Below are 56,601 nucleotides of genomic sequence, written 5' to 3'. Positions count from 1 at the left end.
AGCGAGCTGGTGACCCTCCTGGAGGGCGCGGACGCCCCCGATGGGCTCGCGCGCGCCGTACAGGACCACCTGGCCGGGACCAGGCCGGACGTCGAGGTGGTCACGTACGAGGGCGGGCAGGGCGGCTACCCGCTGCTGATCGGCGTGGAGTGAGCCGGCGCCGGACGGCCGGGCAGGCCGTGGCTGGTGAAATCTGTCGTCCGGGCACGGTAGAAAACGGGGGTGACGAGCTTCGACGAGCCGCTGGCGAAGGCGCTTGACCCCAGGACGGCCAAGCTGCTGGAGAGCGTTCTCGACCTGCGCACCGTCGGCGACCTGCTGCGGCACTACCCGCGGCGCTACGCCGAGCGGGGCGAGCTGACCGACCTCGACGACCTGCGGGTCGACGACCACGTCACCGTGGTGGGCGAGGTCACCAGGGCGATGCGCAGGCCGATGCGCAACAAGGGCGGCACCTGGCTGGAGGTCGAGATCGTCGACGGCAGGGGCAGCAAGATCTATCTGTCGTTCTTCGGGAAGACGTCCCACATCGCCGAGACGCGGCTGAAGCCGGGCAGGCGCGGCATGTTCGCCGGGAAGGTCGGAGCCTTCGGTCAGGGCGAGAAACGCAAGTGGCAGCTCTCCCACCCCGAGTTCGAGATGATCGAGGAGAGCGAGACGGGCGCCGAGGAGTTCGCCGCCGCGCTCGTGCCGATCTATCCGGCGGGCAAGGACGTGACGCCCTGGGCCATCCGCAGGGCGCTGGGCGTCGTCCTCGACACGATGGGCGAGCTCGACGACTCGCTTCCCGCCGAGCTGCGCGCCCGGCACCGGCTCCCCGGCCTGTCGGAGGCGCTGCTGGCGATCCACCGCCCGCGCGACCACGCCGACGTGGCCAGGGCGCGCAAGCGGCTCAGGTTCGACGAGGCGTTCCTGCTCCAGGCGGTGCTGCTGCAGCGCCGCATGGCCGCGGCCTCCTGGCCCGCCACGCCCCGGCCCGCGATCCCCGGCGGGCTGCTCGCCGACTTCGACGGGCGGCTGCCGTTCGAGCTCACCGAGGGGCAGCGCGACGTGGGCGAGGAGATCGCGGCGGACCTGGCGCTGCCCCACCCCATGCACCGGCTGCTCCAGGGCGAGGTCGGCGCGGGCAAGACCGTCGTCGCGCTGCGGGCGATGCTCCAGGTGGTCGACGCCGGGGGACAGGCCGTGCTGCTGGCCCCCACCGAGGTGCTCGCCCAGCAGCACCACCGGTCGATCTCGGCCATGCTCGGGGACCTGGCCACCGGCGGCATGTTCGGCGGCACCGCGGTCGCCCTGCTGACCGGCTCGCTGGGCGCCGCGGCCCGCCGCTCGGCCATGCTCGACGCGGCCTCGGGCTCGGCGGGCATCGTCGTCGGCACCCACGCGGTCCTGCAGGAGCGCGTCCAGTTCGCCGACCTCGGCCTGGTCGTGGTCGACGAGCAGCACCGGTTCGGCGTCGAGCAGCGCGACGCGCTCCGCGAGAAGGCCGGGGGCGGCCGTCCGCACGTGCTCGTCATGACCGCCACGCCCATCCCCCGCACCGTCGCCATGACGGTCTTCGGCGACCTCACGGTCTCCACGCTCTCCCAGCTGCCCTCGGGCCGTGCCCCGATCACCACGCACGTGGTCCCCGCCGCGGAGAAGCCGCACTTCCTCGACCGGGCCTGGACGCGGCTGCGCGAGGAGATCGAGCTGGGCCGCCAGGCTTACATCGTGTGCCCGCGCATCGGTGACCTGGAGGGCGACGAGGGCGACATGTCGAAGGCCGACGACGAGCGCAGGCCGCCGCTGGCGGTGCTCGACGTGGCCGAGACGCTCGCGCAGGGGCCGTTGCACGGCCTCCGTACGGGGGTGCTCCACGGCAAGCTCCCGCCGGAGGAGAAGGACGCGGTGATGAGGGCCTTCACCCGGGGGGAGATCGACGTGCTGGTGGCGACCACGGTCATCGAGGTCGGCGTCGACGTCCCCAACTCCTCGGTCATGGTCATCATGGACGCCGACCGGTTCGGCGTCTCCCAGCTCCACCAGCTCCGCGGCCGGGTCGGACGCGGCGGGCTGCCCGGGCTGTGCCTGCTGGTGACCGACTCCCCGGGGGGCACGCCGGCGAGGGCGCGGCTCGACGCCGTGGCGGCCACCCTGGACGGCTTCGAGCTGTCCCGTGTCGACCTGGAGCAGCGCAGGGAGGGTGATGTGCTCGGTGTGGCCCAGTCGGGGCGCAGATCGTCGCTGAAGATGCTCAGGCTCCTTCGCGACGAGGACGTCATCCACGCCGCGCGCCTGGACGCCGAGACCATGCTGGAGGCCGACCCCGAGCTGGCGGGGCATCCCGTGCTCCGCGCGGAGATCGACAGGCTTCTGGCGGACGAGCGCGCCGAGTACCTGGAGAAGACCTGACAGGGCGGGACCGTGGAGTGCCCGGCCGACACGTCTGTCCGCGCCGCTCGGCGGGGATCTCGATCCCGGTGCCCAACTGCGGGGACGGCCTCCCCCCGAATGCCGTCCCCGCTTGGGCCCACTCCCGGGTCAGGTGCCGAGAGCACCGGCGTGCGGAAGGGCTCACGATCACGCCGGTCGGCCTCCCCCTGGGTCACTTGGAGGCCGCAGGAATCATCATGCAAGGGACCGGCACCGGACGGAACGACCCTTACGCTTTCGTCGCCACTCCTTGCCCACTCTTGACCTAGATCACCTACCAGGACCCTTTTGACCTGCGGTTATGTGATGCGTCGCGACACGCCGGTGCTGCGCGCGGCGCCCTCGGGACGGGGAGGGCGGACGGCGGCGGGAACGGCGCTGAGAGGATGGCCGGGTGAGCCGAGTCATCGCGGGAAGCGCAGGAGGGCGGCGGCTGGCCGTGCCGCCGGGACGGGGGACACGTCCCACCAGCGACCGGGCCAGGGAGGGGATCTTCTCCACCGTGGGGTCGCTGATCGGCCCGCTGGAGGGGTGCCGGGTGCTCGACCTCTACGCGGGTTCGGGGGCGCTCGGGCTCGAGGCGCTCTCCCGGGGCGCCGGCCACGCGCTTCTCGTGGAGTCGGACGCCAAGGCGATCCGGACGATCAGGCAGAACGTCGCCTCGCTGGGCCTTCCCGGGGCGGAGGTCGCCGCCGACCGGGTGGAGCGGCTGCTCGCCAGGGGCCCCGGCGGTACCGGAGACACCGCAACCGCCGGGGAACCGTACGACCTCGTCCTCGCCGACCCGCCGTACGCGCTGGGCGCCGAGGAGGTCGAGACGGTGCTCGGGCTGCTGCGCGACCGGGGCTGGCTGGCCGAGGACGCGCTGGTCGCCGTGGAGCGGGAGAGCAGGGGGAAGGATCTGGTCTGGCCCCCGGGGTACGAAGAGGAGAGGGTCCGTCGTTATGGCGAAGCGTCCGTTTGGTACGGTCGCGCCTCCGGGAATCCTTAGAGCAGGGGGTCCACCTTGCGTCGCGTTGTCTGTCCGGGATCGTTCGATCCCGTCACGAACGGTCATCTGGACATCATCGGCCGGGCTTCCCGGCAGTACGACGAGGTCGTCGTGGCCGTACTGATCAATATCGAGAAGAAGAGCCTGTTCACGGTGGAGGAGCGCATCCAGACGCTCCAGACGGTCACCAAGGAGTACGGGAACGTCCGCGTGGACAAGTTCCACGGCCTCCTGGTCGACTACTGCAAGCAGCAGGAGATCCCCGCCATCGTGAAGGGCCTGCGCGCGGTCAGCGACTTCGACTACGAACTCCAGATGGCGCAGCTCAACTACCGGATGTCCGGGGTGGAGACCCTCTTCATGGCCACCGGCCCCGAGGTCTCCTTCCTGTCGTCCAGCCGCATCAAGGAGATCGTCAAGTACGGCGGGAACGTGGCCGGCCTGGTGCCTGATCTTGTGCAGGAACTCCTGGTCGAACGGCTCAGGGGCTAGGCCCTGCTATTCTCTTATTTCGGCCTTGCACGACGGCGATGATGCGCCATGCCTAATGAGAGCGGAATGACTCAGCACCTTGACCCCCGAGCCCCATGGGTGATCTCGACCCACGACCTGGGGCGGCGACCGGGGTCGATGCGCAGGATGAATCTCGCTCTCCCGGCACCGGCGGACATCGGCGTCGACATGATCGGCGTCCCCAAGGACGTCGACGTCGAGCTGGACATCCGGCTTGAGGCGGTCATGGAGGGTGTGCTCGTCACGGGCACTGCGCAGGCCCCGCTGCGGGGGGAGTGCGCACGCTGCCTGGAACCGGTCATCTCACGAACCGAGGTGGACTTCCAGGAGCTGTTCTTCTACTCGGCAGAGGATGCTGCCGAGAGTGACTCGCTTCTCGACGGTGAGCTTCTCGACCTCGAACCCGTGTTTCGCGACGCGGTGGTGCTCACACTGCCGCTGAGCCCGGTCTGCAGCGAAGACTGCACCGGGCTCTGCGTGGAGTGCGGGGTCAGGCTGGCGGACGCCGAGCCTGGCCACGGCCACGAGGTGATCGACGCCCGCTGGGCGAAGCTGCAAGGTCTGATTCCGGAACATAACAACGATCAGGAGAGCTGACGTGGCTGTCCCCAAGCGCAAGATGTCGCGGAGCAATACTCGCTCCCGCAGGTCGCAGTGGAAGGCCGCCGCGGTTTCGCTCGTGAGCTGCCCCCAGTGCCGCTCGCCGAAGCGTCCGCACGTGGCGTGTCCGACCTGCGGCACTTACAACCGCCGTCAGGTGATCGAGCCCTCCGCCTGATCGCATTCTGACCGACGGATGCCGGCCGGGTCCTCCACGGGCCCCGGCCGGCGTCACCGTCTGCACCCCCTGCGATGGCGGTCCGCCCGCGGTTGTGGTGGACGCCGGGGTTCGCGGTAGAACGCGTGCCCTCCCGGCGCCCACCACATCTTCGGGCACCTCTCGTTCCTTCCTTCGCCATCGCGCATTCGCTGAGAGAACGTGCGAGGAGAAACCGTGGGTACGAGCGTCAAGCCTGTCGCCGTCGAGTTCGTCAAGGAGGAGCTGGAGCGCCTCCTTCTGGTGCGCCTTGACGTCGCCATCCTGGAGCGGGCGCTGACGCACCGCTCCTACGCGTACGAGAACGGCGGCCTGCCGACCAACGAGCGCCTGGAGTTCCTCGGCGACTCGGTGCTCGGCCTGGTCGTCACCGACACCCTCTACCGCAACCACCCGGACCTGCCCGAGGGGCAGCTGGCCAAGCTCAGGGCCGCGGTGGTCAACATGCGCGCCCTCGCCGACGTGGCCCGCTCGCTGGGCCTGGGCCGCTTCCTGCGGCTGGGCCGGGGCGAGGAGGGTACGGGGGGCCGCGACAAGTCCTCGATCCTCGCCGACACCCTCGAGGCGCTCATCGGCGCGGTCTACGTGAACAGGGGCCTGGACGAGGCGTTCCGCGTCGTCCACCTGCTCTTCGACCCGCTCATCACCCGGTCCGCCTCGCTCGGCGCCGGGCTCGACTGGAAGACCTCCCTGCAGGAGCTCACCGCGTCCGAGTCGCTCGGCGTGCCCGAATACCATGTCGAGGAGAGCGGTCCCGACCACGCCAAGTCCTTCACCGCGGTCGTCCGCGTCGGCGGCGAGGCGTACGGCTCGGGGTCCGGACGTTCGAAGAAGGAAGCCGAGCAGCAGGCCGCCGAGGCCGCCTGGAACCGCATCCGCGAGGACCGCGAGAGGCGCGAGGCCGGCTGACCGGCCGGTCGAGTCGTTCGAGTCGTCGAGGAGAGACGCATGCCCGAGCTGCCGGAGGTCGAGGTGGTACGCCGCGGCCTGGAGCGGTGGGTCTCCGGCCGGGTCGTCGCCCGCGCCGAGGTGCTCCACCCGAGGGCGATCAGGCGGCACGTCCCCGGCGCCGTGGAGTTCTCCGCCCGCATGGAGGGCCGCACGGTCGGTCCCGCCGAGCGCAGGGGCAAATACCTCTGGCTGCCCCTGGGCGGCTCCGACGCGATCCTGGCGCACCTCGGGATGAGCGGCCAGCTGCTGGTCGTGGAGCCGGACTCGCCGCCGGAGAGGCACCTACGGGTCCGGATCGGCTTCACCGACGGCGGTCCCGAGCTGCGCTTCGTCGACCAGCGGACCTTCGGCCACGTGCTGGTGACCGGCATGACGCAGGCCGGCGGCCGCTCGGTGCCCGAGCCGATCGCCCACATCGCGGCCGACCCGTTCGAGAAGAACTTCGACGACGACGGCTTCGCCCACCGGCTGCGCGCCCGCCAGACCGAGGTCAAGCGGGCGCTCCTGGACCAGTCGCTGATCAGCGGTGTCGGCAACATCTACGCCGACGAGGCCCTCTGGCGGGCCGGGCTGCACGGTGCCCGCCCCACCGCGACGCTGGCCCGGCCGAAGGTGGCCGAGCTGCTGGCCGCGGCCCGGGAGGTGATGTCCGCCGCCCTGTCCGAGGGCGGCACATCCTTCGACAGTCTTTACGTGAATGTCAATGGCGAGAGCGGTTACTTCGATCGTTCCCTGGCGGTTTACGGCCGGCGCGACGAACCCTGCCCCCGGTGCGGCACCCCGATCGTTCGCGAATCGTTCATGAACCGTTCCTCTTACAGCTGCCCCCGCTGCCAGCCCAGGCCGGAAGGGGGCGCGGCATGACGGACGTACGGCTGACGGCCTGGGTCAGGGGACACGTGCAGGGCGTGGGTTTCCGCTGGTGGACGCGTGCCAGGGCGCTCGAACTCGGCCTGACCGGCTGGGCGCGCAACACCGGCGACGGCCGGGTGGAGGTGGTCGCGCAGGGCCCGGAGAAGTCGTGCGCGATGCTGCTCGACCTGCTCAGGGGCGGGAACACACCCGGACGGGTCGACGGGGTCGTCGAACGCTGGAGCGAGACCAAAGACGGCCTCCATGGTTTTGTCGAGCGCTGACCACTTCCCCAAACCGCCCAAAATAAGGTATAGTTGACCGTCGAGAGTGCCTACTGGTGCATCCATCCGGAGCGTTCAACTTGACCGTCTCCCTCACCGGTGCGACTCTTGATAAAGAACCACGCGCACCCCTCCCGCGGTAAAGAAGTGCGCGAACCAGTCTGGTCACTCAGCGTGGAGGACCCTTTACTATGGCGAAGGCTCTACTCGGCCACGTCGGCGGTCCCGACCCTCGTATGGTCTCGGAAATGCGTCGCCTCCAGCAGCGCATCCGTGATCTCGAGGGAGAGCTCACCCGGCTCCAGGCCCAGAACGACGAACTCGCGGCCGGCACCCGCGACGAGGAGTTCAACCGTCTGCAGGATCGCGAGCCGGCCCTCACCTAACGGGGCCGGGGCGGAACACACTGTCCAGGGACGCCTCGTAGGGGCGTCCCTTGTCATATCGATACGCACGTCACAGCTGTCACAGCCGTCACGTGCGTCCTATATGCCGTGCCAGGAAGGCCAGCTGCTCGGGTAACACCCTGCGGCGGTAGGCCGTGTCCTGGCACCCTTCGGTAATCCCTCCTTCGGCCGTGGCCCCCAGGGCCTTGAGGCCCTTCAGCATCGTCTGGGTCTGCCTGGCCCACGCGTCCCGCTCGCCGCACCCCAGCCAGACCGGGATGTCCACGAGCTCGCGCAGCGGCGCCTGAGCCGCGCTCACCGCGGGCGAAGCCGCGACGACCGCCCCCACCTGCTCGGGGCCCAGCTCCGCGGCCAGCCTCAGTGCCCCGGCGCCGCCGGCGGACCAGCCCATCAGTCCGATCTTCGCGGTGTCCAGCCCGTTCGTGTTCAGGTACGGCAGCAGCGTGCCCGGGATGTCGGCGGAGGGCCAGTCGTCGATGGAGGCCACCGCGAAGCGCCCGCCGCCCGCGGCCAGATAGCGGTCGATCGCGTAGGCGCCGAACGGCGTGCGCGCGTCACCGGCGGCGCCGTGAAGCATGATCACCACGGGGAGCCCGTCCCCCGCCCCCGGCGGCATCCCGACGATCACGCGCCGCCGGTCGACCCGGCTCCGATGGAGCGTTCCAGGCGAGGTCACCGGAGGCTCGGGGACCGCGCCGCAGACGATCTGGGCGTACGCGTCCCGGAAGCCCTCCGGCCCGGCCGCCAGGGCGGCGCCACCGAGGCCGAGCGCGGCCAGCCCGCCGCCCACGAGGAAGGCGCGCCGCCTGAGGTGACCCCTGCCGCCCGATGGGTGTGATGGAGCCTCGCCCCCACCGCGTTCCGCGTCCATGCAGGGCACCATAGGCGGTGCGCGGGCGGGCGCGGGTGAAGAACGGTAGTCTTCCCGCGTGACCGAAGCCGTGGGCTGACCGTGGGCTGACAAGGCAAGACGCGTTCACCGGCGCCCGGGACACGGCGTGTGACACGCCGGCCGGAGCGGCCGCGCCGCGAATGGGGGGTTTCGTTGTATCTCAAGACCCTTACCCTGCGCGGGTTCAAATCCTTCGCCTCCGCCACCACGCTCCGGTTCGAACCGGGCATCACCGCCGTCGTCGGCCCCAACGGCTCCGGCAAGTCCAACGTGGTCGACGCCCTGGCCTGGGTGATGGGCGAGCACAGCGCCAAGTCGCTGCGCGGCGGCAAGATGGAGGACGTCATCTTCGCCGGCACCTCCTCGCGGGCCCCGCTGGGACGCGCCGAGGTCACGCTGACCATCGACAACACCGACGGCATGCTCCCGATCGACTACACCGAGGTGACGATCAGCCGCCTGATGTTCCGGGCGGGCCAGAGCGAGTACGCCATCAACGGCGACACCTGCCGCCTGCTCGACATCCAGGAGTTGCTGTCCGACTCCGGCATCGGCCGCGAGATGCACGTCATCGTCGGGCAGGGCCAGCTCGACCAGGTGCTGCACGCGGGGCCCGAGGAGCGCAGGGCGTTCATCGAGGAGGCCGCGGGCGTCCTGAAGCACCGCAAGCGCAAGGAGAAGGCGCTGCGGAAGCTCGACGCCATGCAGGCCAACATGACCCGGGTGCAGGACCTCACCACCGAGCTGCGCCGCCAGCTCAAACCGCTGGGCCGCCAGGCCGAGATCGCCCGCAAGGCCGCCGTCATCCAGGCCGACCTGCGCGACGCCAGGCTCCGGCTGCTCGCCGACGACGTGCTCACCCTGCGGACCACCCTGGAACGGGAGATGGCCGACGAGGCGGCCGTCCTCACCCGCCGCGCCGCGGTGGAGGTCGAGCTGGAGCAGGGCCAGGTCGCCGAGTCCGAGCTGGAGGCCGCCGAGGCCGAGGCCCAGCCGCGCCTGGCCGCCGCCCAGGAGGCGTTCTTCCGCCTCTCCTCCCTCCGCGAACGCCTCAGGGGCCTGGCCGGGCTCGCCGCCGAACGGCACCGGAACGCCACCGACACCGCCGTGGAGCGGCGCGGACGCGACCCCGAGGACTTCGAGCGCGAGGCCGAGGAGGTCCGGGAACAGGAGCGGGTCCTGGCCGAGCTGCTCGAGGGGGAGCGGGAGTCGCTCGCCGGAGCGGTGGCCCGGCGCGCCGAGACCGAGGCCGCGCTCGCCGCCGAGGAGCGGAGGCTGGCCGCGGAGGCGAGGGCCGCCGCGGACCGGCGCGAGGGCCTGGCCAGGCTGAAGGGCCAGGCCGGCGCCGCGCGCAGCAGGGCGGGGGCCGCCGAGGAGGAGATCGGCAGGCTGCGGCGTTCGCTGGAGGAGGCCGAGCAGCGCGCCGAGGAGGCCCAGGCCGAACACGACGGCCAGGAGCGTGCCGAGCCGTCCGCCGACCCCGCCCTCGCCGAGGAGCTGGAGATCGCCCTGGAGACGGTCGAGCAGGCCCGGGAGTCCGTCGAGCTGGCCAGGGCCGGGGTCGAGGAGGCCAAGGCGGCCGTCGCGGGCCCGAACTCCGCGCTCGGCGCCGCCAGGGCCGTCCTCGCCGCCGCCCGCAAGACCGACCAGCAGGCGCAGCGCCAGGTGGCCGCTCTCGAGGCCAGGTTCGAGGCGCTGGAGATGGGCCTGGCCGGTGGCGCCGACGGCGCCGCCGCGCTGCTCGCCGCCGACCTGGCCGGGGTGCTCGGCCCGGTGGCGACCATGCTGTCCGTGCGGCCCGGTGCCGAGGTGGCCGTCGCGGCCGTGCTCGGGGCCGCCGCGGAGGCCGTCGCCGTGGAGTCGCTGCAGAGCGCCGCCGACGCGATCGAGTTCCTCAGGGGCCATGACGGGGGCCACGCCACCCTCGTCATCGCCTCGGCCGAGGCGGGGGCGGGCTCGCCCGGCCCGGTGCCGCTGGCCGGAGCCGAGTGGGCGATCGACCTGGTCACGGTCTCCGCCGAGCTGCGGGCCGCCGCCACCCACCTGCTCGCGAACGTGCTGGTCGTGGACGATCTCGCGACCGCGAGGAAGGCGGTCGAGCAGCGCCCGGCGCTGCGGGCCGTCACCCGGTCCGGCGACCTTCTGGGCACCCACACCGCCAAGGGAGGCTCGGCGGGCGGCACCTCCGCGCTCCAGATGCGGGCCGCCCTCGACGAGGCCGCCTCCGACCTGGCCGAGGCCAGGGTCGCCGCCGAGCTGGCGGGAACGGAGCTGGAGGAGACCGCCGAGGCCGAGGCGGAGGCGCAGCTCGCGGTCGAGGCCGCCCAGGCGCGGGTCGCCGAGGCACAGACGGGGGTGCAGAACGCGCAGGCCGGGGTCAACGCGGCACAGGCCGCCCTGGACCGGGTCAGGGCCAGGCAGCGTGACGCCGACCAGCAGGTCGCCGCGGTGGCCAAGCGGCTCGCCCGGCTGGGCGCCGCCGCCAAGGCGGCCCGCGACGAGTGCGAGCGCCTGGCCAGGGGCGTACGGGCCGCGGAGGAGGCGCGCGACCGCGACGCGGCCGGCCTCGCCGAGCTGGAGGAGCGGCTCGCCGCGGCCGTCGGCGCCGAGGAGCTGGAGACCGAGCCCACCACCGACCTCCGCGACGAGCTCGCCGAGATCTGCGCGACGGCCAGGCAGGACGAGATGGAGGTCCGCCTCGCCGTACGGACGGCGGAGGAGCGGGTCAGGGGCATCGAGGGCCGGGCCGACGAGCTGACGCGCGCCGCCGAGCGCGAGCGCGAGGAGCGCTCCAGGGCGGCCGAGCGCCGCGAGTGGCGGCGCAGGCAGGCCCGGACGGCCCAGGCGGTCGTCCAGGGCGCCGAGCTGGTGCTGCGCGCGCTGGAGACCTCCCTGGGGGCCGCCGCCGGCGAGCGCGACGAGGCCGACCGGGCGCGCGGGCAGATCGACGCCTCTCTCAAGGCCGTCAGGATCCGTGTCCGGGAGCTCTCCGGCGAGCTGGACAAGCTGGTCAACCGGGCGCACGGCAGCGAGGTGGCCCGCACCGAGCAGCGGCTCCGGCTGGAGCAGCTGGAGGGCCGGGCGGTGGAGGAGTACGGCGTCGAGGCCGACACCCTCATCGCCGAGTACGGCCCCGGCGAGCCGATCCCGACGGCCGACGGAGACCCCGTCCCCTACGACCGCGACGAGCAGCTCAAGCGGGCCAGGGCGGCCGACCGCCAGATGGCCCAGCTCGGCAAGGTCAACCCGCTCGCGCTCGAGGAGTTCGCGGCGCTCGAGGAGCGGCACTCGTTCCTCACCTCGCAGCTGGAGGACCTCAAGAAGACCCGCCGTGACCTGCTGCTGGTGGTCAAGGAGGTCGACGACCGGGTCGAGCAGGTCTTCGGCGCCGCCTTCGCGGACGTGGCCCGCGAGTTCGAGACGATCTTCACGCGGGTGTTCCCCGGCGGCGAGGGCAGGCTGCTGCTCACCGACCCGGAGAACATGCTGACCACCGGCGTCGAGGTCGAGGCCCGGCCGCCGGGCAAGAAGGTCAAGCGCCTGTCGCTGCTGTCGGGCGGCGAGCGGTCGCTGACCGCGGTGGCGTTCCTCGTGTCCATCTTCAAGGCGCGCCCCTCGCCGTTCTACGTGATGGACGAGGTCGAGGCCGCGCTGGACGACACCAACACCCAGCGCCTGCTCACCCTCTTCGAGGAGCTCCGGCAGACCTCGCAGATCATCATCATCACCCACCAGAAGCGCACCATGGAGATCGCCGACGCGCTGTACGGCGTGTCGATGCGCGGGGACGGCGTCACCCAGGTCATCAGCCAGCGCCTGAGGGAACACGAGTCCGTCTGAGCCGTCGGGGGACCGGGGATCTCGGAGGGCCGGGGACCTCGCGGAGGATCCGGGATCCGAGCCGCTACCCGGGGAGGCGGATCCTCGGGGGAGCGGGAGACCGCGGGTTCGCGAGGTCGAAGGGGGAACGGCTCTTCGGGGAGCGCGGGGTCGAAGGGGGGACGGCTCTTCGGGGGGCGAGGGATCGAAGGGGGGCGGTTCCTCGGGGAGCGAGGGTTCGCGAGGCCGAATGGTGGCCGCCGGTGAAAGACCGCGAACCGGTCCGGAGCACCGGGGTGTCGGAGCATCCCGGGGCGTCTGGAAAACTGTGCTCTTGTGGAAGCCTATCTCGGCATAATCGCGATCATCGTCGTCATCGCCCTGTTGGCGGCGGGCGGCATGCTCCTGCTGTTCAGGTCGGGGGGCAAGACCGCGCCGCCGCGGGTCGAACCGCCACAGGCGCCGTCGATCCCCAAGGAGGCGCAGGCCCCGGGCCGGGGCACGGTCGTGGACGACGACGCGTCGACGACCACCGTGCCGCCGCCGGCCAAGCCGGTGGAGCCGGCGGAGGTCACCGTCGTCGCACCGGTGATCGAGGTTCCGCCGCCGTCCGCCGGACGGATGGTGCGACTCCGCGCCCGCCTGGCCCGGTCACAGAGCACGCTGGGCAAGGGGCTCCTGGAGCTGCTCTCCCGCGACCGTCTGGACGACGACGCCTGGGACGAGATCGAGGAGACCCTGATCACCGCCGACGTCGGTGTCACGCCGACCCGGGCGATGGTCGAGGAGCTGCGCACCCGGGTGAAGGTGCTGGGCAGCAGGACGCCCGAGGAGGCGCGTGTCCTGCTCAGGGAGCAGCTGCTCGCCCAGATCGGCGTCGACCTGGACCGTACGCTGCACACCACGCCGCACGGCGAGCGTCCCGCGGTGGTCCTCGTGGTCGGCGTCAACGGCACCGGCAAGACCACCACCACCGGCAAGCTGGCACGGGTCCTCATCGGTGACGGCGGCAAGGTCGTGCTGGGCGCCGCCGACACCTTCCGCGCCGCGGCCGCCGACCAGCTGCAGACCTGGGGAGATCGCGTCGGGGCCGCGGTCGTACGCGGTCCCGAGGGCGGCGACCCCGCCTCGGTGGCCTTCGACGCCGTGGCCGAGGGCATCAGGGAGAAGGCCGACGTGGTGATCGTCGACACCGCGGGGCGGCTGCACACCAAGACCGGCCTGATGGACGAGCTCGGCAAGGTCAAGCGTGTCATCGAGAAGAAGGCCACGGTCGACGAGGTCCTGCTCGTCCTCGACGCCACCACGGGCCAGAACGGGATGCGCCAGGCCCAGGTGTTCGCCGAGGTCGTCAACATCACCGGTATCGCCCTGACCAAGCTCGACGGCACCGCCAAGGGCGGCATCATCATCTCCGTCCAGCGCGAGCTGGGCGTCCCGGTCAAGCTGGTGGGCCTCGGCGAGGGACCCGACGACCTGGCGCCGTTCGACCCCGAGGTCTTCGTGGACGCGCTCCTCGGAGACTGAGCCCGCGCCGCCCGTTCCGCCCGCCCGTCCCGCCGTCGGTTCGGGGCGTCGCGGGCGGTACGGGCGGGTCCCGCCCCGGCGGACGCCCTCGGGCGGATGCCGCCCGGACCGGTGCGGACGGTCAGCGCGAGGGCTGCCGGGACAGCGGGCCGATGGGGATGACCAGCGGGGTGCCGGCCACCGGATCCTCGATGACCTTCGCGTCCAGTTCGAAGACCTCCGCCAGCAGGGCCTCGGTGAGCACCTCGGCCGGAGGGCCGGCGGCGACGACCTTGCCGTCCCGCATGGCCACCAGGCGGCCGGCGTAGCGGGCGGCGAGGTTGAGGTCGTGCAGGACCATCACCACGGTGCGGTCCAGCTCCCCGTGGAGCCTGCGCACCAGCTCCAGGACCTCGATCTGGTGGGCCAGGTCGAGGAAGGTCGTCGGCTCGTCGAGGAGCAGCAGGTCGGTGCCCTGGGCGAGGGCCATGGAGATCCACGCCCGCTGCCGCTGCCCGCCGGACAGCTCGTCCAGCGGGCGGTCGCCCAGGTCGAGCAGACCGGTCATGGCCAGGGCCTCGCCGACCGCGGACTCGTCGTCGGAGGACCACTGGCGGTACCAGGTCTGGTGCGGGTGCCGCCCCCTGGCGACCAGGTCGGCGACGGTCAGTCCCTCGGGTGCCGACGGCGCCTGCGGCAGCACGCCCAGGACCCTGGCGACCTCCTTGGAGGGCATCCTGTCGATGCGCTTGCCGTCGAGCAGCACCTCGCCGCCCGAGGGCTTGAGCAGCCGCCCCAGGGCGCGCAGGAGCGTGGACTTGCCGCACCCGTTCGGTCCGATGATCGTGGTGACCGTCCCGGCCTCGATCCCGAGGTCGAGACCGTCGACGACCACGCGATCCCCGTAGCCCAGTTTGACGTCGACGGCTTGCAGCCTCACTGGCGGGCCTCTCTGCGTGCACGGATGAGGAGATAGATCAGGTACGGGGCGCCGAGGACCGCGGTGACCACGCCCACCGGCAGCTCGATCGGGGTGAACGCGGTCCGGGAGACCAGGTCGGCGCCGGTGGTGAGGGCCGCGCCCGCGAGGGCCGAGACGACCAGCGGCGGCTGCGCCACTCCCGCCAGGCGCAGTGCGATCTGCGGGGCGGCCAGGGCGACGAACGCGATCGGCCCGGCAGAGGCGGTCGCCGTCGCCGCGAGCAGCACGGCCGCGAGGATGAGCACGCCCCTGGCGAGGTTCATCCGTACGCCCAGGCCGGTCACGGTGTCGTCGCCGAAGCGCAGCGCGCTCAGCGAGCGGGTGCCGAGCAGTGTCGCCGGGACGAGGACGGCGAGCGCGATCGCGACCGGCACCACGTGCTCCCAGCCCCGGCCGTGCAGCGAGCCGCTGATCCAGACCAGGGCCCGGCTGCTGTCGTTGACGTCGCCGACGGTCAGCAGCCAGTACTTGAGGTTGGTGCAGACGGCCGAGACGCCGATGCCGACCAGGACCAGCCGGTAGCCGTCCAGGCCGTTGCGCCAGGCCAGCAGGTAGACGGCGAGCGCGCCGGCCAGGCCGCCCAGCAGGGCCACGAGGGGGACGCCCACCTCGGCGAGGGCGCCGCTGGTGCCGCCCCAGGTGTTTCCCGCCGCCACGATGACCGCGACCACGGTCACGCTGGCGCCGGTGGTGACGCCCAGGATGTCGGGGCTGGCCAGCGGGTTGCGGGCGATGGCCTGGGTGATCGCCCCGGCCAGGGCGAGCGCCGCGCCGACGAGGGCGCCGGTCAGCGCGCGGGGGAGCCGGAGCTCCATGATCACGAAATGGTCGGGCCCGTCGCCGGTGAGCGCGCGAAGGACGTCGAGGACGCTCATCGGGATGTCGCCGAGCCGCATGTCGAGTGCCATGAACAGCGCCGTGGTGGCCAGCAGGACCAGCGCCGCGACGGTGGAGCGCGGCCGGAGCGGCCAGGAGGCGGGGCCGACGCGCAGCGCCCGCCTTTCGGCGGACGGTCTCGACGAGGGCGCGGTGGAGGTGGTCACAGCCGCACCGGCTTCCTGCGCCGTACCAGGACGATGAAGAACGGCGCCCCGGCGAGGGCGAGGACCACGCCCACCTCCAGCTCCCCGGGGAAGGCCACCACGCGGCCGATGACGTCGGCGAGGAGCAGGGCTGCGGCGCCCGCCAGGCCCGAGTACGGCAGCAGCCAGCGGTGGTCGGGGCCCGAGAACGGCCGGGTCAGGTGCGGCACGACCAGGCCGATGAAGGCCAGCGCGCCGCAGGCCGCCACGGAGGCGCCGCTGAGCAGGGTGATGGCGGCGATGCCGACGGCGCGGGTCAGGGTGATGTTCTGGCCGAGCGCGCGGGCGACGTCCTCGCCGAGGGAGAGAGCGTTCAGGCCGGGCGCGTTGACCAGGGCCAGGACCAGGCCGGCGGCGATGAAGGGGAGCACCTGCCAGGCCACGTCCGCGCCCCTGGCCGCGATGGAGCCCGACTGCCAGAAGCGGAAGACGTCCATGGCCTGCTCGTCCAGGAGGACCAGCGCCGAGGTGAGCCCGTACAGGAACGCGCTGACCGCGGTGCCCGCGAGGGCCAGGGTCACCGGGGTGGGGCCGCCCCCGCCGCCGGCCATGCCGAGGGCGAACACCCCCGCGCTGGCGAGGAGGGCCCCGGCGAGACCGAACCAGATGTAGCCGTACGGGGTGGTGACGCCCAGGACGATGATGCTGAGGACCATCGCGAACGCCGCCCCCTGGGTGACGCCGAGCAGTCCCGGGTCGGCCAGCGGGTTGCGGGTGTGGCCCTGCATGAGGGCGCCCGCGACGCCGAGGGCGATCCCGGCCATGACGCCGATGACGGTCCTGGGGATCCGCAGCGATCGGACGACGACGTCGTTCTCGGTGCCGGTGGGGCCGGTGAGCGCGTGCCAGACGTCGCCGGGAGGGACCGGTTTGGCACCGAACGCGAGGCTCAGCGCGACCGCCACCACGAGGACGACGAGCAATCCGGCCAGGACGAAAAGGCGGCGTCGGTAGGTCTTTCTGAGACCCGTGCCGGGGGCGGGCCGCGAGACGGCCACCGCGTTGATCACCTGACCTCCTCTTTTCTCGCTGGACCCGGGATGAGTATGTCAGTTTAGGTATAGCTAAGCTAAATAAGGTTGGCCTTAATTTGGTGAGAGGATCCATGAAGATGAGAGCGTTGCGCGCCCTGGCCCTCGGGGTGGCGGGAGTGGTGCTGTCCGGCGGTCTCGCCGCCTGCGGTTCGAGCACCTCCGGTACCGCCGGGGAGACCTCCGGCACCGCGGGCGCGTCCGCGGCTCCCGCGGTGAGCGACGCTGCGGCGTTCCCCCGGACGGTGAAGCACGTCATGGGAGAGACCGAGATCCCGGCCCAGCCCAAGCGGGTCGTGGCCCTCGACCAGAGCTTCGTCGACGCGGTGCTGACCCTGGAGACCGACGTCGTGGGCTTCACCAGTTACCGGACGCTGAAGGACAAGCTTCCCGAGTATCTGGCCCCTGTCCTCGGTCACGCCAAGGACGCCACATCGGTCGGGACCCTGGAGCAGCCGAGCCTGGAGCGGATCGTCGCGCTCAAGCCCGACCTGATCGTCTCCGCCAAGATCCGCCACGAGGCGCTGTACGACAAGCTGTCGCAGATCGCGCCGACGGTCTTCAGCGAGACCACCGGGGCCATCTGGAAGGATAACCTCAAGCTCGTGGGCGAGGCCCTGGGCAAGGAGGACCTCGCCGAGCGGAAGCTCAAGGAGTACCAGGACCGCGCCGCCAAGATCGGCGAGTCCATCAAGGCCAAGGACGGCGAGCTGCCCACCGTCTCCGTCGCCCGGTTCGCGGGCGAGCCGACCGTCCGCCTGTACGTGGAGAACTCCTATTCGGGCCTGGTGCTGAAGGACGTCGGTTTCCCGCGTCCCGAGGACCAGCCGACCGTGACCGACACCGTCATGGTCCCGATCAGCCAGGAGAACATCTCCCAGCTGGACGCCGAGCACATCTTCGTCTCGGCCTACGAGGACCCGGCGGTCGACTCGGGCAAGGAGAAGTTCGAGGCCAACCCGCTGTGGGGCAGGCTCAAGGGCGTCAAGCACGACGTCAACGACACCACCTGGATGACCGCCGTCGGCATCCAGGGGGCGCACTCCATCCTCGACGACGTGGCGAAGTTCTTCGAGGTCGACCCGGCGAAGGCCGCCTGACCTCCGCCGGATCCGCTCGGCACCCTTCACCCGTATCCCTGCCCACTGCGTGATCACCGGCGGGCCCGCGAGCCGCGACAGGCACCGGTGAGCCCGCGAGCCGCGACAGGCGTCGCTTGTCGCGGCCGCGCCGTCGAAGGACCGCGCGACCTGACCGGCGGGCCGCTCCAGCCGTCTGGCGTGCCGTGGGAGGCCGCGGGAAGCCGTCTACCGGGTGTCAGGGGGAGTGGGGAGCCGTCTTACCGGGCGGTAGGGGGAAGGGGGCCGGGTGGTGGCGCCCGGGTGAACCGTACACGGGTGCCGGCCCGTCTCTTGAGAAGGAGATTAAGTTCCCGACACGTGGGAAGCGGGGAGACGTGGAGATGGGTGTCGGAGTTTCTCAGGGCGCGGGCCCCGACCTGGCGGCGGTCTCGGGCCATCCGGCGACGGGTTTCGGGGGGGTGGCGAGCGGCGTTTTTCCCAACCCCAAAGGTGCCGCTACCTGGGCATATGTGATGATGGACACACCTTCTACCGAATCTGGGGAACGATGTTACGATACTGAGACTTGTCCGGCTGTAGAGCGTGTCGCACCCGCCGTTGGCGCAGCCACAGATCAGTCCCCTGACCACGTAGAGCTTTTAACGGCCCCCTTACAAGGTGCCTGCGAGCATCAAGTACGCCGTCAGAAAGGGTGCGTCGTACCTTTGCCGGGCGGTAGTGGGGGGAAGAGCACGAGGGGGGTCCAATGATCACGATGACGGAAGAGCAGCGCCAGGATTGGTTCGAGCGTGACGTCGTACCGGTCACCAGCCAGCTTTACGCGTCCGCGATGCGTCTGACCCGCAACACCGCCGACGCCGAGGACCTGGTCCAGGAGACCGTCACCAAGGCCTTCACCTCGTATCACCAGTTCCGTGAGGGCACCAACCTCAAGGCGTGGCTGCACCGCATCCTGACCAACAACTTCATCAACGACTACCGCAAGAAGCAGCGCTCGCCCAAGCTCTCGGCCACCGAGGAGATCGAGGACTGGCAGCTCGCCGCCGCCGAGTCCCACATGTCCAGCGGTCTCAAGTCCGCCGAGACCGAGGCGCTGGAGCAGCTGCCCGACAGTGCGGTCATGAACGCCCTGCGCGCCCTGCCCGAGGACTTCCGGGTCGCCGTCTACCTGGCGGACGTCGAGGGCTTCGCCTACAAGGAGATCGCCGAGCGGATGGGCACCCCCATCGGCACGGTCATGTCCCGCCTCCACCGGGGCCGGCGCCAGCTCCGCACCATGCTCGAGGACTACGCCCGCGAGGAGGGTGGCCTCCGCGTGTCCGAGGAGGTCCAGGCCGCCTGACCCCCTTCCCTCTCCCGCCTTCCGGCTCCTGCCCCCGTCTTTCCCGCTTCGCGTACGGCCCGCGCCCGCTTCGGGCGCGGGCCGTACGCGCACCAGGGGTCTCCCCGCCGGCGGGGACGGCCTCGCGCGCGGACCGTACGCGCGCGAGCGGCGGACATTCCCGTCCCGGCGGGGGGACGGTCACTCCAGCGTCATGTGGAGCCTGACCCTCAGCTCGCCGTCCACGCCGCGTACCTGCACCAGGTCACAGAGCTGGCGGCTGATCCAGAGCCCGTACCCGCGCGGCGACCCGGGCTCGGGCGGGAGGTAACCGGGCAGCGGGACGTCCAGGTCGCCGCCGCCGGAGTCGGCGATCTCGCACACGATCTCGCCGCCGGCCGCCCAGATGGTCGCCCGGCCGTGTCCCGCCCCGTGCTCCACGCTGTTGGCCGCCATCTCCGAGACGCTCAGCACGAGCGAGGCGACCAGGTCGCGCCGCATGCCCACCCGGTGCGCGTGGTCGGTGACGAGCGCGCGCAGCCGTCCCAGCTCCTCCAGGGTGAAGTCGGTGACCACCGCGGACGGGGGCGGGTCGGGGAGGGGGAGGTCGTCTCCCGGCAGCGCGAACCGCTCCGGGGAGACGTAGCGGTCGCTCCGCCGCAGGCCGGCGCCGCTCAGCTCCGTGGGGTGGGTGCGCGGGACGTGGTCGAGCGCCAGCGTCTCGTCGTACAGGCACCACAGGCTGGCCGGGATCCCGGCGAAGGCGGCGTTGAGCACCGACTCGTAGCGGATCCACTCGCGGGCCTGCCGCTCGGTCCAGCCCGACCACACCGGCTCCCCGAGGACCAGCGGCCGCTCCCGCTGCCGGATGTAGTCGTGGAAGGCGGCGAGGGTCCGCGTCGGGTGGGCGTACCACTTCCCGGCGAGGCGGCGGTCGATGAGGCGGGCGTCCGTGCCGAAGGCGTCACCGATCAGGTCGAGCCCGCGCTCGCCCGCGACGACCAGGATCCGCCGGCCCTCGCGGAGGGCGCCGGCGATCAGGGGCTGGACGAGGCTCAGGAAACCGGAATCGGAACCGTACGCGACAGCGGTGTGCGCGAACGGCCCGCCGGAGTCGAGGAACGCCCGCTCGGGCTGCACGGGGATGACCGTAACAAGCGTCCGCCCCCAACACAACAGAGTCAGCCGGCGACATCGTGTCAACCGGACGCGATCAGCGCGACCGCGGCGAGAGTGAAGCCGATTCCCACCACCTGCACCGTGTTGAGCCTTTCCCCCAGGAAATGACGGGCGAGCAGCAGGGTGCTCGCCGGATAGAGCGAGACCAGGACGGCGACGAGGCTGAGCATGCCGCGCTGCTGGGCGAGCATGAAGAGCACGTTGGCGGCCATGTCGAGCACACCGGCCGCGAAGATGACGCGCAGCGTGCCGGGCCCGGGGCGCAGGGCCCGGCCCGTGGTCAGGGCCAGCAGGGCGATGAAGGCGACCGAGGTCAGGCGCGCTCCGAGCAGTGGCCACATGCCGCCGTCCACCGGAGCCTGGGCGATGATGACGAAGAAGCCGCCGAAACCCGCGCCCGCGGCGAGCGAGGCCAGGATCGGGCCGTACCCCCGGGTGACCTTCCTGTCCGAGGAGCCGCGGCTCACCAGCAGGACCGCCAGCAGCGCGAGGACCACCCCGCCCAGCGCGACCGGCTCGGGGCGCTCCCCGACGGCCAGCCCGAACAGCACGGGCAGCGCCGCCGAGACGGTCGCGGTGATCGGCGCGACCACCGACATCACGCCGGTGGCCAGCGCCCGGTAGAACAGCACGATCCCCGCCGTGCCGCAGAGCCCGGAGACCGCGCCCCAGGCGAGGGCCGCGGCCGTGGGTCTCTCCGGCAGGAACGGCAGCAGCGCGGCGATCACGACCAGTCCGGCGACCTGCGAGAGGACCACCACCGCGAGCACCCGCGACCGGCGGGTGGCCAGACCGCCGAGGAAGTCCGCCGTGCCGTACACCAGCGCGCAGGCGGTCGCCAGCACCACAGCCGTCACGTTCCACCTCGGTTCAATAGACTGCACTGGTAGGACAATATATGAAGTGCAATGGAGTGCAAAACGAGTTCACTAGACTGAACTCATGGATCCAGAGACGATCACCGCCGCGGTCGCCAACAACGTGCGGGCACAGCGGGCGCACCGGCAGATGACCCTCGACGAGCTCGCCGCGCGCTCGGGAGTGAGCCGGGGCATGCTCGTCCAGGTCGAGCAGGGCAGGACGAACCCGAGCATCAGCACGCTCACCCGCATCGCCGACGCGCTCGGGGTGACCGTCGCGCGGATGGTGGAGGTCTCCGACACGCCCGTGGTACGGGTGGTCAGCGGTGCCGACGTCGTCACCTTCCCGCACGGGAAGTCCAGCACCGCGCGGCTGCTGGTCGGCACCGACGCGCCCGCCATCCTGGAACTGTGGGACTGGCGGCTGGCCCCCGGTGACCATCACGACGGCGACGCCCACCCCCCGGGCACGCGCGAGATGCTGACCGTCCTCGAGGGGTGTCTCACCCTTTCCGTGTACGGCAAGAGCCACCTCGCGGAGGCGGGCGACGCGGTCGTGTTCAGCGCCGACCGGCCGCACAGGTACGCCAACGAGGGGGACACACCGCTGCGGTTCATGATGGTCGTGACCGAACCCCGGGAGACGCCCGACCGCTCCTGACGCTCCTGGCGCTCCTGAGGGGACGTGTGACCCGCGACCGTCCCCTTCGTCTTCGAGGGACGTCACTCCTCTTTGAGGGACGTCACCGACCTCCTGTCTCCGGGGGACGCCGCCGAATCGCCCGCCTGGTTTGGGAGCTTTAAAGCTTTAACTGGCCGCATCGGATGAGACATGGTCACCAGGGTGCGCATCTCGCCGGATGTGGCGTGAAGTGGCGCGTCGGTACGGGCAATCGGCCGTTGATGTCCCATCCTGGTGGAATACCCGGTCATGATCTTGCGGGGGGACCCGGCCGGGCCGCTCGCCGTCCCCGCGGCGCTTTCGGGGGGAAGCATGCGGGTGTGGCGGGTGTGGGTCGTGCCGGTGGCGTCGCTGTTCGCGATCTGGGGCTGCACCTCCCCGATCGCCCTGGTGGGATCGGTGGAACCGGCGACCGTGACACCCGCCGTCCTCGCGGGGTCCGCCGGGTTCGAGGAATTCGAGGAATTCGAGAAACCCGCGGCGACCGGCGGCCGCGTCCCTGAGGCGTCCCCTCTCCCCGACGTGCCTGCCGCCCCCGGTACGGACGCTGTGCCCGGTGCGGATGCCGTGCCCGGCGCGGGTGGCCGGCCCGTGCCCGCCGCGCCTGACGGGTCCGTGGCCGCGGCCGGCGCTCCCCCCGGCGGTGAACCCTCGTCGTACGCCCCCGCGCGGCCCGCCCCCGCCCCTGCGGTCGCCCCCGGGCTCGGACCCGGCGCGGTACGGTCGCACTGGGCGCGGGACGACCTTCCCGTCTCCCCCCGGGCGCGCCGGATCGACTGCGAGCGGATCAGGTGCGTGGCGCTGACCTTCGACGACGGGCCGGGTGCCTACACCGAGCCGTTGCTCGACATCCTCGCCGGGCACCGGGCCAGGGCGACCTTCTTCGTCGTCGGGCGCATGGCCTTCGGGAACGGCGAGAGCACCCTGCGCAGGATGGTGGCCGAGGGGCACGAGCTGGGCAACCACACCTGGGACCACCCGCAGCTGCCCCTGCTGTCACAGGCCGCGATCAGGGAGGAACTGGGCCGTACCCAGTGGCTCGTCAAGCGGGCGACCGGGGTCACGATGATCCTCATGCGCCCGCCGTACGGGCTGACCGACTCCAGGGTCGCCGCCGAGAGCCGCCAGCTGGGGCTCGCCCAGATCCTGTGGGACGTCGACACGCTCGACTGGCGTGACCAGGACCCCTCGGTCGTCGCCCGGCGCGCGACCGAGGCCGGGCCGGGTTCCATCGTGCTGATGCACGACATCCACCGTTCCACGGTCCAGGCCGTTCCCCGGCTGCTGGACGAGTTCGCCACCAGGGGCTACCGGTTCGTGACGCTGTCCGAGCTGTACGGTGGGCGTCCCGCACCGGGGAGGAAGTACTACGGCAGCCCTTGACGGACGCGGCGGGCCCGCTCCCGCGCCCGGCCGGAGAAGCCTGGCCGGAGAACCCGGCGGAAAGCCCGGCTGGAGGATCTCGCTGGAGGGCCGGTGAAGGGCTCGCTCGGAGGATCGGTGGGAAGACCGGCGGAAGAGGCGTGAACCCGCGGGGCCCGTTTCCCGACTGTCCTGAGCGAGGAGGACAGGGTGACTGACGAACTGCTGGTGGTCCGGTGCCGGCTCGGTGAGCGCGAGGCGTTCGCCGAGCTGGTGAGGACCTGGCACGACCCGGTGTGGAACTACGTACGGCGCATGCTGGGGCCCTCGCGGGCCGACGACGTGGCCCAGGAGGTCTGGGTGGCCGTGGTGCGCGGGCTGCCGCGCCTGAAGGAGCCCGGCAGGTTCGCGCCCTGGCTCTTCACGATCGCCAGGCGCGCGGTGGCCGACCGGCTCCGCGAGGAGTACGCCAGGCCCGAGGTCCCGGCGGAGGAGGAGCGGGTGTCCGCCGACCCCGCCGACGCCCTCGTGGACCGCGCCGGCCTGCTCGCGGGCCTGTCGGGGCTGCCGGTCAGGGAGCGGGAGGTCCTCGTGCTGTTCTACCTGCAGGACCTCTCCCTGGAGGACTGCGCGCAGATCTGCGCCGTCCCCGCCGGCACGGTCAAGTCGCGCCTGTCCCGCGCGCGGCGCATGCTGCGCGACCAGCTCACGGAGAGGGGATACCAAAGATGAACCCCGATGACATGATCGGCAGGCTGTCGGGCCCGCTGTCGCTGCGCCGCCGGATCGGCAACGTCGTGGCACTGCTCGGCGGCCTGGGCGGGGCGCTGTTCATCGGCCTGCTGTGGGCCACCGAGCCCGCCCTGCCGGGCCGTACGCACCTGGCCTTCGGCGCGCTGGTCGCGCTCGGCCTTGCCTGGGCCGGTTACGGGGCCTGGGCGCTGACCCGCAGGACGCCGTTGTTCGCTCTGGACCGGGTGATCGCCGCCTGGCTGGCGGTGGCCGCGACGGGCCTGCTGACGGCGGGGACGGCCGCGGTCGCGGCCACCAGGGGCACCTGGGCGGGTACGGCGGGGGTCGCCGTCGCCGCGACGCTGGCCGTGCTCGCGGTGACCCTCCTGCTCAGGGCCCGTGCCGACCGGGCCGCCCTGCTGCGGCGCAAGCGCGAGCTCGGCGGCTGAGGCCCGCCACGGCCAGGGCCGCCGCGAGGCAGGCCAGGGGGATCGAGGGCAGCACGTAGCGGTGGTCGAAGTCCAGCACGGCGACCGGGGCGAGCAGCAGGAAGACGGCCGCCGCCCACGGCAGCAGGGCCGGGCGCCGTCGCCCGACGGCTCCGAGGCCGCCGAGCAGCAGGAGCGCGCCGAGCAGCGGGCCGTGCAGGACGCCGGGGTAGGCGTACGAGCCCAGGAGGCTCGCGTAAGGCTCGACCGACGACATCCCCCGGATGTCGCCGTCGTACTCGCGACGCACCTGGTCGATCAGCGGGAAGGCGGGCAGCGGCCAGGAGCCGACGGGGAACGTCAGGGCGGGGGAGACACGCAGGGGGTGGCGGACCGGGGTCGGCGCGAAGGTGAGCGCGGTGTCGCGGGCGACCTCGCGGAGGTAGTCCAGCGGCTGCGCGGCGATGGCGCGCAGCGCGAAGGACCTGGCCAGGTCGTTGTGGGCGAACCGGCCCCCCGGCAACCTGTTGAGCGAGGCACCGGGAGCCCATACGTACTCGGAGGCGGCGTCGACGACGGTGCCGTTCGGGCAGAGAACCGCCTCCCGGGCCGGTGGCCTGATCACCGAGCAGTCGGCGAACGTCATCGTGCGGGCCCACAGCGCCACGCCGTCGGAACCGCTGAGCGCGAACCGCCCGTGGTGCTGCTGGTACCAGGCCCCGTACGCGGCCAGCGGCAGCAGCCCGGCGACGGCCAGTGCCACCACTCGCCGCCGGCCGGCCCGTCGCAGGAGCAGGTGGAGCAGGACCAGCCCCAGCAGTGGCACCGCGACCGTGCGGGTGAGCCCGGCCAGCGCCAGCAGCAGGCCCGTCACGGCGACCGCCCGCGCCGACGGCACGGCCCGCCACATCAGCACCGTCAGGGCGCCGGTGATGAGGAAGATGAGCTGGGTGTCGGAGAGCACGGCGTGTTCGAGCCTGAGGAAGGCGGGGTTGAACAGCACGGGCAGGGTCGCCAGGGTCGCTCCCCACCAGGGAAGCGAGTGGCGGCGCAGCACCAGATAGATCATCAGGCCCGTGCCGAGGCCCATGGCGTGCTGGACGCCCGCGACGAGTTCCACGCTGTGGAAGGGCAGCAGCAGCCGCAGCAGGAAGGGGTACCCGGCCGGGTGGAACGCGCCGGAGGGTGCCAGGTGGACGGCCGTGTTCAGGTAGGTGAAGGAGTCGTACCAGTAGAGCTGGGCGGTGTCGTAGCCGAGCATGACGAGGGCACGGAGCCCCGCCGCCAGGACGATCACGACGACGAACGGCCGGTGGCCGCCGAGGGCGCGGAGCCGGTCGCGCGGCCCGCTCCCTTCGGGCGTGGCGGGCAGGGTCCGGACTCCGCCAGGTGAGATGAGCATGGACGGTCCCCCGTTCCGGGGCCGGGAGATTCCCGGCACGGTGGGAGCAGTCCAGCGATCGGCCGATAACCTTGCCGTCACCGAATTCGGTTACGCCCGCGTTATGCCGTCTGTGAAACGCTGACGCGATTCGGGGCAAGGGGGGCGTCTTGCGGGTGTTGGTCGTCGAGGACGAGGTGATGCTCGCCGACTCGATCGCGGAGGGGCTGCGCGGGGAGGCGTTCGCCGTCGACGTCGCCTACGACGGGGAGGCCGCGCTGGAACGGCTGCGGCTCCACGAGTACGACGTGCTCGTCCTGGACCGGGACCTGCCGGGCGTGCACGGTGACGACGTGTGCAAGGCCGTGGTCGCCGAGGGGGCACTCGTGCGGATCATCATGCTCACCGCGTCGGGCGACGTGCGCTCACGGGTGGCGGGCCTGTCCCTCGGCGCCGACGACTACCTGCCCAAGCCGTTCGCGTTCGAGGAGCTGACGGCCCGCGTGCACGCGCTGGGCCGCCGGGTGCGGCCCGCCGACCCGCCGTTGCTGGAGCGGGCGGGCATCAGCCTGGACCGGGCGCACCGGCAGGTGTTCCGCGACGGGCGCTACGTGCCGCTCGCCCGTAAGGAGTTCGGCGTGCTGGCCGAGCTGCTGCGCGCCGGTGGGGCGGTGGTCTCCAGCGAGAGGCTGCTGGAGAAGGTGTGGGACGAGCACACCGACCCGTTCACCAACACCGTGAGGACGACGATGATGAAGTTGCGCCGCAAGATCGGCGAACCGGCGGTCATCGAGACCGTCACGGGAGTGGGATACCGCATTCCATGAGGATGAGCGTTCGTTTCCGGTTCGCCGTCGCCTGCGGCACGGTGGTCCTCTATCTCGGCGTCATCATGGTCGCGGGACTCGCCTTCCTCGTACGGCAGAGCCTGGAGCCCCGCGACGGATTGCGGCATCCCCGATACATGCAGGTGGCGGGCATCCACTACGGCCCGGAAGATCACGAGTACCGGGTGGCGGAGCAGCGGGTCGCACAGGTCAGGCGCATCTACCAGGCCGACACGATCAGCAGCGTCCTCACCGTGGGCGGCTTCGCGGTGCTCGCGGCCGCAGGGATCGCGGCGGCGACCGGCTGGCGGGCGGCGGGCTGGACGCTCCGCCCCGTCAGGGAGGTCACCGCGAGCGCGCGGTACGTCGCCCAGAGCCACGACCTCACCGGGCGCATCACCTACGACGGGCCGGACGACGAGTTCAAGGAGCTCGCCGACATCGTCGACACCATCCTTGCCCGCCTGGCCCGTTCCTTCGACGGCCAGCGGCGCTTCGTCGCCAACGCCTCCCACGAGTTGCGCACCCCGCTCACCATCAACCGCACCCTGGTGGACGTGGCGGTCCGGCGGCCCGACGCGACCGAGGACGTCAGGCGGCTCGGCGAGTCCCTGCTGCTGGTCAACACGCGCCACGAGAGGCTGATCGACGGCCTGCTCGCGCTGACCGAGGGGGAGCAGGCGGTCCTCGACCGCCGTCCCTTCGACCTGACCGACGTGGTCGAGCACGTGCTCGACCTGGCGGGCGAGGAGGCGGAGGAGCGCGAGGTGACCATCCACCGGCTGCTGGACCCCGCGCCGACCGCCGGTGAGCCGGTGCTGGTCGAAAGGCTCGTGCAGAACCTCGTGGAGAACGCGATCCGGCACAACCACGGCGGCGGCCAGGTGTGGGTGTCCACCCGGCAGCGCGCCGACCGGGTGGAACTTGTGGTGGCGAACACCGGGTTGCCCGTCCCGCCCTACGAGATCGAAACGATCTTCGAGCCGTTCCGGCGGCTCCACGGGGACCGGCTGCGCTCCGATCGCGGCAGCGGCCTGGGGTTGTCGATCGTCCGGGTCGTCGCCGAGGCCCACGGCGGCACCGTGACCGCGAGCTCCCGCGAGGAGGGCGGCCTGACGATCACCATCGAGCTGCCGCGCGAGAGCCCCTGACGCCCGGCCGCCGGATGCCCGCGGGGACCACCGGTTCCTGTCGGGCTGCCGCGCGAGAGCTTCTGACGCCCGGCCGCCGGGTGCCCAGGGGGATCACGGGTTCCTGGTGATCACACCGCAGGCGATGCGCCCGCCGGAGTCTCCGGCCTTGAGGGTCTCCGCGTCCGGGCCGGTGCCGCCGGGGTGGCGGTAGCGGTCGGGGATGTTGGAGTGGTTGTCCGGCAGGGCGTGGACGACGATGGAACTGCCGTCGGCGTCGAAGAGCTGCCCCACCTGGAAGCGGTCGGTCACGACGGTCGTCTCGCCGGTGCCGTCGGCGGCGACGAGGAGGTTGGGCAGGTCGCCGGAGTGCCCGCTGTGCTTGACCGGCGGGATGGTGAAGTGCGCGCCCGCGCTGGCGAAGGGGCTGCGGGTGACCGGGTCGATCGCCCTGGGGTCACAGACGCCCTTCATGTGGACGTGGAAGCCGTGGTAGCCGGGGCGCAGGCCGCGGACGGTGACCGCGAGCCTGGACTTGCCGCCCGGCTGCTGGTCGATGCGCAGGGAGCCGACGTTCTTCCCGGCCGCGTCCTTGATGACGGCCTCGGCCGACGCCTGGGGCGCCGGCGACGCCGGCCCCGGAAACCGCGATGTCGCCTGGGCGGCCGGGACGGTGCCGGCTCCGGCCGCCACCGTCCCGAGCGCGACGGCCAGGGCGAGACAGGTTCTGTGAAGCATGAGAGATCCCCCCGTACGAGTCCTGGGCTCCCCGCGGTGGCGGGGAGCGGCCAGTACAGGGTTCCTACCCCAGGTGGGGGCGGCTACCGGGGGCACCACGCCGTCTCGCCGGGCAAAGCCGTGCCGTGCGGGCCGCGACGGACGAGGAAGCCGTACGGGACGGGACCGTCCCGCCGGGTGTGCCCGGCGGGACGGTGCGGATCGACGTGGAGCGGTGCCGAGGGTCAGTTGGTCCGCTTGGCGCGGGCGGTGGTCCGGGCGCGGGTCGAGGCGTCGAGGACGACCTTGCGGATGCGCACGTTCTCCGGGGTGATCTCCACGCACTCGTCCTCGCGGATGAACTCCAGCGCCTGCTCCAGCGAGAGCTGGCGCGGCGGGATCAGCGTCTCCGTCGTGTCGCTCGTCGAGGAGCGCATGTTGGTGAGCTTCTTCTCCTTGGTGATGTTCACGTCCATGTCGTCGGACCGCGAGTTCTCACCAACGATCATGCCCTCGTAGACCTCGGTGGTCGGCTGGACGAACAGGACGCCGCGCTCCTGCAGGTTCAGCATGGCGAACGGGGTCACCGGGCCCGGCCGGTCGGCGACCAGCGAGCCGTTGTTGCGGGTGCGCAGCTCGCCGAACCACGGCTCGTAGTCCTCGAACACGTGGTTCACGATGCCGGTGCCGCGGGTCTCGGTCAGGAACTCGGTCCGGAAGCCGATCAGACCGCGGGCCGGGACCACGAACTCCATGCGGATCCAGCCGGTGCCGTGGTTGGTCATGTGCTCCATACGGCCCTTGCGGACCGCGAGCAGCTGGGTGATCGCCCCCAGGTACTCCTCGGGGCAGTCGATGGTCACCCGCTCGACCGGCTCGTGGACCTTGCCGTCGATGACCTTGGTGACGACCTGCGGCTTGCCGACGGTCAGCTCGTAGCCCTCGCGGCGCATCTGCTCGACCAGGATGGCCAGCGCCAGCTCGCCACGGCCCTGCACCTCCCACGCGTCGGGACGGTCGGTCGGCAGGACGCGCAGCGACACGTTGCCGACGAGCTCCTTGTCGAGCCGGTCCTTGACCATGCGGGCGGTGACCTTGGAACCCTTGACCCTGCCGACCAGCGGCGAGGTGTTGGTGCCGACGGTCATGGAGATCGCGGGCTCGTCGACCGTGATGAGGGGCAGCGGGCGCGGGTCCTCGGGGTCGGCGAGGGTCTCGCCGATCATGATGTCCGGGATTCCGGCGATCGCGATGATGTCGCCGGGACCCGCCTCCTCGGCGGGCTTGCGCTCCAGCGCGTCGGTCATCAGCAGCTCGGTGATCTTCACCCGCTGGATGCTGCCGTCGGTGCGGCACCAGGCGACCTGCTGGCCCTTCTTGATGGTGCCCTGGTGGACGCGGCAGAGCGCGATCCTGCCCAGGTAGGACGAGGCGTCAAGGTTGGTGACGTGCGCCTGCAGCGGGGCCGTCGGGTCGTACACCGGGGCCGGGATCGTGTTCTTGATGACCTCGAACAGCGGCTCCAGGTCCTCGGAGTCCGGCATCCCGGCGTCCTCGGGACGGTTGAGCGAGGCGCGTCCGGCCTTGGCCGAGGCGTAGACGATCGGGAAGTCGATCTGCTCCTCGGTGGCGTCCAGGTCGATGAAGAGCTCGTAGACCTCGTCCACGACCTCCTTGATCCGGGCGTCGGGGCGGTCGACCTTGTTGATGCACAGGATGACCGGCATCTTCGCGGCGAACGCCTTGCGCAGCACGAACCGGGTCTGCGGCAGCGGCCCCTCGGAGGCGTCGACCAGCAGCACGACGCCGTCGACCATGGACAGGCCCCGCTCGACCTCACCGCCGAAGTCGGCGTGGCCGGGGGTGTCGATGATGTTGAGCGTCATGCCGCCGTGCTTGACGGCGGTGTTCTTCGCGAGAATGGTGATCCCCTTCTCGCGTTCGAGGTCGTTGGAGTCCATGACGCGGTCGTCCACGTCCTGGTTGACGCGGAAGGCGCCCGACTGCCAGAGCATGGCATCCACGAGAGTGGTCTTGCCGTGGTCGACGTGCGCGATGATCGCGATGTTCCGCAGGTCGTCGCGGCTGTTCAAAGGCATGATGGAGTCTCACTCTGTGATCGTGGAGGCTGGCCGCGGACTGTGCGGCCTTCCCATTTTAGTTGATCCGGACAATCGCTCTCACGCCTCCGGCAGATGAAGTGCGCCAATTCACCCTCCGGACACCTCTCCGGCCCTCCCGACGGGGCCCGACGACGACCCGTGGCAGGTACGGCGGACCGGGCCGCGGCAGGGCCACAGGCACTCCCTAAGCTCGGATCCATGCCTCTCGCACCGTCGTTTCCCGTCATGCTGAAAACCCGGGACAACCTGCGGATAGACGCCGCCCACACCCCCTCGCGCGGCGCGGACGACCTCGGGATCGTCCTGGCCCACGGGTTCACCGGATCGCTCAGGGAACGCGCCACGCGCCGCATCGCCCACGTGCTCAGCGGGTTCGGCGGGGTGGTGGCGTTCGACTTCAGGGGGCACGGCCGCTCGGGAGGCCGGTCGACCGTGGGAGACCTGGAGATCCTCGACGTGGACGCGGCGGTACGGCACGCGCGGACGGTCGGCTACCGCAGGGTCGTGACCGTCGGGTTCTCCATGGGCGGGGCGGTGGCCGTGCGGCACGCGGGGGTGATGGGCGGCCCGGACGCGGTGGTGTCGGTGAGCGCCCCCGCGCGCTGGTACTACCGGGGGACCAGGCCGATGCGCCAGGTGCACTGGGCGATCGAGCGGCCGATGGGGCGGCTGGCCGCGCGGCTGGGCAAGCGCACCCGGATCGTGAAGGGCGTGTGGGACCCGCTGCCGCTGGCGCCGTACGAGGCGGCCGCGAAGATCTCGCCGGTGCCGCTCCTGGTCGTGCACGGCGACGCGGACCGGTTCTTCCCCCTCGACCACGCGTACCAGATCTACGAGGCCGCCGACGAGCCGAAGGAGCTGTGGATCGAGCCCGGCTTCGGCCACGCGGAGTCGGCGGCCACCCCGGAGCTGGTCCGCCGCATCGGGAGATGGGCCGCGGCCCGTTCCGGTCACCCGGAAGATGTCTATCCTCGTGAAGATTGACCGTATGCCTCGTGAAGATTGACCTGATGGCGATGCCGATGTGACGGCGGCGGGCAACGGCGAGGAAAGGGACACATGCGGAGCATCTACGTTGCGGGTCTTGGGCGGGGAGACGGCAGGCAGATCGTCGAGCTCGGCCTGATGGAGCTGCTGACCGGGCGGGCCGACCGCACGGGGGTCTTCCGGCCGATCACCGGGGGCGGCGAGGACCGTACCCTGGAGCTGCTCAAGGCCAGATACCGCCCCGCCGCCGCGGCGACCGGGGTGACCGCCGAGGACGCCGCGGAGATCTACGCCGAGCGAGGCGCCGAGGAGCTCATCGGCCGCCTGGTCGGCCGCTTCCACACCCTGGAGCGCGAGTGCGACGCCCTGCTGGTGCTCGGCAGCTCCTTCGACACCGACGACCTGCCGCGCGAGCTGGCCTTCAACGCCCGCCTGGCGGCCGAGTTCGGCGCACCGGTGATCGTGGTGGTGGGCGCGCACGGCGACGACGCCGAGGAGATCGCGACGGAGATGCGTACCGGCTACCAGGTCTTCTCCGACCTGGGCTGCACGGTGCTCGCGGTGATCGCCAACCGGGTGCCCGAGGGCACGGTCATCGAGTGCGACCTGCCGGTGCCCTTCTACGCCGTGCCCGAGCACCCGTCGCTGTCGGCGCCGACCGTCGGGCAGGTCATGCGGGCGGTGGACGCCGAGCTGATCCAGGGCGAGGACGGCCTGTCGCGCGACGTGCTCGGGTTCGTGTTCGGCGGCGCCACGCTCCCGGTGTTCCTGGAGCACCTCGTCGACGGCGCGCTCGTGATCACGCCGGGCGACCGCGCGGACCTGCTGCTGGTCTCGCTGGCCGTCGAGGCGGCCGGTACGGCGCGACCGGCCGGGGTCGTCCTCACGGTGGGGGAGAGGCCCAGCGAGGCCGTACGGGAGCTCACGGCCCGTCTGGCGCCCGGCGTGCCGGTGCTCGCGGCCGAGGCGGACAGCTTCACCGTGGCGACCACCCTGGCCGGGCTGGAGGGAAGGCTCACCGTCGACAACCCGCGCAAGATCGCGACGGCCCTCGGCCACTTCCAGGCGCACGTGGACGCGGCCGGTCTGGCCGACAGGATCGAGCTGACCCGCTCCGAGCGGGTCACCCCGATGATGTTCGAGCACACCCTGCTGGAGCGGGCACGGGCCGACCGGCGGCACATCGTGCTGCCGGAGGGCGAGGACGACCGCATCCTGCGGGCGGCCGACATCCTCCTGCGGCGCGGCATCGTCGACATCACCCTCCTCGGCAGGGAGGACGTGGTGCGGCGGCGGATCGGCGACCTCGGCCTCGACCTGTCGGGCGTGACCGTCGCCGACCCGCTCACCTCGCCGCTGCGGGAGTCGTTCGCCGAGGAGTACGCCAAGCTGAGGGCGCACAAGGGCATGACCGCCGAGCTGGCCCTGGACGTGGTCGCCGACGTCAACTTCTTCGGCACGATGATGTTGCACCGGGGCCTGGTGCACGGCATGGTCTCCGGGGCCGCGCACACCACGGCCGCCACGATCCTGCCCGCCTTCCAGATCATCAAGACGGTCCCCGACACCTCGATCGTCTCCTCGGTGTTCTTCATGTGCCTGGCCGACCGTGTCCTCGTCTACGGCGACTGCGCGATCAATCCCGACCCCGACGCCGAGATGCTCGCCGACATCGCGATCTCCTCGGCCCGCACGGCGAAGCGGTTCGGCGTGGAACCGAGGATCGCGATGCTGTCCTACTCCACCGGCGAGTCGGGCAGCGGCGCCGACGTCGACAAGGTCCGCGCCGCCACCGCCCTGGTCGCCGAGCGGGCGCCCGACCTGCTGGTCGAGGGGCCCGTCCAGTACGACGCGGCGGTGGACGCCAGGGTCGCGGCCGCCAAGCTGCCCGGGTCACAGGTCGCCGGCCGGGCGACCGTGCTGATCTTCCCCGACCTGAACACCGGCAACAACACCTACAAGGCCGTGCAGCGCTCGGCCGGTGCCGTCGCGGTCGGGCCGGTCCTGCAGGGGCTGCGCAGGCCGGTCAACGACCTGTCGCGCGGAGCCCTGGTCACCGACATCGTGAGTACCGTCGCCATCACCGCCGTACAGGCGCAGGAGGTCACACCTTGAGCGAGCGAGGCGCGCGGACGGCGGGGGCCTCCGGACGGAGCGACGACGAGAGCGCGAGCGGCGCCCCGGGGCACCGCCCCGGCCCGGACCGCTCGGACCGGGAGGGCTCGAACGGCCCGGACGATCCGAACGGTTCGAGCGGCCCGGACCGGGGGAGCGGCCCGAACCGGGACGGGGAGCCGGGCGGGGAGGGCCTTCCCGGACGGGTGCTGGTCCTCAACTCCGGGTCCTCCTCGCTGAAGTACCGGCTCCTGTCCGGCGCCGAGCGGCTGGCCTCGGGAACGGTGGAGCGCATCGGCGAGCCCGGCTCCCCGGCACCCGACCACCGGGCGGCACTGGAGACCGTCGCGGCCCGGCTGGCCGCCGACGGCCTGGGGCTCGACTCCCCCGAGCTCACCGCGATCGGGCACCGGGTGGTGCACGGGGGCACGGCCTTCACCCGGCCCACGCTGATCACCGACGAGGTGGTCAGGGGGATCGAGGAGCTCGTCCCCCTCGCGCCCCTGCACAACCCCGCCAACCTGGCGGGCATCGAGGTCGCCCGGCGGCTCCGTCCCGACCTGCCGCAGGTCGCCGTCTTCGACACCGCCTTCCACGCCACGATCCCCCCGGCCGCCTCGACGTACGCGATCGACCGCGAGGTGGCCGCGCGGCTGGGTGTGCGGCGCTACGGCTTCCACGGCACCTCACACGCGTACGTCTCCCGCCAGGCCGCCCTCCTCGCGGGCCGGCCCGAGGCCAACGTGATCGTCCTGCACCTCGGCAACGGGGCCAGCGCCTCGGCGGTGTCCGCCGGGCGGTGCGTGGACACGTCCATGGGCATGACCCCGCTGGAGGGCCTCGTCATGGGGACCCGCAGCGGCGACCTGGACCCGGCGGTGGTCCTCTACCTGGCGCGTACGGGAGGCATGTCCCTCGACGAGATCGACGCGCTGCTCAACCGCCGCAGCGGCATGCTCGGTCTCTGCGGCGACAACGACATGCGCGCGGTGACCGAGCGGGTGGCCGGGGGCGACCCGGACGCCGAACTGGCCCTGTCGGTCTACTGCCACCGGCTCCGCAAGTACGTCGGCGCCTACTACGCCGTCCTCGGCACGGTCGACGTCATCGCCTTCACCGGCGGGGTCGGGGAGAACTCCGCCCTGGTCAGGGAGAGGACGCTGGCCGGTCTCGGGGCGCTCGGCATCGCCGTGGACCCGGTACGCAACGCGCGGGGCGACACGCTCGTCTCCGCCGGCGGCGGGGCCGTGAGGATCGCGGTGATCCCCACGGACGAGGAGTTCGAGATCGCCCGGCAAACTCTTTCCGTCGTTTCCCGAACCAATCGCGGATAAAAGACGTCTACCACGACAGCGGATGAATGAGATCCGCCGGGAGAAGTCCGCGGGACCCGAACCATCGCTCGGCGCTCGTCGTGGGACATACTTCTTGTGGTCGGATGGTCGCCCAGCGTCGCGGGGGTGCGCTGGGCGGTCCGTCCGGCGGTGTGCCGGTACGGCTCGTGAGAGCCGTACCGGCACACCTGAACGCCACGACCGGCCCCGCCGCGCGCCTGGACCGGTCCGTGGAGCACCTCAGCCCAGGCGGGCGATCGACTTGTACTCCAGGTAGGACGACAGTCCCTCCGGGCCCAGCTCGCGGCCGAGGCCGCTGCCCTTGAAGCCGCCGAAGGGCGAGCTGTTCTCGATCATGAAGAGGTTGACGCCGTAGGTGCCGGCGCGCACCTGGCGGGCGACGTCCATGCCGTGCTCGGTGTCGGCGGTCCACACCGTCCCGGCCAGGCCGTAGTCGCTGTCGTTGGCGATCCGGATCGCGTCCTTCTCGTCCTCGTACGGGATCACCGCCAGGACCGGTCCGAAGATCTCCTCGCGGGCGATGCGCATCTCGTTGGTGGCTCCCGCGAAGACGGTCGGGGCCACGTACCAGCCGCGGTCGTAGGGGCGCTCCAGGCCGCCGACGACCGGCTTGGCGCCCTCGTCGATGCCGATCTTGATATAGCCCTCGACCCGCTCCTGCTGCCGCTTGGCGACCATCGGGCCGATGCCGGTCGCCGGGTCGGCCGGGTCGCCGACCTGCATGCCCCGCACCATCGCCGAGACCGCGTCCACGACCTCGTCGTAGCGGCTGCGCGAGGCCAGGATGCGGGTCTGGGCGACGCAGGCCTGGCCGTTGTTCATCAGCGAGGCGATCGACAGGAAGCCCATCGCGGAGGGCAGGTCGCAGTCGTCCAGGATGATCGCCGCGGACTTGCCGCCCAGTTCCAGGGTGCAGCGCTTGAGCTGCTCGCCGCAGATCGCCGCGATGCGCCGCCCTGCGGCGGTGGAACCGGTGAAGGCGACCTTGTCCACGCCCGGGTGGGAGATCAGGTACTCGCTCGTCTCGCGCCCGGCGGCGACGATGTTGACGACGCCGTCGGGGATGCCCGCCTCCTTGACCATCTCGGCCAGCAGGTAGGAGTCGAGCGGGGTCTCGGGCGCGGGCTTGACCACGATCGTGCACCCCGCGACGAGGGCCGGGGCCAGCTTGATCATGATGACGAACTGCGGGACGTTCCACGGGACCACGGCGGCGACCACGCCCACCGGCTCGCGGCGGACGGTCACGGTGCCGAAGGTGCCGGGGCGCTCCTCCTCGACGGGGAAGGTCTTGCCCAGCTCGGCGTAGTACTGGAGCATGCCGAGCGGCTGCGGGGCCTGCGCCAGCTGGGAGAAGGTGATCGGAGAGCCCATCTCCAGGGTGATGAGCTCGGCCATCTCGCCCTGGCGGGCCGCGTAGATCTCGGCGAGCCTGCCGACGACGGCCGCGCGCTCGGCCATCGTCATCCGGGGCCACGGACCGTGGTCGAACGCCTGGCGGGCGGCTGCCACCGCCCGGTCCATGTCGGCGGGGGTGCCGTCGGGAACCCGGCCGACGACCTCCTCGGTATGAGGGGAGACGACGTCGATGATGCCGGTCCCGGCGGGGGCCACCCAGTCGCCTCCGATGAAGAGCGTGTCGTGCTGGCGCATGATGTGTTGCCTCCTGGTGGGCGGGCCAGAGTCGCGATTCTCGGACGGTTTCATCCGCTGGGCAGGGCGCCACGCGCCCCACCGCTGCTTGAGACCGAATCATGTTCTGTCGCTGATGACAAGGGTGGCCGGAGGCTTCGTGCCTCGATCCGGGACGTCTTCGCGCCTTGGGTTGAAATACCCCCGGGTCTTGGGCTGAGACGTCTTCATGTTGTGAGGTGAGACGCCCTCGTACCGTGAGCCCGGGCTGTCTTCGGCTCGCGAGTGGCGTGGTGCGTTCTGTGCGAGGATTCTCCAGAGTGACAGGAGTGACATGTACCGCAGTAGTTGGTTAAATCACCCTAAAGAGGTTGATAGTTCACCAATGGTGCGCGGGTTCCTTCGTTCCGGTGGCGAGCTTCAAGATCGTCTTCTATAGTTTCGCTCCGTCCATGAGGGGGCTCCGGAGGTGAGCGAAGCGTGAGGCCGACTCGCGCAGCCGCATTGGCTGCCGCACTCACCGTGCTACTCCTGTCGCCCGCCGTCGCCGGGGCCGCCCCCCTCCAGGTCGCCAAACCCAGCCCCGAGGCCGAGCTCAAGAAGCTGACCCAAGAGGCCGCCGCGATCAACAAGAGTTACCGCGGCCAGGTGCAGAGCCTGGAGGAGACCCGGGTCCAGGCCAGCAAGGCCACGACCAACGCCAAGAGCCTCAGGCGCGCCCTGGCCAACGCCGAGACCGACGTCGTGCGCTTCGCCCAGACCACCTACATGGGCGGCGCCCTCGACGACGGCAACCTGCTGAGCTTCCAGGGTGACGCCAACCTGGCCCTCGGCCAGGCCGCGACCATGTCCTACCTGGCCAGCCGCCGCGCCACCCAGCTCAACCGGGTCAAGGACCTCATCAAGAAGGCCAAGGCCGCGGAGAAGTCCGCCGACACGAAGATCGTCAAACTCAAGAAGGACATCGCCGACCTCAAGCGGCAGCGGGTCAGGATCGAGAAGCTCCTGGCCAAGTACGGCTTCCAGACCCCCTCGGGCAGCGGCGGCCTGACCCCCCGCACGATCACCATGCGCAACCTCGTGCTGCAGAACTTTCCCATGCCGTACGGCTACGGCTGCCTGCGCCCCGGCGACCCCGGCGACCACGGCAGCGGCCGGGCCTGCGACTTCATGATGAGCTCCGGCGGCAGCGTCCCCGCGGAGGACGCCCTGGACCGCGGCAACCGCCTCGCCCAGTGGGCCATCGACAACGGCAACCGCCTCGGGGTCATGTACATCATCTGGCAGCAGAAGTACTACGACGTCCGCACCGGCGCCGGATGGAAGATGATGTCCAACCGAGGCGGCAACACCGCCAACCACATCGACCACGTCCACATCTCGATGTTCTGACGTGATCGGTTTCACCGACACCGTCGATCCGTCGGTGAGACCGCCAATGTGGCTCCATGGCCGGTGAGGTGCGTGTCACGAATCCTGTACCGGCTTACGGCAGCAGTGTGAAGTGCCCGCCTCGCGCGTTTTGCACCGCTCCGAAGTGACGGTGGTCGATGGTGGCGATTTCCGGGACGCCCAACCTTTCCGCGACTGCGATCACGGCGGCGTCCACCGCCCCCAGGGGGAAGTTCGCGTACTTCACGACCAGGATTTTCATTCTGGCGATGTCAACGGTGGTCAGTGGCTCCATGGTCAACTCGCCGTCCACGATGGACTGAAGGAAGTCGGCCTCCGCGGCCGGTACCCGTGACTCCAACAGCCGGCAGACTTCCGCCAGCACCGGTCCAGGCAGGATCAGCGGGCCCGGATGAGTTTCGAGGAGATCAAGCCAGCGGTCGTGATCCTGGTCTTTCCGGTTCATCGCCGCGTACAGGGGGGCCGGTGTCACAGATGAGCACTAGCCGGTCCGGAACCTGTTCAGAGGGATCTCTTCCGAGCGTTGAGCACTGTCCGGCTCGTCGGTGATGATTCCGGCGAACGACAACCGACGCCGCCGACTTTGTGCTTGGGCGACGGGGGCCGGTTCGTTCTCGACGAGTTGCAGAGCGACGGCACGCAAAGCGCGGGCCTGGTCCAGTGTCAAGCGGTCAACCAGGCGGTGCAGGTCGTCGTACTCCTCGGGTGCCGCGCTCATACCGGTGAGTTTACGCTGACCTGAAGATCATCAACGGTCGGAGGGGATTTCGAGACTGTTGTCTCGTGGCTGGTGGGCCTGTGACCGGGCCACTGGAGGGAAGTGGCTGAATCGCTCCGGTAAAGTCGGGGCGGTTCGATTCGGCTCGTGACCGAGGGAGTCGTCCAGGGTGGGCATCACCTCGAAGTACCGGTCGAGCATGCACACCGTCACCCAGCCGTCGGCGCTGATCCCGCCCACCTGGCACGCACCGTGGCCGCCCTGCGGAAGGGGCACGGCCGCGACGTCTCCGACCTTCACCATGGCCGGGAAGATAGCAACCGCCTATGACAAGATCGCATTTCGTCGGCCGGGCTGCTCGCTCCCGCCTCCGGGCTCCTCGTGGAGGTGAGGCCGTGGAGAAAGGAGCTGATGAGGTGAGGTACTTCCGGCGAGGGTGGGACGAGAATCGGGGAGATGAGTACGCGAGCTGGGGAACGTCCACGTTCTACCTGGCGCTCGATGACGAGGGGTATGCCCACGTGCAGGTCGAGGCCTACGCCGACGGCACGGTGATCGCCTATGACGCGGAGCACGACGAGGACCGGTACGGCGGCCTGACCTACGCTCAGCTGGAACTCGACGAGTTCGCTCCGTACGAGATCGGCGAGCGTGAGTTCTTCGAGGATCTGGGCCGCCTGCGACCGATGAACCTGCGGGCCGGTCGATCGTGGCCGCCCGGCGGATGACGCCCTTGTCGCGTCGCCGTCCGGTGAGAGCACGAAAACCAGCGAGAAGTGACGCGGGTCGTACGGCGTCGGTGTGCTGCTCGGAAGGTTGGCAGCGGGCCGGTGTACACGGACGTCCGGACGGTACGTCAGCTGCCGGTGCCGTCGCCCGGCCTTTGCGCGCGGGAGGGGCGGGGGTGTGTGGCAGCGACGTCGAGCAGTTCCGGGAGCGTGCCCTCGAACGCCGGTAGCAGTTCCAGCAGTGCCGGCCAGAACCCCGTCGGCGCCGACCGCGCGGCCGTGTCGAACAGCCGAGCGCGGTGATCGAGGAGGTCGTCGCCGTGCTTGCCCTCGGACGGGGGCGCGGGGGTGGGCAGCGTGGAGACGTACTGGAGGATTCGCCTGGCGGGGCTACTCCTCGCCAGCAGTTCTTCGGAGGTGAGGAGACTCTCGCGGCCCGGATCCGGTGGAAGAGACCCCAGGGGTTGTGGATGTGGCGCGGCGCGGTCACGGTGGTGCGCGCAGCCGCCGGGCTCTGGCCGGCCGGCATGGGAAGCAGGGCGGCCTGCACGTGCGACTAGCTCCGCCTGCGACCCTTCGCACGTCCGGGGAGAGCAGTCCCAGCATTCGGGTGCCGATGTTCGATATGTTGTGATTTTTTCGCGATTCAGGTCAGAAAGTGACCTCTATCCGGCCTAACGTGGGTCCTGACCGACGGAACAACGGAAGGCGAAGACCGTGAGCGAGACCACGACCGTTGAAGAGCTGACCACCCGCGACATCACGGACGCGCCCGTCGCCGCCGAGATGCCCGCCGCCACCGGTGAGCCCGCCGCCGGTGTGCCCGCTGTCACCGGCGAGCGTGCCGACCTGCTGGCGATGCTGGCCAAGCACCGGCACTTCCTGCGCTTCACCACTCGCGACCTCACCGACGAGCAGGCCGTGCTGCGGACCACCGCCAGCGAGCTGTGCCTGGGCGGGCTGATCAAGCATGTCGCGGCGGTCGAACGGAACTGGGTGGACTTCATCCTGGACGGCCCGTCGGCGATGGGCGACTTCGCCACCATGACCGAGGCCGACTGGGCCCGGAGGGCCGACGAGTTCCGGATGCTGCCCGGCGAGACGCTGGCCGGTGTGCTGGCCGGCTACGCCGAGGTCGCTCGACGGACCGACGAGCTGGTCGCCGGCCTGCCCGGGCTGGACGCCACCCAGCCGTTGCCGGAGGCCCCGTGGTTCGAGCCCGGCGCGCGGTGGTCGGCCCGCAGGGTGCTGATACACATCATCGCCGAGACCGCCCAGCACGCCGGCCACGCCGACATCATCCGCGAATCCCTCGACGGCGCCAAAAGCATGGGCTGACACCTCGGATCGAACGTCTTGGGAAGGCTGGGGCGAGCCGGTTCGCCGGGCTGTGCCGCCCCCGCCGCCCCCGCAGGGCTCGACCGGCCGCGGGCGCGGGAAGGGTCCTCGCGACGAGGCCGGCGCGCGACGTCCGCCTGCCGGGGAAGCGCCTGACCTCGGACGATGCCAGCTGAACCACCTGGGGGAAAAGTACGTTTATGGGGCATGAGACTACGAATGACCCTGCTTGTCGCACTGTTGTCGCTGACCGCGGCCTGTGGAGGAGCGGGAGCGGATATGTCGGCGACCCCGGCCGATGACGGGCCGGCGAAGCCGGTCGCCCTGTGGGGTTCCGAAGGCGGGTTCGTGACCGCGACCACGAACGTGCTGCGCCCGCCGAGGGTGGTGCTGTACGGCGACGGCCTGGTGATCGTTGACGCGCGCAGGCAACTGAGGCTCACCGGTGCCGAGGTGGACGAGACGGTCGCGTCGATGGAGAGATACCTGACCGGGCAGCCGCCGACCGCGACGCCCAGGCCGGGCGCGCCGATGGTGACGGACGTGCCGGCCACCGTCCTCGGGGTACGGGGGAAGGACGGGAAGATGCTGGAGGTCCGGGTCCCGGCCCTGGACCAGGTCGCGGGCTTCTACCCCAAGGAGCTCTCGGACGCGAAGAAGCTGATGGACGGCCTGGCGACCCGGGCCGCGGCCTCGGGCACCGACTACGTCGCCACCCGCGTCCGGATGGTCGCCGAGGGGGCCGCGTCGGCGGAGGGCACGCCGGCACCGTGGCCCGCGGGGGTCCCGGAGCCTTCGGGCACGGTGGACCCGGTCTGGCGCAAGGACGTCGAGGGGGCGGCGGTGAAGGCGATCACCAAGGCGGTGCCCGCCGGGCCGGAGCACAGCAGGTCACTCTTCAAGACCGGTTCGGGGGCGCTCTTCGTGCTCTCCTGGCGGTACCTGCTGCCTGACGAGTAGCGAGAACGGCAGGGGCCGATGACGGGGCGCGCGGCGGCCCCGTCACTCCGCCCGGCCGGAACCGCGCCCCGGCCGGAACCGTACTCCGGCCGGAACCGCGCTCCGGCCGGAACCGTACCTCGGCCGGAACCGCACCCCAGACGGAACCGCATCGGCGAGACGGGCGCCCGAGGTGCGGTCGGGGGACCACGGGGCGTCGGGGTCGTGTCGAGGCCGGGGAACCACCGGCCGCCGGGGTCGTGCCGAGGTCAGCGGGCCCCGGCGGCGAGCGCCTCCTGCGGGAACAGGTCGTCGAACACCGCGGCCCGGTCGAAGGCCATCGCGCGGGTGCGGGCGCGGAGCTCCAGGTCCCGCCGCTCGGCGGCGGGCATGTCCAGGACCACCCGGTCCACGGCCGCGGCCAGGCCGCCGACGTCCCTGGGCTCGACGATGACGGCGGTGTCGCCGACCGCCTCCAGGGTGCCGCCCGTCCTGGTGGTGACGATCGGTCCACCGCCGGCGAGCATCTTCTCGGCCAGGGCGATGCCGAACGTCTCCACGAAGTCGGGCTCGGGCCTGGTCGGCAGGACATAGGCCGCGCAGCCGCGCATGAGCAGCGGCTTCTCGTTGTCGTCGACATCGGTGAGGATCACCACCCGGTCGTCCTCCTTGGCCAGCGCCCGCACCTCCTCCAGCGCGGGCCCGGTGCCGGCGACGACCAGTTTCACGCGTGACCGGCAGCGCATCCGGCCGTAGGCGGCCAGCAGGTCGTCGATGCCCTTGGCCCGGGTCACCCGGGACAGGAACAGGATGTACCCGTCACGCTCCAGCCCGCGTCTCGCGAGCGCGGCGTCCACGTGCGCCGGGTCCAGGTCGAGGAAGGCGGCGGAGTCGATCGGCGGGTAGCTGACGGTCACGCGGCGCCGGCACTGCTCGGCGAACGTGGTGCCGCAGTGGGCGTCCACCTGCTCGGCCGAGGCGACGATCTCCTCCCGGGTGTACTCGGAGACCGCGACGACCTCGTCGTTGGCCAGGAACGTGGTGAACAGCACGGTCGCCGCGCCGAACCGGCCCTCCCGCAGGCACGACCGGATCACGTTGGTCACGTCGGAGCCGACCGCCTTCGCGACGGTGTGCACGTCGGGCGCGAACCCGGCCGCGCGCGCGGCCCCGACCGCGTCCACGACCACCGAGGCGTGCGGGACGGTGTACATGGACAGGCAGGTCGTGGGCACCGGTTCGGCGAGCAGTTCGACGAGCCGGCCGGTGAGCCCGGCCTGGTGGCGCCCGTCCGGCACCCGGTAGTCCCCGACCGGCTCCGGGCGCTCCACGGTGATCCCCGGGCTGTACGGCAGCAGCCGGTCGAGCGGCTTGAGGGGCAGCCCGGCCGCCTGGAGCGTCGGGATCGTCCAGGTCAGCAGTCGTACGTCGTCGAAACCGCGGGTCAGCGCCACCTCGGCGAGGTTGCGGGCCTCGCCGGAGTGGCCGCAGATGACCGGGTCGGCTCTGACCACGATGACGAGACGGCGGCGGGGATTGGTCATCGTGTTTCCTTCGATGTGGCGGGCGGATCGGAAAGGGACGGCGGGCGGGCCTCCCGCCCCCACCCCGACGGCTCCGGGCCCAGCCGCAGGTGCAGCACGCCGCCCCGGTGCACGGTGGCGGCGCTCAGGTGCGTCGCGTGCAGAGGTCTGCCGTCGAGGGTCGCCGACTGGACGTACTGGGCCGGCAGGTCGTGATCGACGCCGTCGACGCCGATCGGCGTCTCGCGGTGCCCGCTGGTCTCGACGACGAACTCGCCGCCGCCGGTCCTGAGCACGGACCTGGCGAACGCGGGCGCGTTGACCAGGAACAGGTTCTGCCCGGCGATCGGGAACAGTCCCAGGGAGGCCCAGACGTACCAGGAGCTCAGGCCGCCGGAGTCGTCGTTGCCGGGCAGCCCGCCGGGTCCGGTGCCGAACTGCCAGGTCAGCGCCGCGTGGACCACCCGGGCCGTACGGTCGGGCCGCCCCGCGTAGTGGTAGGCCCACGGCGCTTCCATGTCGGGCTCGTTGTTCAGCCCCTCGAACCGGTTCAGGGCGTATCCGGCCGCCATCTCCGCGGCCTGGGGGCGCAGGCCGGGCTGCGTCACCGGCGCGGCGCCGAAGCCGAAGAACCTGTCCAGCATGCCGACGAAGGCACGGTCGCCGCCGGCCAGGGCGATCCGCGCGGCCATGTCGTGCAGCAGCCGGAACGAGTAGTTCCACTTGCCACCCTCGTAGAACTCCGAGTCGCGCAGCAGACCCGTGCCCGGGTCGAAGGCGTTGGACCACTGGCGGCCGCGGTCCTCGAGGTCGTCGGCCAGGCGCCGGTCGTTCATCGCCCGGGCGACCTGTGCCGTGCAGTGGTGGCCGTAGGCGAGGTCGAGGGTGTGGGTGATCGGGTGCACCACCCCGTGCTCGAAGAAGTCCTCGCCGTACAGGCGGCGCAGGTCGTCGACCATGTGCACGAGCGCCCAGTTCCAGTCCAGGCCCGCCCGGCCGAGGGCGTGGGCGTCCGCCAGCGCGGTGTGCGCGAGCGCGCTGGCCTGGCGGTAGAACCGGTCGGCGCCGCGGGCCATCCGGTAGCCGACGGGGAAGTTCCCCTCCTCCTCGCAGACCCGGATCAGCGACTCCAGCAGGTCCGCGGCCCGGTCCGGGACGATGGCCGCGAGCAGCGGCAACTGCGTCTTGTAGATGTCCCACATGGTGCACACGTCGAACGCGAACGGTCCGGGGGTCGGCCAGAACGGGCTCTCGTCGTCGGCGAAGCACGGCTTGATCAGCGAATGGTAGAGCGCCGTCGCGAACACGGTGCGCCGGGCCGGCGTGCCACCCTCGACCTGGACGCGGCCGAGGTGGTCGCCCCAGCGCGCCCGGGTCCGGGAACGCACCGCGTCGAACGCCGGTCGCGCGTGCCCGCACTCGCTCTCCAGGTTCTGCCGCGCCTGGTCGCATCCGCGCAGCGAGAACCCGAGCCGCACCTCGATCGTCTGCCCCGCCTCGGCCGGGCCCATGAAGAGCATGCCGAAGGGCCGCAGCGTGGTGTGCCGGATGCTGTCGAAGTCCAGGCGGGTGCCGCCGTCGATGAGCCGGCGGTCGTACCAGAGCATCTGCCGCCAGCCGGGGCTGTCGACGTCCAGGTACACCGACAGCGGGACGCCCTCCATCACCACCGTGCCCTGGGCCCGGCCGTGGCCCATGCTCTCCACCTGCGCCCGCAACGGCACGGTACGGCCGTGCTCGATGGCCAGGCCGCCGCAGGACAGGTCGATCACCACGCGGGCGCTGCCGTGCTCGGGGAACGTGTACCGATGGACGGCGACCTTGGTGCCCACGGTGAGCTCGCAGCGGACCCCGGTGTCCAGGGTGGCCGCGTAGTAGCCCGCCTCCGCCACCTCGTCGCGCAGCGGCCAGGCCTCTCCCAGCGCGTCCAGCGGCTGCACCATCGGGGTGACCCGGACGTAGTTGTAGTACTTGCGGATCGCGCCGGTGCCGGACTGCTGGAAGTGGCTGAACCCGGACGCCTGCAACCGCCCGAACATCTCCTCGGGCACGCCCTCGGTGTTCTTGGTGTACCTTCCGTAACCGGTCGGGTACGCACCGGAGTAGGCGCAGGCCGACACCATGCCCAGCGGCGACGTGGCGCCCGGGTGAGTGTTGCCCACCTGGGGTTTCGGCCACCACCAAGTGGCGGCCAGACCGTGTGCCCGAGGCAGGTCGGTGGCCGCTACGCCGATGAAGGGGTCAACGTTGTCGAGGATGGCGGAAATCTACCCAGTGTGATGTCGCCGTAGGTTTCGGCCAGGTGAAATCCTTCGTCCGGCGCTACGAAAAGGGCCGGCGGGCTGGCCCCCGTCGAACTTTGATCTTTCGTCGTCGTACGAAGGCGGCGAGGAGCGAGGGTGGCCGCCCTGGCCTGGATCCCGTCTTCACGATCGAGCTGTCTTCGCAGGCGGCCTGATGGGGATTGCCGGAGAATCGAGATTCACGGGCTGGCCGTGATTCATACACCGGTCGGTGGTACACGCCGCTGTGGTTGCTATCGCGTTCGAGGTCGTTCCGAGCTGTCCACCTGCTTGTGGAGACGGTCGACAAGTTCCCAGACGGAAGCGAACGGGTTGCGGTCCACCAATCGGGTTTCGTCCATGTGGATCTTTGCGAGCGATTGCGCACGCTCTCGTGCGATCTCATAGTTGCCCAAGAGCGCCACCGGGTCGAAATCCTTACCGCTCCGGGTGTAGCCACAGGCGCCATGCGTTTCCAGCAAGTTGCACGCTTCATCTGTGGTGAGGTATCCGCGCCGTTCTCTGGCGTGGAGAAGCAGCCAAAGCTCGAAGCAAGGGTTTGAGATAGCGCATTTTATGCCGTTTTGGTTGGCTAGAACCAGTGCCTTCTCCAAGGAGGCGTGAGGCGTGGGAGCTTCGACATCGACCACACACCAGACTTCGGTGTACTCGGCGTGCTGATCCATCGCAGACTGGGGCGCCCGATCTCGATGGTCGACAGCGGCCCTGACCAGTTTCAGCGGCTCACCGTGCGCGGACCCCAACCGAATCCCGGGGATCCGGAACTGGCGTTTCAGAGCCGCGAAGTAGAGGCGCTCGGTCACCTCTCCCTCGAAGTAGATGAGGAAGCGGTCTCTCTCCGGCAGGTTCTGATTTTTACGCTTCAGGGGCCTGCTGCGGCGGATCGACATGCGAACCAGTGTGCCGACTCAGGTCCTCTTCGAGGAAGGAATCGTCAAAAATGGGCACACCCCTGTAGCGGCCGAGGAGGTAGCCGCGTAAGACGCTGTCCAGTCCGTCTCTGACGTGGTAACGAGTCAACGGGTGAAGCTCTGTCGCCCCGTCCGGCGTGCGGTCCGTGAACCATACCTGGTCGCGCCTGAGTCTCGCCTTCGTCAGAGAGGACAGAAGGGTCACGTCATGCGTATTGAAAACCAGTTGAGCGCCGTTCTTGTTGAAAGCGGGGTTTTGGAACAAGTTAACGAGCTCTCCTGCCAGGAGGGGATGCAGAAAGGCGTCCAGCTCGTCTACCACGACTAGTCGCCCCAGTGAAAGTCCTTGCAGGATCGGCCCTAGAAGGGCGAACCAGGCGCGCGTTCCGCTGGACTCGTGCGCCATCGGCAGTATGTACTCGCCACTCCTCACCTGGTGAACAAAGTCAACCTTCGGGGGGGCTTGGAACTCGACGTCCTCGCCGAGGGGAAGATCTGGATCTATTGCGCTCAGCAGCGCAATGAAACCGTCACGTACCTTCTTCTCCATCTGTCGAGGTTCTTGCTTGACGCCGGTGATTCCGAAATCCGCATGGCTGAGCAGGCGCAGAACGCCATCGCGATCGTGTGCTTCTAGCTCGCGCAGGGTCTGTGACAAGTTCAGCCAAGGCTCGCCTGCATCGATGTAGATGATCTGGTTCTCGAACCAGTGATATATCTCTGTGAGCTGGGGATGGTTGTTCGCGGCCGCGGTGGACAGATAAAGACTGTTCGGCCGGACCAATTCGGTGATGGACTTTTTTTTGCCCTTGAGATGTTCGCCGAACCGGATCGATTCACCATCGGGTCCCGATCTTTCAAACAGGACGCGGCGGACTCTCCGTTGTTGTTTGGTGAAGCTGTACAGCCACTCGCCCTGCACGGCTTCGTCGTTCAGGGCGAATCCGTACTCGTAGTGAACCCCGTTGAGGGAAATGTCGACAGAGAATTCTGATTCTTTCTTGCGGCTCTCGTCGTCGAAACGGAAGCTGTTGCGGCGGATGGCGGAACCGGGCTTCCATCTTTGATGGGAGTTCTCGACGGCGCTCGCCGCGAAGCGCAGGGCCTGCAGCAGGTTCGACTTGCCCGAGGCGTTGCCGCCGTAGATCGCCGCAGCGGGTAGTACGGACAGATCCTCTTGAAGGGGACGCTGCGCCGCGATCTCGCTGTGCTCGTCCAGGGCGACCAGGCTGAGCTCCTGCTCGTCGCGCAACGATGCGTAGTTGGCGACACGGAAACGGAGAAGCATCTCTCCTCCTGTCAGGCGGACTGCTCAACGGGCTGGGGGGCGAGTCTACGCACCCTGTACCTCAATACATGAGGATTATGGCTCTAAAACCTAGAGGAGGATAGGGGCTTAGGTCTGCTTGTAGCAAAAATTGCTGTGACTCGCTGTTAGAGCCCATCTCTTCGAAGTCGCCGGATGAAGGTTCCCGCATCAAAAAAAGCCGCCTTGAACAGGGCGAACGACACATATCGCACTTGTGATACGCCCCTTAGGTGCCTTCTTGCCCATAGGGCACGACTTCAACATCGGTCCAGGTGGTTGGGGGCGTTTAAATCTAACCACTTGTTCGAAAAACCGGACATTCAACTATGTATCATGACAATTCACTCAGCTGGCAGTGAGTGTCGCAGGCGGAGCGGTAAAGACCGGAGTGTCATCCGCCGGATGGCGACCCGTGGCAAACACCCGAAAGGCGTGACGTCCAGCTGTGAGAGTCGTGTGCATGGGTTTCTCCTGCTCTTCTCGCGCTCCAAAGCGACCGTCGCATCCACGGTCTTTCGCCTGCCGCCCCCGCTGTCGCACCGAAAGTGATCCGCGCTTCACGACGACATGTGAGTAGGCGAGGGCGCTTGCTCACCGGGGCGTCGAAAGACGGTGAGACCTGACGGGGCCGGTGGAGGAGCGCGTCACGCGACCGGCCATGATGAGCGGCGCCGACACACCGCGTCCGGCCCGGGTCGTGTTCGCCGTGGAGGACGACCGGGTGATGATCGCCGTCGACCGCAAGCCGAAGATGACGAATCTCCGGTGGCCGCAGAACATTCAAGGCCGGCCGGGAACAGGGAGGCGACACAGGGGAGAGCGCGCCCCGGCTCCTCGGTCCCTTTCACCGCGAAGGCCAACGGGCCCACCCGTTCCCTTGGACGGGGACGGGGACGGGGACGGGTCCGGGGCGGCCCTGCCGGCGACAGGCGATGCCGTCAAGAGGTCGCGCGTGGACCGGCTGGTCGAGGTCGCGGGCGCCGGTTCCGGCAGCTCGTTTAGGCATATAGGTGCCAATAGCCGCAGGTAAGGGGATTTTCGATACTCTCAGGGTATGGGGGGCGGGGTGCCGGCAGAAGTCGATCTGGTTCGCGAGGCGCAGGCCGGCGACGTCGGCTCCCTCGGGCTGCTGCTGGCCCGGTACCAGGCGGACATGCGCGCGGTGGCGCTGGGCGTCCTGGGCCGTGTCCCCGAGGCCGAGGACGCCGTCCAGGAGGCCGCCCTGGTCGCGTTGCGCCGCATCGGGGACGTCCGGGATCCGCGCGCGGTGGCGCCCTGGCTACGGGCGATCGTCCGCAACGTCTGCCGGATGCACCTTCGAAGCAGGAAAGCGGTGCCGGTCGGTGATCTCGAGTCGCTGGTGCTGCCGCGCGGTGAGCCCGATCCCGGGGAGCTCCTGGACCGGTACGCCACGCGGGACTGGGTCTGGAGCGCGGTGGAGGAGCTGTCCCCGAACCTGCGGCTGGTGACGATGTTGCGCTACTTCACCGACGTGACGGCCTACGAGGACATCGCGGAGCTGTGCGCGGTGCCGGTCGGCACGGTGCGCAGCCGGCTCAGCCAGGCCCGCGCCAAGCTGTCCGGGGCCCTGCTGGCGACCGCGAACCTGGCCCACGACGACGTGGCGGTGCTGACCGAGGCGCGCCGCAGGGAGGCCGAGGAGACGCTGCGGGCCGCGCGCCGCGGCTCGTTCGCCGAGGCCCTGGCGGCGCACTGGTCCCCGGAGGTGGACATCACCTGGTCCCGGGGCAAGCGCACGAAGGGCTTCGACTACCTCGTACGGGCGATGAACCGCGATCTTGACGACGGCGTGCACCAGCGCCTGACCAATGTCGTGGCCGGTCGTGAGGTGGTCATCTGGGAGACCGACCTGGTGAATCCGCCCGACGACCCTTTCCACTGCCCGCCGGCGGCCGTGTGGGTGCAGTTCCTGGAGGCGGGCAGGGTGCGGCGGTTCCGGCTGTTCCATCTCCCGCGCGACGCCGGTGTCCCGGGTGCGTAGCGCTGATCCGTCACGGCGGGGCACGGCGGTGTGCGGCCGGTTCCCGTGAATTCGCGGACGGATCGAACTTCCGGGGTGGCCGGTGCATCTTGCAGGCGTAAGGTCCCGGGGCGCGAGTCGCGTGAACGCGAGACGCGGCCACGGGGGTGTCGAGGGATCCGATGCATCCGGTGCATCCAGTGCATCCGAGGGGAAACAGCATGTCGCAGGACCGGTTGACCGCTCTCGCCGAAGGCGTCGAGGCGGAGTTCATGTACCAGTACGAATCGTTGGCACCGCCGTCCGCCACGTCCACGCTCGGGATCGCCACCACGCGGATCGGCGGCGGTGTCGCCCTGTCGATGCGGCACGACGTGACGGGCTACTGGAGCAAGGCGCTGGGCTTCGGCTTCGAGGAGCCGATCACCCACGATCTCGTCGACCGCGTGGTGGACTTCTACCGGGCGGAAGGCAGTCGGGGCACGGTCATCCAGATCGCTCCGTCCGTGCTGCCGCCGGACTGGGACGACATTCGTACCAGGCACGGCATCAGCCCGGGATCGTCCTGGGTGAAGCTGTCGTGCCCGATCGACGCCTTCCGGCCGGGCCGGACCGGGATGCGCGTCGGGCCGGTCGGTCCCGACGCAGCCCTGGAGTGGGCCTCGGTCGTCCTGCGGGGGTTCGGCATGCCGGAGGAGGGGCTCGCCGAGATGCTGGCGGCCAGCGTCGGGCATCCGGCCTTCCGGCCGTTCGCGGTCTGGGACGGCGACGAGATGGTCGCCGGAGCCAATCTCTTCGTCCACGGGGAGATCGGCTCCCTGAACGCCGCCTCGACGCTGCCCGGCCACCGCAACCGCGGCGCGCAGTCGGCCCTGCTGGCGGCCCGCGCCAAGGAGGCCGCGAACGCGGGCTGCCGCCGGCTCGTCGCCGAGGCCGGGCTGCCGGCGGAGGGCTCGGCCAATCCGTCGCTGAACAACATGCTCGCGGCCGGGCTGCGGCCGCTGTACGACCGGCAGAACTGGATCTGGCGGCCGGACGCCGGCCCGGCCGGCGAGTCGTGATCCGGCCGTCGGTCCAGGACTGTCGAGCCAGGACTTTCGGCCCGGGACCGTCAGTCCGGGACCGCGCCGCAGGTGATGTCGATCGCCGTACCCGTCATGGTGCGGGCCAGGTCGGAGGCGGCGAAGACGGCCACGTTGCCGACGTCCTCCAGTGACGCCGCCCGCCCGATGCCGTGTCAGTCCGCGATCTCGGTGGGGAGGCCGAACAGGGGGAAGATCTCCGGCGTCAGGAACGAGACGACCTCGGCGATCCTCGTGCCCCGCGGCGCGAGCAGGTCGAGCCCGGCCGCGACGTAGACCTTCCTGTCCTCGTCCCACGCGTAGGTGCCGAACGCGAGCTGCCCGTTCGCGCGCGCCGGCAGGAAGCGCCACCGGCAGGTCAGCGGCCCCTCGACCAGGAAGGCCCTGATCTCCTCGCGGCCCTCGTACCATTCCGGCAGCGGCGGCATCGCGTACCTGGCGTCGTCGGTCAGCATCGCCACGATGGCCTCGACGTCTCCGGCCTCCCACGCGGCCGCGTACCGGTCCGCCAGCTTCCGGAGCCCCTCCTCGTCCGGGGAGCGCGGGCCGGTGCCGGGACGCCGGGTGCCGAGGGTCCTGCGGGCGCGCTGCAGCGCGCTGTTGACCGACGCGACCGTGGTGTCCAGCAGGTCCGCGACCTCGCGCGCCGGGAACCCGAGGACCTCGCGCAGGACCAGGGCGGCCCGCTGGCGAGCCGGCAGGTGCTGGAGCGCGGCGACGAAGGCGAGTTCCATCCCCTCGCGCGCCACGTAGCGGGCCTCGGGGCCCGGCCTCTCGTCGGGGTACGGCCCGACCCACGAGGTCTCGGCGAGCGGCGCGGCACCCGGGCCGAAATCGGTGGGCAGCTCCCGGCGACCCCGGCTTTCGATCAGCGTCAGGCACCTGTTGGTCGCGATCCTGTACAGCCACGGCCGGATCGAGGAGCCGCGCTCCTCGAACCGTTCCAGGCCCCGCCAGGCGCGCACCAGCGACTCCTGCAGGGCGTCCTCGGCGTCGTGGACCGATCCGAGCATCCGGTAACAGTGCGCGTGCAGCTCACCGCGGAACGGGTCGACCAGCCGCCCGAAGGCGTCGGGGTCGCCCCTCCTCGCGGACTCCAGCAGCCGCGCTCCGGGCGCGTCGGTCCCGGATTCCCGCTCGACCTCGCTCATCCCGCGAAACCCTACCGGCGAACCCCGGCGAGCCCCGGCGGGCGGGGCGGGCGGAGCGGGCACCTTCAGGCCCCGAGCGCGAGCCACGAGTCCGCCGCCAGGGACGCGAAGGAGTCCAGTGGCGCCCTCGCGAACTCGCCCGCCCGCGCGTGGCCCTGGAGGCGGATCGACCGCTCCCACACCAGGGTGCGAGCGATCTTGCCGACCCGGCAGGCCAGCTCCAGCTCCTCGACGAGTTCCGCGTGCGGGGCGAGGTCGCCGAACACGCCGAGGTAGGCGTCCCTGGCGCGCAGGATCGCCGGGTCATCGGGGGCGAGGCCCAGCTGGAGGTGCAGGAATCCCAGGGCGACCAGCATGCTGGCGAACGGGTGGGCCACGACGCTGTCGCCCCAGTCGTGGAACCGTACCCGGCGGGCCGGAGCGGTCCCGGTCACCAGGATGTTCCAGGGGTGCAGGTCGTTGTGGTCCAGGCTCGGCGGTACGGACGCGGCGGCGAGCCGCTCACTCCACGAGACGAAGGTGGCGCGCATGGCGGTCACCCGCCGGTGGGCCTCCCTGTCGGACGTGTCGCCGTAGCGCTCCACGTACTTCCCGACCGCGTGCGCCGCCTCGTCGAAGCGCCGCGGCATGACGGCGGCGCGCATGTCGGTGACGCCGATCGGCGGCAGGTCCTCGACGTACGGCATGAGGTCGCGCTGGAGCCGGCCGTACTCCGGCAGGGCCGTCACCAGGGCGTCGGCCAGGGCGGTGCCGTCCACGCGGTCCCCGAGCGGTGTCCCACCGTCGGGCAGCAGGACCCAGCCGCGCTCGACGCCGACGGCGATCGGGGGCGGGATCCGCTCCGGCGCGACCCGCAGCAGGAGCCGGTAGAGCCCCACCTCGAACGCGGTGTCCGGTCCGGGGGCCTTCAGCCACACCGGGCCTCGGGTGGTGGGTGCCCTGAGCACCGTCCCCCACGGCCGCAGGTGCGGCTGGGTGACCTCGCCGGTCCGCTCCGTCCCCGCCTCGGCGAGCCGCTCGTCCAGCCATGACACCGCGCCCTGCCGCCAGGCCGCCGAGGACCAGAGCGCGGTTCCGTGCCCGGGGTCCGTGCCCGGGCGTTCCCCGTGTGTCATGCCTGCCTCCTGTGAGCCGACGGGTTCCGTCGCCGCGTACAACCCGCGGGAGTCCGGGAAATCATCGCCGTGGCCGGACACGCCGGGCCGGGAGGGGGCACGCGCTAGTCGAAGAACTGCCAGATGCTGAACCTTCGCACGTAGAGGGGAGTGGAGTCGCGGCCGAGCACCCGGATCCGCCGGATGCGGGTCTGCTGGTTCATCGTGACCTTCACGCACTTCAGGCACGCCTCGTGGAACCCCGGCAGGGCGAAGTAGGAGATGGACGCGGCGCGGTGCCCCAGCCCCCGGTCGGAGAGCCCCAGCCCCACCTCCCGGTAGAGGCGTCTGGACCCCTTCAGGTTGAACGCGGTGGAGCCGATGAGCGCGTGGTTCGACTTCGGGGGGCAGTGCACGAATATCCGGACGTGGCTGGCCTGGCGGGGCCACAGGGGCAGGACGCGGAGCGAGGGGACCTTCTTCAGCCACGGGGGGATGGTGTTCCTGCCTCCGAAGGGGGGCAGCGAGACCGTGTGGTCGGTCCTGGTGCTGAGGGTCGCGGTCGCGGTCGCGGTGGCACCGGAACTGGCACTGGCCACCGGGGTCGGGGTGGCCATGGGGGCGGGGGTGGCACCGGGCGCGGTCATGGGCGTGGGCGTGGGGGTGGCGCCGGGCGCGACGGCGGGCGTGGGGGCGGCGTCGACGTCGACCGTGACGGCGGGTGCGCGCCCGGGGGCCGTGGCGGCGGGCGTACGCGCGGGACCGGGCGGGGGAGGGGGTGGGGCGGCCGGTCCGGCCGGGCCGCTCGGGCCCGCCGTGAGAACGGCCGCGACTGCGATTCGTATGGCGAGACGCATACGTTCCTCCTGCCGGACGCCCGGGTCGCTGTACGGTCGTCCCGTGGTGTGACATGGGTGCCGGTGGAGGGGACCTGCCCGGGGACGCCCCGGATGAGGACGTCACATGTGGGGCCTGACCAGGCTGATCGTCTCGATTATGTCGGTTGGGGCGCGCAACGGAGGGCGCCACGCTGATAGGGCCCCCGACCCGGGCGGCGTGGCCGGAAAGGCTCGCGGGGCCGTGGCCGGAAAGGCTCGCGGGGCCGTCGTTCACACGAGAGGCCGTCGAGGCCGTTCCGCCGCGCCCCGGAGGAGGCCGTCCGGCGGCGTACTCGCGTGTTCACCCGGCCCGTACCGGTGTGCGGCGTGCTCCGTGTCAGCTGGAGACCGTGTCAGCTGGAGACCGCGCGCAGGGCGCCCGGGTGGCGGCCGGTGAGGCGGTCGAGCGCGGCGGAGGTGGCGCTGTCGGCGGGGAGATGGACGATGAGGCGCTGGTCGTCGTCGGCGGGCAGTTCGAGGGTCTCGTACGCCAGGCGCAGCTCACCCGCGTCGGGGTGGACCAGCCGCGTGACGCCGCTGGACTTCGGGAGGCCGGGCAGGGTGTCCACCCGCCCGGCGAAAGCGGCCCCGGCGGTGACGGCCAGCTCGTCGGCCAGCGTGGCGATGTGCCAGTCCGCCCGGAACGGCCCCTGCTTGAGGGCGGCGACCTGCTCGTCGGCGACATGGTCCCAGTCGGGGTAGGCGGTCCGCGCCCGGCTGTCGGTGAACACGAAGCGGGCGAGGTTCGGCGGGCTGCCGTCCAGCAGGCCGATCGGCCCGGCCAGCCGTTCGTAGCCCGCCGTCCAGGCGAGGATCTCGCTCAGCCGGTTGAGCAGCAGGGCGGGGGCGGGCTCCAGCCGGTCGAGCAGTGCCCGCACGGTGGGACGGACCGCGCGGGCCGGCATCGTGGCGCCCATGCAGGTGAAGCCGCCGTCGGCCGACTTGGCGAGCCGGTGCAGGTGGACGCGTTCGCTCGTGGTCAGCCGTAGCGCGGCGGCCAGAGCCGAGAGCACGGGCGCGGACGGGTGGCGGTCGCGTCCCTGTTCGAGCCGGGTCAGGTACTCGACGCTGACCCCGGCGAGCGTGGCCAGCTCGGCCCTGCGCAGGCCCGGCGTGCGGCGGCGGGGGCCGGTGGGCAGCCCCACCTCGGCGGGGGTGACGGCTTCGCGGCGGATGCGCAGGAACATGCCCAGCTCGTTGTCGCTCACGTTTCGAACGTAACAGCCGTGGCCGCCGTGGTCGTGGCCCTGCCACTACCAGTCTTGGCCCGGTCTTCCTGGTCTCCGCCCCGCCCGGCAGGTTGGGGAACGTGACCTTCACGGTCACCTCGGACCTCGAACCCCCGACAGGGAGCACGACCATGCCCAGTGAGACCCTCAACCTCGCAGTGATCATCGGCAGCGTCAGGGAGGGCAGGTTCGGCCCGGTGGTCGCGAACTGGTTCACCGAGCGGGCCGAGCGCCACGGCCGGTTCACGGTGGATCTCATCGATCTGGCGGACACGCCGCTGCCGCTCGAACTGCCGCCCCTGCCGCCGGCGCTCCAACCCGACATGGCCCGTCCGGCGGAGATGGCGGACCTCACCCGGCGGATCGAGGCGGCCGACGCGATCGTCGTGGTGACGCCGGAGTACAACCGGAGCTTCCCGGCCTCGCTGAAGGCCGCCATCGACTGGCACTACACCGAGTGGGAGGCGAAGGCGATCGGCTTCGTCGGCTACAGCGGGGGGAGCGGCGGCCTCCTGGCGGTCGAGCAGCTGCGCCAGGTCTTCGGCGAGTTGCACGCCCACACCGTCCGCGACTACGTCACCTTCCCCCGGTACTACGAGCTGTTCGGCCCCGACGGCGCCCTCAAGGATCCCGAGGGCCCCGAGCGCGCCGCGAAGGCGCTGCTCGACCAGCTCCTCTGGTGGGGTTCGGTCCTGCACGACGCCCGCCGCGACCGCCCGCGCGTCACCGCCGGGTAGGGCCCGCCGGAAAATCCGTTTGCCGCAGCCGTACGCCGGGTTAGGCTGCCGTCACGCTCTGGTCGATCTTCATGGATCTCATGGACCTTCACGGAGCCTTCAAGGAGGAGGTGGGGCGCTTCTGGAAGACCGGACGTCATATCCCGGAGGGGTGACCGTATGACAATGTTCGTCCATCTCACGGCGGCGAAGAACATCCGATCGGTGCGGCGGGCCGGAATCGGCGCGCGAAGCCGTGGCCGCGACGGTCTGCCGGGTCTGTTCTGCCTGCCGGTCCTGCCCTCCTACCAGCTCACCCACCAGTGGGTCCGCGAGCTGAAACGCGGTGGACGCCGTACGCTGACGGCCGTCGACTTCCGGGTGCCCGACGACGAGCCGGTGTTCGTGGGCCACTACGGGCAGGAGCACGAGCTGCTCCCCAGCGCCGAGGCCGCCGCCCTGATCGCCGGGTGCGACGACGCCCGGGGATACGAGGTCTTCATCCCCCGGGCGATCACCGCGAAGGAGATCCACCGCGTCCGCGCCGTGAACCAGGTGACCGGCTGGAGATACATGCCCAAAGCCCACGGCAGGCGTCCGTGTCCGTGTCCCTGCTGCCTCGCGCCCGGCGAGTACGGCGCGGCCAAGATCCGCCGGGCGGCCATGGGGGCCTGAGGCTCCGTGAGCCCCGGGTGGGCGGACGAGGACCGGCGGACGGGAGACGTCGTTTCCGGGGGTTCCCGTTCGTCGTGAAGGTGGTGGGAGCCCGGGTCCGGCCGATGGGGCGGGCCGGACCCGGGCGGTCCCGGATGTCCGATCGGACGGGTGCCTCG

Annotated in this window: 52 protein-coding genes (1 of these 52 cut by a window edge); 31 read left to right on the top strand and 21 right to left on the bottom strand. The window is 71.0% G+C overall.

The features are described from left to right. From AB0G15_RS20170 to AB0G15_RS20125, 10 genes are all read left to right on the top strand, one after another. Positions 1-153: the 3' end of a DAK2 domain-containing protein gene (locus AB0G15_RS20170; RefSeq protein WP_362841740.1), read on the top strand. Its footprint begins 1,434 nt before the window's first position; 153 of the gene's 1,587 nt are visible here — the last part of the coding sequence; its start codon lies beyond the left edge, outside the window; it ends in the stop codon at positions 151-153. 69 nt (positions 154-222) lie between these two features. Then, positions 223-2,394, top strand: a complete 2,172-nt coding sequence (gene recG, locus AB0G15_RS20165) for an ATP-dependent DNA helicase RecG (RefSeq protein ID WP_362841737.1) — start codon at positions 223-225, stop codon at positions 2,392-2,394. A 415-nt stretch (positions 2,395-2,809) separates the two neighbouring features. Next, the gene (rsmD, locus tag AB0G15_RS20160; RefSeq protein WP_362841734.1) at positions 2,810-3,406 is read left to right on the top strand and encodes a 16S rRNA (guanine(966)-N(2))-methyltransferase RsmD; all 597 of its coding nucleotides are present in this window, start codon (positions 2,810-2,812) and stop codon (positions 3,404-3,406) included. 15 nt (positions 3,407-3,421) lie between these two features. Next, positions 3,422-3,898 (top strand): pantetheine-phosphate adenylyltransferase, encoded by a 477-nt coding sequence (gene coaD / locus AB0G15_RS20155; protein WP_362693624.1) that lies wholly within the window; start codon positions 3,422-3,424, stop codon positions 3,896-3,898. Between the two features lie 66 nt (positions 3,899-3,964). Then, complete coding sequence (locus tag AB0G15_RS20150) at positions 3,965-4,516, top strand: YceD family protein (RefSeq protein ID WP_362693621.1); 552 nt, start codon at positions 3,965-3,967, stop codon at positions 4,514-4,516. A gap of 1 nt (position 4,517) precedes the next feature. Next, positions 4,518-4,697: a 50S ribosomal protein L32 gene (gene rpmF / locus AB0G15_RS20145; RefSeq protein ID WP_012894381.1), complete on the top strand. Its 180-nt coding sequence runs from the start codon at positions 4,518-4,520 to the stop codon at positions 4,695-4,697. A gap of 264 nt (positions 4,698-4,961) precedes the next feature. Then, positions 4,962-5,645 (top strand): ribonuclease III, encoded by a 684-nt coding sequence (gene rnc / locus AB0G15_RS20140; RefSeq protein ID WP_362693883.1) that lies wholly within the window; start codon positions 4,962-4,964, stop codon positions 5,643-5,645. 39 nt (positions 5,646-5,684) lie between these two features. Continuing rightward, on the top strand, positions 5,685-6,551 hold the full coding sequence (gene mutM, locus AB0G15_RS20135; protein ID WP_362841731.1) for a bifunctional DNA-formamidopyrimidine glycosylase/DNA-(apurinic or apyrimidinic site) lyase: 867 nt from the start codon (positions 5,685-5,687) through the stop codon (positions 6,549-6,551). Beyond that, the gene (locus AB0G15_RS20130) at positions 6,548-6,823 is read left to right on the top strand and encodes an acylphosphatase (protein WP_362841728.1); all 276 of its coding nucleotides are present in this window, start codon (positions 6,548-6,550) and stop codon (positions 6,821-6,823) included. The genes mutM and AB0G15_RS20130 overlap by 4 nt, the downstream gene beginning before the upstream one ends. 191 nt (positions 6,824-7,014) lie before the next feature. Then, positions 7,015-7,209 carry a hypothetical protein gene (locus AB0G15_RS20125; protein ID WP_344748163.1) on the top strand — a complete coding sequence of 65 codons (195 nt, stop codon included), beginning with the start codon at positions 7,015-7,017 and terminating at the stop codon, positions 7,207-7,209. 88 nt (positions 7,210-7,297) lie between these two features. On the opposite strand, the gene AB0G15_RS20120 is transcribed toward AB0G15_RS20125, so the two are convergent. After that, on the bottom strand, positions 7,298-8,101 hold the full coding sequence (locus tag AB0G15_RS20120; protein ID WP_362841726.1) for an alpha/beta hydrolase-fold protein: 804 nt from the start codon (positions 8,099-8,101) through the stop codon (positions 7,298-7,300). Between the two features lie 174 nt (positions 8,102-8,275). Here AB0G15_RS20120 and smc point away from each other — a divergent pair, with 174 nt between their 5' ends. Together smc and ftsY are read left to right on the top strand one after the other, a co-directional pair. Then, positions 8,276-11,962: a chromosome segregation protein SMC gene (smc, locus tag AB0G15_RS20115; protein WP_362841724.1), complete on the top strand. Its 3,687-nt coding sequence runs from the start codon at positions 8,276-8,278 to the stop codon at positions 11,960-11,962. A gap of 315 nt (positions 11,963-12,277) precedes the next feature. Continuing rightward, positions 12,278-13,468, top strand: coding sequence for a signal recognition particle-docking protein FtsY (ftsY, locus tag AB0G15_RS20110; protein WP_362841721.1), 1,191 nt, complete (start codon positions 12,278-12,280; stop codon positions 13,466-13,468). A 121-nt stretch (positions 13,469-13,589) separates the two neighbouring features. Here ftsY and AB0G15_RS20105 read toward each other — a convergent pair whose 3' ends face one another. From AB0G15_RS20105 to AB0G15_RS20095, 3 genes are read right to left on the bottom strand one after another with little or no spacing between them, the layout of a single operon-like run. Continuing rightward, on the bottom strand, positions 13,590-14,387 hold the full coding sequence (locus AB0G15_RS20105) for an ABC transporter ATP-binding protein (protein WP_362841718.1): 798 nt from the start codon (positions 14,385-14,387) through the stop codon (positions 13,590-13,592). Continuing rightward, entirely contained in the window at positions 14,384-15,472 is a 1,089-nt protein-coding gene (locus tag AB0G15_RS20100) for an iron chelate uptake ABC transporter family permease subunit (protein WP_362841716.1), read from the bottom strand. The genes AB0G15_RS20105 and AB0G15_RS20100 overlap by 4 nt, the downstream gene beginning before the upstream one ends. Then, positions 15,469-16,521 carry an iron ABC transporter permease gene (locus AB0G15_RS20095; RefSeq protein WP_362841713.1) on the bottom strand — a complete coding sequence of 351 codons (1,053 nt, stop codon included), beginning with the start codon at positions 16,519-16,521 and terminating at the stop codon, positions 15,469-15,471. The genes AB0G15_RS20100 and AB0G15_RS20095 overlap by 4 nt, the downstream gene beginning before the upstream one ends. Before the next feature lie 101 nt (positions 16,522-16,622). On the opposite strand from AB0G15_RS20095, the gene AB0G15_RS20090 reads away from it, so the two are divergent. Next, positions 16,623-17,642 carry an iron-siderophore ABC transporter substrate-binding protein gene (locus AB0G15_RS20090; protein ID WP_362841711.1) on the top strand — a complete coding sequence of 340 codons (1,020 nt, stop codon included), beginning with the start codon at positions 16,623-16,625 and terminating at the stop codon, positions 17,640-17,642. 727 nt (positions 17,643-18,369) lie between these two features. Next, on the top strand, positions 18,370-18,966 hold the full coding sequence (locus tag AB0G15_RS20085) for a sigma-70 family RNA polymerase sigma factor (RefSeq protein WP_362693591.1): 597 nt from the start codon (positions 18,370-18,372) through the stop codon (positions 18,964-18,966). 180 nt (positions 18,967-19,146) lie between these two features. On the opposite strand, the gene AB0G15_RS20080 is transcribed toward AB0G15_RS20085, so the two are convergent. Then, positions 19,147-20,085, bottom strand: coding sequence for a sensor histidine kinase (locus AB0G15_RS20080; protein WP_362841709.1), 939 nt, complete (start codon positions 20,083-20,085; stop codon positions 19,147-19,149). Between the two features lie 59 nt (positions 20,086-20,144). Next, positions 20,145-21,008, bottom strand: coding sequence for a DMT family transporter (locus AB0G15_RS20075; protein ID WP_362841706.1), 864 nt, complete (start codon positions 21,006-21,008; stop codon positions 20,145-20,147). Positions 21,009-21,066: 58 nt separating this feature from the next. On the opposite strand from AB0G15_RS20075, the gene AB0G15_RS20070 reads away from it, so the two are divergent. The 4 genes from AB0G15_RS20070 (at position 21,067) to AB0G15_RS20055 (ending at position 24,209) form a co-directional block, all read left to right on the top strand. After that, positions 21,067-21,645 carry an XRE family transcriptional regulator gene (locus AB0G15_RS20070; RefSeq protein WP_362841703.1) on the top strand — a complete coding sequence of 193 codons (579 nt, stop codon included), beginning with the start codon at positions 21,067-21,069 and terminating at the stop codon, positions 21,643-21,645. 270 nt (positions 21,646-21,915) lie between these two features. Then, positions 21,916-23,049 (top strand): polysaccharide deacetylase family protein, encoded by a 1,134-nt coding sequence (locus AB0G15_RS20065; protein ID WP_362841701.1) that lies wholly within the window; start codon positions 21,916-21,918, stop codon positions 23,047-23,049. A gap of 189 nt (positions 23,050-23,238) precedes the next feature. Then, on the top strand, positions 23,239-23,760 hold the full coding sequence (locus AB0G15_RS20060; protein ID WP_362841699.1) for a sigma-70 family RNA polymerase sigma factor: 522 nt from the start codon (positions 23,239-23,241) through the stop codon (positions 23,758-23,760). Then, positions 23,757-24,209 carry a hypothetical protein gene (locus AB0G15_RS20055; RefSeq protein WP_362841697.1) on the top strand — a complete coding sequence of 151 codons (453 nt, stop codon included), beginning with the start codon at positions 23,757-23,759 and terminating at the stop codon, positions 24,207-24,209. The genes AB0G15_RS20060 and AB0G15_RS20055 overlap by 4 nt, the downstream gene beginning before the upstream one ends. Here AB0G15_RS20055 and AB0G15_RS20050 read toward each other — a convergent pair. Further along, positions 24,151-25,590: a hypothetical protein gene (locus AB0G15_RS20050; protein WP_362841694.1), complete on the bottom strand. Its 1,440-nt coding sequence runs from the start codon at positions 25,588-25,590 to the stop codon at positions 24,151-24,153. The two genes, AB0G15_RS20055 and AB0G15_RS20050, sit on opposite strands and share 59 nt — an antisense overlap. Before the next feature lie 149 nt (positions 25,591-25,739). Here AB0G15_RS20050 and AB0G15_RS20045 point away from each other — a divergent pair, with 149 nt between their 5' ends. Continuing rightward, a complete protein-coding gene (locus tag AB0G15_RS20045; RefSeq protein WP_362841692.1) occupies positions 25,740-26,396 on the top strand; it encodes a response regulator transcription factor in 657 nt (218 codons plus the stop codon). Positions 26,397-26,398: 2 nt separating this feature from the next. Continuing rightward, entirely contained in the window at positions 26,399-27,547 is a 1,149-nt protein-coding gene (locus AB0G15_RS20040) for a HAMP domain-containing sensor histidine kinase (protein ID WP_362841690.1), read from the top strand. 93 nt (positions 27,548-27,640) lie between these two features. Here AB0G15_RS20040 and AB0G15_RS20035 read toward each other — a convergent pair whose 3' ends face one another. Both AB0G15_RS20035 and typA read right to left on the bottom strand, forming a co-directional pair. Next, complete coding sequence (locus AB0G15_RS20035; RefSeq protein ID WP_362841686.1) at positions 27,641-28,264, bottom strand: superoxide dismutase family protein; 624 nt, start codon at positions 28,262-28,264, stop codon at positions 27,641-27,643. Positions 28,265-28,488: 224 nt separating this feature from the next. Further along, positions 28,489-30,342: a translational GTPase TypA gene (typA, locus tag AB0G15_RS20030; RefSeq protein ID WP_362693557.1), complete on the bottom strand. Its 1,854-nt coding sequence runs from the start codon at positions 30,340-30,342 to the stop codon at positions 28,489-28,491. 222 nt (positions 30,343-30,564) lie between these two features. Between typA and AB0G15_RS20025 the strand changes: the two genes are divergently transcribed. The 3 genes from AB0G15_RS20025 (at position 30,565) to AB0G15_RS20015 (ending at position 34,802) form a co-directional block, all read left to right on the top strand. Next, positions 30,565-31,350 carry an alpha/beta fold hydrolase gene (locus tag AB0G15_RS20025; protein WP_362841683.1) on the top strand — a complete coding sequence of 262 codons (786 nt, stop codon included), beginning with the start codon at positions 30,565-30,567 and terminating at the stop codon, positions 31,348-31,350. Positions 31,351-31,425: 75 nt separating this feature from the next. Next, positions 31,426-33,468: a phosphate acetyltransferase gene (pta, locus tag AB0G15_RS20020; protein ID WP_362841680.1), complete on the top strand. Its 2,043-nt coding sequence runs from the start codon at positions 31,426-31,428 to the stop codon at positions 33,466-33,468. Then, complete coding sequence (locus AB0G15_RS20015; protein ID WP_362841677.1) at positions 33,465-34,802, top strand: acetate kinase; 1,338 nt, start codon at positions 33,465-33,467, stop codon at positions 34,800-34,802. Before pta ends, AB0G15_RS20015 begins: the two co-directional genes overlap by 4 nt. Before the next feature lie 240 nt (positions 34,803-35,042). Here the strand turns inward: AB0G15_RS20015 and AB0G15_RS20010 are convergent, their stop codons facing one another. Then, positions 35,043-36,476 carry an aldehyde dehydrogenase gene (locus AB0G15_RS20010; protein ID WP_362841674.1) on the bottom strand — a complete coding sequence of 478 codons (1,434 nt, stop codon included), beginning with the start codon at positions 36,474-36,476 and terminating at the stop codon, positions 35,043-35,045. Positions 36,477-36,935: 459 nt separating this feature from the next. Between AB0G15_RS20010 and AB0G15_RS20005 the strand changes: the two genes are divergently transcribed. Continuing rightward, on the top strand, positions 36,936-37,847 hold the full coding sequence (locus AB0G15_RS20005) for a hypothetical protein (RefSeq protein WP_362841671.1): 912 nt from the start codon (positions 36,936-36,938) through the stop codon (positions 37,845-37,847). A gap of 94 nt (positions 37,848-37,941) precedes the next feature. Here AB0G15_RS20005 and AB0G15_RS20000 read toward each other — a convergent pair whose 3' ends face one another. The 3 genes from AB0G15_RS20000 to AB0G15_RS19990 are packed head-to-tail and all read right to left on the bottom strand — an operon-like array spanning position 37,942 to position 38,889. Continuing rightward, complete coding sequence (locus AB0G15_RS20000) at positions 37,942-38,313, bottom strand: PIN domain-containing protein (protein WP_362841669.1); 372 nt, start codon at positions 38,311-38,313, stop codon at positions 37,942-37,944. Between the two features lie 36 nt (positions 38,314-38,349). Further along, positions 38,350-38,586, bottom strand: coding sequence for a hypothetical protein (locus AB0G15_RS19995; RefSeq protein ID WP_362841666.1), 237 nt, complete (start codon positions 38,584-38,586; stop codon positions 38,350-38,352). A gap of 30 nt (positions 38,587-38,616) precedes the next feature. Continuing rightward, entirely contained in the window at positions 38,617-38,889 is a 273-nt protein-coding gene (locus AB0G15_RS19990; protein ID WP_362841663.1) for a hypothetical protein, read from the bottom strand. Positions 38,890-39,002: 113 nt separating this feature from the next. Between AB0G15_RS19990 and AB0G15_RS19985 the strand changes: the two genes are divergently transcribed. The 3 genes from AB0G15_RS19985 to AB0G15_RS19975 all read left to right on the top strand — a co-directional run bounded on the left by AB0G15_RS19985 (position 39,003) and on the right by AB0G15_RS19975 (position 41,612). Further along, a complete protein-coding gene (locus tag AB0G15_RS19985; protein ID WP_362841661.1) occupies positions 39,003-39,314 on the top strand; it encodes a hypothetical protein in 312 nt (103 codons plus the stop codon). A 717-nt stretch (positions 39,315-40,031) separates the two neighbouring features. Beyond that, entirely contained in the window at positions 40,032-40,652 is a 621-nt protein-coding gene (locus tag AB0G15_RS19980; protein WP_362841658.1) for a DinB family protein, read from the top strand. Positions 40,653-40,871: 219 nt separating this feature from the next. Further along, positions 40,872-41,612: a hypothetical protein gene (locus AB0G15_RS19975; RefSeq protein WP_362841655.1), complete on the top strand. Its 741-nt coding sequence runs from the start codon at positions 40,872-40,874 to the stop codon at positions 41,610-41,612. Positions 41,613-41,860: 248 nt separating this feature from the next. Here AB0G15_RS19975 and AB0G15_RS19970 read toward each other — a convergent pair whose 3' ends face one another. From AB0G15_RS19970 to AB0G15_RS19955, 4 genes are all read right to left on the bottom strand, one after another. Then, complete coding sequence (locus tag AB0G15_RS19970) at positions 41,861-43,135, bottom strand: glycosyltransferase (protein ID WP_362841653.1); 1,275 nt, start codon at positions 43,133-43,135, stop codon at positions 41,861-41,863. Then, positions 43,132-45,372 (bottom strand): glycoside hydrolase domain-containing protein, encoded by a 2,241-nt coding sequence (locus AB0G15_RS19965; RefSeq protein ID WP_362841777.1) that lies wholly within the window; start codon positions 45,370-45,372, stop codon positions 43,132-43,134. Before AB0G15_RS19965 ends, AB0G15_RS19970 begins: the two co-directional genes overlap by 4 nt. 278 nt (positions 45,373-45,650) lie before the next feature. Further along, on the bottom strand, positions 45,651-46,307 hold the full coding sequence (locus AB0G15_RS19960; RefSeq protein WP_362841650.1) for an RloB family protein: 657 nt from the start codon (positions 46,305-46,307) through the stop codon (positions 45,651-45,653). Continuing rightward, the gene (locus AB0G15_RS19955) at positions 46,273-47,616 is read right to left on the bottom strand and encodes an ATP-binding protein (RefSeq protein WP_362841647.1); all 1,344 of its coding nucleotides are present in this window, start codon (positions 47,614-47,616) and stop codon (positions 46,273-46,275) included. Before AB0G15_RS19955 ends, AB0G15_RS19960 begins: the two co-directional genes overlap by 35 nt. A gap of 1,087 nt (positions 47,617-48,703) precedes the next feature. On the opposite strand from AB0G15_RS19955, the gene AB0G15_RS19950 reads away from it, so the two are divergent. Together AB0G15_RS19950 and AB0G15_RS19945 are read left to right on the top strand one after the other, a co-directional pair. After that, complete coding sequence (locus AB0G15_RS19950; protein ID WP_362841644.1) at positions 48,704-49,639, top strand: sigma-70 family RNA polymerase sigma factor; 936 nt, start codon at positions 48,704-48,706, stop codon at positions 49,637-49,639. A 200-nt stretch (positions 49,640-49,839) separates the two neighbouring features. Continuing rightward, positions 49,840-50,679: a GNAT family N-acetyltransferase gene (locus tag AB0G15_RS19945; protein ID WP_362841641.1), complete on the top strand. Its 840-nt coding sequence runs from the start codon at positions 49,840-49,842 to the stop codon at positions 50,677-50,679. Between the two features lie 176 nt (positions 50,680-50,855). Here AB0G15_RS19945 and AB0G15_RS19940 read toward each other — a convergent pair whose 3' ends face one another. From AB0G15_RS19940 to AB0G15_RS19925, 4 genes are all read right to left on the bottom strand, one after another. After that, positions 50,856-51,851, bottom strand: coding sequence for a sigma-70 family RNA polymerase sigma factor (locus tag AB0G15_RS19940; protein WP_362841638.1), 996 nt, complete (start codon positions 51,849-51,851; stop codon positions 50,856-50,858). Positions 51,852-51,916: 65 nt separating this feature from the next. Continuing rightward, positions 51,917-52,966: a phosphotransferase gene (locus AB0G15_RS19935; protein ID WP_362841635.1), complete on the bottom strand. Its 1,050-nt coding sequence runs from the start codon at positions 52,964-52,966 to the stop codon at positions 51,917-51,919. A 104-nt stretch (positions 52,967-53,070) separates the two neighbouring features. After that, positions 53,071-53,802 carry a hypothetical protein gene (locus AB0G15_RS19930; RefSeq protein ID WP_362841632.1) on the bottom strand — a complete coding sequence of 244 codons (732 nt, stop codon included), beginning with the start codon at positions 53,800-53,802 and terminating at the stop codon, positions 53,071-53,073. A gap of 374 nt (positions 53,803-54,176) precedes the next feature. Next, positions 54,177-55,031, bottom strand: coding sequence for a helix-turn-helix transcriptional regulator (locus AB0G15_RS19925; RefSeq protein ID WP_362841629.1), 855 nt, complete (start codon positions 55,029-55,031; stop codon positions 54,177-54,179). A gap of 152 nt (positions 55,032-55,183) precedes the next feature. Here AB0G15_RS19925 and AB0G15_RS19920 point away from each other — a divergent pair, with 152 nt between their 5' ends. Both AB0G15_RS19920 and AB0G15_RS19915 read left to right on the top strand, forming a co-directional pair. Further along, on the top strand, positions 55,184-55,789 hold the full coding sequence (locus tag AB0G15_RS19920; protein WP_362841627.1) for an NAD(P)H-dependent oxidoreductase: 606 nt from the start codon (positions 55,184-55,186) through the stop codon (positions 55,787-55,789). A 159-nt stretch (positions 55,790-55,948) separates the two neighbouring features. Next, on the top strand, positions 55,949-56,443 hold the full coding sequence (locus AB0G15_RS19915; protein ID WP_362841624.1) for a hypothetical protein: 495 nt from the start codon (positions 55,949-55,951) through the stop codon (positions 56,441-56,443). Positions 56,444-56,601 lie beyond the last annotated feature (158 nt).

It is taken from the genome of Streptosporangium sp. NPDC023825, assembly GCF_040639575.1.
Classification (GTDB): domain Bacteria; phylum Actinomycetota; class Actinomycetes; order Streptosporangiales; family Streptosporangiaceae; genus Streptosporangium.
Note: the sequence above shows the minus strand (reverse complement) of the source record. Positions and strands in the feature narration are given on the sequence as shown.

Bases quoted from the DNA above. Each gene is read 5' to 3' on its own strand.
- AB0G15_RS20150 (WP_362693621.1), top strand. From the start codon at position 3,965: ATGACTCAGCACCTTGACCCCCGAGCCCCATGGGTGATCTCGACCCAC.
- mutM (WP_362841731.1), top strand. From the start codon at position 5,685: ATGCCCGAGCTGCCGGAGGTCGAGGTGGTACGCCGCGGCCTGGAGCGG.
- AB0G15_RS20130 (WP_362841728.1), top strand. From the start codon at position 6,548: ATGACGGACGTACGGCTGACGGCCTGGGTCAGGGGACACGTGCAGGGC.
- AB0G15_RS20125 (WP_344748163.1), top strand. From the start codon at position 7,015: ATGGCGAAGGCTCTACTCGGCCACGTCGGCGGTCCCGACCCTCGTATG.
- AB0G15_RS20120 (WP_362841726.1), bottom strand. From the start codon at position 8,101: ATGGACGCGGAACGCGGTGGGGGCGAGGCTCCATCACACCCATCGGGC.
- AB0G15_RS20090 (WP_362841711.1), top strand. From the start codon at position 16,623: ATGAGAGCGTTGCGCGCCCTGGCCCTCGGGGTGGCGGGAGTGGTGCTG.
- AB0G15_RS20085 (WP_362693591.1), top strand. From the start codon at position 18,370: ATGATCACGATGACGGAAGAGCAGCGCCAGGATTGGTTCGAGCGTGAC.
- AB0G15_RS20070 (WP_362841703.1), top strand. From the start codon at position 21,067: ATGGATCCAGAGACGATCACCGCCGCGGTCGCCAACAACGTGCGGGCA.
- AB0G15_RS20065 (WP_362841701.1), top strand. From the start codon at position 21,916: ATGATCTTGCGGGGGGACCCGGCCGGGCCGCTCGCCGTCCCCGCGGCG.
- AB0G15_RS20055 (WP_362841697.1), top strand. From the start codon at position 23,757: ATGAACCCCGATGACATGATCGGCAGGCTGTCGGGCCCGCTGTCGCTG.
- AB0G15_RS20050 (WP_362841694.1), bottom strand. From the start codon at position 25,590: ATGCTCATCTCACCTGGCGGAGTCCGGACCCTGCCCGCCACGCCCGAA.
- AB0G15_RS20040 (WP_362841690.1), top strand. From the start codon at position 26,399: ATGAGCGTTCGTTTCCGGTTCGCCGTCGCCTGCGGCACGGTGGTCCTC.
- AB0G15_RS20035 (WP_362841686.1), bottom strand. From the start codon at position 28,264: ATGCTTCACAGAACCTGTCTCGCCCTGGCCGTCGCGCTCGGGACGGTG.
- typA (WP_362693557.1), bottom strand. From the start codon at position 30,342: ATGCCTTTGAACAGCCGCGACGACCTGCGGAACATCGCGATCATCGCG.
- AB0G15_RS20025 (WP_362841683.1), top strand. From the start codon at position 30,565: ATGCCTCTCGCACCGTCGTTTCCCGTCATGCTGAAAACCCGGGACAAC.
- pta (WP_362841680.1), top strand. From the start codon at position 31,426: ATGCGGAGCATCTACGTTGCGGGTCTTGGGCGGGGAGACGGCAGGCAG.
- AB0G15_RS20010 (WP_362841674.1), bottom strand. From the start codon at position 36,476: ATGCGCCAGCACGACACGCTCTTCATCGGAGGCGACTGGGTGGCCCCC.
- AB0G15_RS20000 (WP_362841669.1), bottom strand. From the start codon at position 38,313: ATGAACCGGAAAGACCAGGATCACGACCGCTGGCTTGATCTCCTCGAA.
- AB0G15_RS19995 (WP_362841666.1), bottom strand. From the start codon at position 38,586: ATGAGCGCGGCACCCGAGGAGTACGACGACCTGCACCGCCTGGTTGAC.
- AB0G15_RS19990 (WP_362841663.1), bottom strand. From the start codon at position 38,889: ATGGTGAAGGTCGGAGACGTCGCGGCCGTGCCCCTTCCGCAGGGCGGC.
- AB0G15_RS19975 (WP_362841655.1), top strand. From the start codon at position 40,872: ATGACCCTGCTTGTCGCACTGTTGTCGCTGACCGCGGCCTGTGGAGGA.
- AB0G15_RS19970 (WP_362841653.1), bottom strand. From the start codon at position 43,135: ATGACCAATCCCCGCCGCCGTCTCGTCATCGTGGTCAGAGCCGACCCG.
- AB0G15_RS19960 (WP_362841650.1), bottom strand. From the start codon at position 46,307: ATGTCGATCCGCCGCAGCAGGCCCCTGAAGCGTAAAAATCAGAACCTG.
- AB0G15_RS19955 (WP_362841647.1), bottom strand. From the start codon at position 47,616: ATGCTTCTCCGTTTCCGTGTCGCCAACTACGCATCGTTGCGCGACGAG.
- AB0G15_RS19945 (WP_362841641.1), top strand. From the start codon at position 49,840: ATGTCGCAGGACCGGTTGACCGCTCTCGCCGAAGGCGTCGAGGCGGAG.
- AB0G15_RS19940 (WP_362841638.1), bottom strand. From the start codon at position 51,851: ATGAGCGAGGTCGAGCGGGAATCCGGGACCGACGCGCCCGGAGCGCGG.
- AB0G15_RS19935 (WP_362841635.1), bottom strand. From the start codon at position 52,966: ATGACACACGGGGAACGCCCGGGCACGGACCCCGGGCACGGAACCGCG.
- AB0G15_RS19930 (WP_362841632.1), bottom strand. From the start codon at position 53,802: ATGCGTCTCGCCATACGAATCGCAGTCGCGGCCGTTCTCACGGCGGGC.
- AB0G15_RS19920 (WP_362841627.1), top strand. From the start codon at position 55,184: ATGCCCAGTGAGACCCTCAACCTCGCAGTGATCATCGGCAGCGTCAGG.
- AB0G15_RS19915 (WP_362841624.1), top strand. From the start codon at position 55,949: ATGACAATGTTCGTCCATCTCACGGCGGCGAAGAACATCCGATCGGTG.